Annotated in this window: 58 protein-coding genes (1 of these 58 cut by a window edge); 22 read left to right on the forward strand and 36 right to left on the reverse strand. The window is 68.6% G+C overall.

Features of this window, described 5'->3' with window-relative positions; translation table 11 throughout:
* Positions 1-97: hypothetical protein (locus tag JJL56_RS33115; RefSeq protein ID WP_247891076.1), on the reverse strand; the 97-nt coding region annotated here is incomplete at its 3' end.
* Positions 98-422: 325 nt separating this feature from the next.
* Between JJL56_RS33115 and pqqA the strand changes: the two genes are divergently transcribed.
* The 5 genes from pqqA to pqqE all read left to right on the forward strand — a co-directional run bounded on the left by pqqA (position 423) and on the right by pqqE (position 3,676).
* On the forward strand, positions 423-503 hold the full coding sequence (gene pqqA, locus JJL56_RS13580) for a pyrroloquinoline quinone precursor peptide PqqA (RefSeq protein WP_014240199.1): 81 nt from the start codon (positions 423-425) through the stop codon (positions 501-503).
* A gap of 68 nt (positions 504-571) precedes the next feature.
* Positions 572-1,501: a pyrroloquinoline quinone biosynthesis protein PqqB gene (pqqB, locus tag JJL56_RS13585; protein ID WP_145625816.1), complete on the forward strand. Its 930-nt coding sequence runs from the start codon at positions 572-574 to the stop codon at positions 1,499-1,501.
* A complete protein-coding gene (gene pqqC, locus JJL56_RS13590) occupies positions 1,498-2,274 on the forward strand; it encodes a pyrroloquinoline-quinone synthase PqqC (RefSeq protein WP_200485413.1) in 777 nt (258 codons plus the stop codon). Before pqqB ends, pqqC begins: the two co-directional genes overlap by 4 nt.
* Positions 2,271-2,573 carry a PqqD family peptide modification chaperone gene (locus JJL56_RS13595; protein ID WP_145625814.1) on the forward strand — a complete coding sequence of 101 codons (303 nt, stop codon included), beginning with the start codon at positions 2,271-2,273 and terminating at the stop codon, positions 2,571-2,573. Before pqqC ends, JJL56_RS13595 begins: the two co-directional genes overlap by 4 nt.
* A complete protein-coding gene (gene pqqE / locus JJL56_RS13600) occupies positions 2,570-3,676 on the forward strand; it encodes a pyrroloquinoline quinone biosynthesis protein PqqE (RefSeq protein WP_200485414.1) in 1,107 nt (368 codons plus the stop codon). Before JJL56_RS13595 ends, pqqE begins: the two co-directional genes overlap by 4 nt.
* Before the next feature lie 57 nt (positions 3,677-3,733).
* Here the strand turns inward: pqqE and JJL56_RS13605 are convergent, their stop codons facing one another.
* From JJL56_RS13605 to tpiA, 6 genes are all read right to left on the reverse strand, one after another.
* Complete coding sequence (locus tag JJL56_RS13605; protein WP_200485415.1) at positions 3,734-4,168, reverse strand: ComEA family DNA-binding protein; 435 nt, start codon at positions 4,166-4,168, stop codon at positions 3,734-3,736.
* Positions 4,169-4,274: 106 nt separating this feature from the next.
* Positions 4,275-5,102, reverse strand: a complete 828-nt coding sequence (kdsA, locus tag JJL56_RS13610; protein ID WP_145625811.1) for a 3-deoxy-8-phosphooctulonate synthase — start codon at positions 5,100-5,102, stop codon at positions 4,275-4,277.
* A gap of 103 nt (positions 5,103-5,205) precedes the next feature.
* Positions 5,206-5,904 carry a dienelactone hydrolase family protein gene (locus JJL56_RS13615; protein ID WP_200485416.1) on the reverse strand — a complete coding sequence of 233 codons (699 nt, stop codon included), beginning with the start codon at positions 5,902-5,904 and terminating at the stop codon, positions 5,206-5,208.
* Positions 5,905-6,045: 141 nt separating this feature from the next.
* Positions 6,046-7,674, reverse strand: coding sequence for a CTP synthase (gene pyrG, locus JJL56_RS13620; RefSeq protein ID WP_145625809.1), 1,629 nt, complete (start codon positions 7,672-7,674; stop codon positions 6,046-6,048).
* A 160-nt stretch (positions 7,675-7,834) separates the two neighbouring features.
* Positions 7,835-8,167 (reverse strand): preprotein translocase subunit SecG, encoded by a 333-nt coding sequence (gene secG, locus JJL56_RS13625; protein WP_038528272.1) that lies wholly within the window; start codon positions 8,165-8,167, stop codon positions 7,835-7,837.
* A 128-nt stretch (positions 8,168-8,295) separates the two neighbouring features.
* Entirely contained in the window at positions 8,296-9,051 is a 756-nt protein-coding gene (gene tpiA / locus JJL56_RS13630) for a triose-phosphate isomerase (protein WP_145625808.1), read from the reverse strand.
* A 216-nt stretch (positions 9,052-9,267) separates the two neighbouring features.
* Here tpiA and JJL56_RS13635 point away from each other — a divergent pair, with 216 nt between their 5' ends.
* The 3 genes from JJL56_RS13635 to JJL56_RS13645 are packed head-to-tail and all read left to right on the forward strand — an operon-like array spanning position 9,268 to position 13,495.
* Positions 9,268-11,154, forward strand: a complete 1,887-nt coding sequence (locus JJL56_RS13635; RefSeq protein ID WP_200485417.1) for a SurA N-terminal domain-containing protein — start codon at positions 9,268-9,270, stop codon at positions 11,152-11,154.
* Between the two features lie 24 nt (positions 11,155-11,178).
* Entirely contained in the window at positions 11,179-12,690 is a 1,512-nt protein-coding gene (gene trpE, locus JJL56_RS13640) for an anthranilate synthase component I (RefSeq protein WP_145625806.1), read from the forward strand.
* A 7-nt stretch (positions 12,691-12,697) separates the two neighbouring features.
* Entirely contained in the window at positions 12,698-13,495 is a 798-nt protein-coding gene (locus tag JJL56_RS13645; protein WP_200485418.1) for a hypothetical protein, read from the forward strand.
* Positions 13,496-13,501: 6 nt separating this feature from the next.
* On the opposite strand, the gene JJL56_RS13650 is transcribed toward JJL56_RS13645, so the two are convergent.
* Positions 13,502-13,708 (reverse strand): heavy-metal-associated domain-containing protein, encoded by a 207-nt coding sequence (locus JJL56_RS13650; protein ID WP_200485419.1) that lies wholly within the window; start codon positions 13,706-13,708, stop codon positions 13,502-13,504.
* Between the two features lie 27 nt (positions 13,709-13,735).
* A complete protein-coding gene (locus JJL56_RS13655; protein WP_247889419.1) occupies positions 13,736-14,941 on the reverse strand; it encodes a divergent polysaccharide deacetylase family protein in 1,206 nt (401 codons plus the stop codon).
* A 119-nt stretch (positions 14,942-15,060) separates the two neighbouring features.
* On the opposite strand from JJL56_RS13655, the gene JJL56_RS13660 reads away from it, so the two are divergent.
* From JJL56_RS13660 to lexA, 8 genes are all read left to right on the forward strand, one after another.
* On the forward strand, positions 15,061-15,519 hold the full coding sequence (locus JJL56_RS13660; protein ID WP_200485420.1) for an STY0301 family protein: 459 nt from the start codon (positions 15,061-15,063) through the stop codon (positions 15,517-15,519).
* 154 nt (positions 15,520-15,673) lie between these two features.
* Complete coding sequence (locus JJL56_RS13665) at positions 15,674-16,264, forward strand: anthranilate synthase component II (RefSeq protein ID WP_145625802.1); 591 nt, start codon at positions 15,674-15,676, stop codon at positions 16,262-16,264.
* A complete protein-coding gene (gene trpD, locus JJL56_RS13670) occupies positions 16,261-17,334 on the forward strand; it encodes an anthranilate phosphoribosyltransferase (RefSeq protein ID WP_145625801.1) in 1,074 nt (357 codons plus the stop codon). Before JJL56_RS13665 ends, trpD begins: the two co-directional genes overlap by 4 nt.
* Positions 17,331-18,119, forward strand: a complete 789-nt coding sequence (trpC, locus tag JJL56_RS13675) for an indole-3-glycerol phosphate synthase TrpC (protein WP_200485421.1) — start codon at positions 17,331-17,333, stop codon at positions 18,117-18,119. The genes trpD and trpC overlap by 4 nt, the downstream gene beginning before the upstream one ends.
* Positions 18,120-18,155: 36 nt before the next feature.
* Entirely contained in the window at positions 18,156-18,617 is a 462-nt protein-coding gene (locus JJL56_RS13680; RefSeq protein ID WP_145625799.1) for a GNAT family N-acetyltransferase, read from the forward strand.
* On the forward strand, positions 18,614-19,108 hold the full coding sequence (moaC, locus tag JJL56_RS13685; RefSeq protein WP_200485422.1) for a cyclic pyranopterin monophosphate synthase MoaC: 495 nt from the start codon (positions 18,614-18,616) through the stop codon (positions 19,106-19,108). Before JJL56_RS13680 ends, moaC begins: the two co-directional genes overlap by 4 nt.
* Before the next feature lie 14 nt (positions 19,109-19,122).
* Entirely contained in the window at positions 19,123-20,340 is a 1,218-nt protein-coding gene (locus JJL56_RS13690) for a molybdopterin molybdotransferase MoeA (protein WP_200485501.1), read from the forward strand.
* Positions 20,341-20,507: 167 nt separating this feature from the next.
* Positions 20,508-21,206, forward strand: coding sequence for a transcriptional repressor LexA (gene lexA / locus JJL56_RS13695; RefSeq protein WP_145625797.1), 699 nt, complete (start codon positions 20,508-20,510; stop codon positions 21,204-21,206).
* A gap of 25 nt (positions 21,207-21,231) precedes the next feature.
* Here lexA and JJL56_RS13700 read toward each other — a convergent pair whose 3' ends face one another.
* On the reverse strand, positions 21,232-23,439 hold the full coding sequence (locus JJL56_RS13700) for a ComEC/Rec2 family competence protein (protein WP_200485423.1): 2,208 nt from the start codon (positions 23,437-23,439) through the stop codon (positions 21,232-21,234).
* 140 nt (positions 23,440-23,579) lie between these two features.
* Here JJL56_RS13700 and gltX point away from each other — a divergent pair, with 140 nt between their 5' ends.
* From gltX to JJL56_RS13715, 3 genes are all read left to right on the forward strand, one after another.
* Positions 23,580-24,992, forward strand: coding sequence for a glutamate--tRNA ligase (gltX, locus tag JJL56_RS13705; RefSeq protein WP_200485424.1), 1,413 nt, complete (start codon positions 23,580-23,582; stop codon positions 24,990-24,992).
* A 94-nt stretch (positions 24,993-25,086) separates the two neighbouring features.
* Positions 25,087-26,400, forward strand: a complete 1,314-nt coding sequence (gene gltA, locus JJL56_RS13710) for a citrate synthase (protein ID WP_145625794.1) — start codon at positions 25,087-25,089, stop codon at positions 26,398-26,400.
* Positions 26,393-26,599, forward strand: coding sequence for a hypothetical protein (locus JJL56_RS13715; RefSeq protein WP_145625793.1), 207 nt, complete (start codon positions 26,393-26,395; stop codon positions 26,597-26,599). Before gltA ends, JJL56_RS13715 begins: the two co-directional genes overlap by 8 nt.
* Positions 26,600-26,603: 4 nt before the next feature.
* Here JJL56_RS13715 and JJL56_RS13720 read toward each other — a convergent pair whose 3' ends face one another.
* Together JJL56_RS13720 and JJL56_RS13725 are read right to left on the reverse strand one after the other, a co-directional pair.
* A complete protein-coding gene (locus JJL56_RS13720) occupies positions 26,604-27,212 on the reverse strand; it encodes a glutathione S-transferase family protein (RefSeq protein WP_200485425.1) in 609 nt (202 codons plus the stop codon).
* A 56-nt stretch (positions 27,213-27,268) separates the two neighbouring features.
* Complete coding sequence (locus JJL56_RS13725) at positions 27,269-28,189, reverse strand: LysR substrate-binding domain-containing protein (protein ID WP_200485426.1); 921 nt, start codon at positions 28,187-28,189, stop codon at positions 27,269-27,271.
* A gap of 120 nt (positions 28,190-28,309) precedes the next feature.
* On the opposite strand from JJL56_RS13725, the gene JJL56_RS13730 reads away from it, so the two are divergent.
* Positions 28,310-28,837 carry a GNAT family N-acetyltransferase gene (locus JJL56_RS13730; protein ID WP_200485427.1) on the forward strand — a complete coding sequence of 176 codons (528 nt, stop codon included), beginning with the start codon at positions 28,310-28,312 and terminating at the stop codon, positions 28,835-28,837.
* Positions 28,838-28,843: 6 nt separating this feature from the next.
* On the opposite strand, the gene gloA is transcribed toward JJL56_RS13730, so the two are convergent.
* From gloA to dnaE, 16 genes are all read right to left on the reverse strand, one after another.
* Positions 28,844-29,239, reverse strand: a complete 396-nt coding sequence (gene gloA, locus JJL56_RS13735) for a lactoylglutathione lyase (protein ID WP_200485428.1) — start codon at positions 29,237-29,239, stop codon at positions 28,844-28,846.
* On the reverse strand, positions 29,236-30,441 hold the full coding sequence (gene lpxB, locus JJL56_RS13740; RefSeq protein ID WP_145625789.1) for a lipid-A-disaccharide synthase: 1,206 nt from the start codon (positions 30,439-30,441) through the stop codon (positions 29,236-29,238). The genes gloA and lpxB overlap by 4 nt, the downstream gene beginning before the upstream one ends.
* Positions 30,438-31,280, reverse strand: coding sequence for an LpxI family protein (locus JJL56_RS13745; protein WP_200485429.1), 843 nt, complete (start codon positions 31,278-31,280; stop codon positions 30,438-30,440). Before JJL56_RS13745 ends, lpxB begins: the two co-directional genes overlap by 4 nt.
* A 50-nt stretch (positions 31,281-31,330) precedes the next feature.
* Positions 31,331-32,119: an acyl-ACP--UDP-N-acetylglucosamine O-acyltransferase gene (gene lpxA, locus JJL56_RS13750; RefSeq protein ID WP_145625787.1), complete on the reverse strand. Its 789-nt coding sequence runs from the start codon at positions 32,117-32,119 to the stop codon at positions 31,331-31,333.
* Entirely contained in the window at positions 32,116-32,586 is a 471-nt protein-coding gene (fabZ, locus tag JJL56_RS13755) for a 3-hydroxyacyl-ACP dehydratase FabZ (RefSeq protein WP_014240160.1), read from the reverse strand. The genes lpxA and fabZ overlap by 4 nt, the downstream gene beginning before the upstream one ends.
* A 229-nt stretch (positions 32,587-32,815) precedes the next feature.
* Positions 32,816-33,394 carry an OmpH/Skp family outer membrane protein gene (locus JJL56_RS13760; protein ID WP_145625786.1) on the reverse strand — a complete coding sequence of 193 codons (579 nt, stop codon included), beginning with the start codon at positions 33,392-33,394 and terminating at the stop codon, positions 32,816-32,818.
* Between the two features lies 1 nt (position 33,395).
* Positions 33,396-35,714 (reverse strand): outer membrane protein assembly factor BamA, encoded by a 2,319-nt coding sequence (gene bamA, locus JJL56_RS13765; protein ID WP_247889418.1) that lies wholly within the window; start codon positions 35,712-35,714, stop codon positions 33,396-33,398.
* An 80-nt stretch (positions 35,715-35,794) separates the two neighbouring features.
* Positions 35,795-36,928 carry an RIP metalloprotease RseP gene (gene rseP / locus JJL56_RS13770; RefSeq protein WP_145625885.1) on the reverse strand — a complete coding sequence of 378 codons (1,134 nt, stop codon included), beginning with the start codon at positions 36,926-36,928 and terminating at the stop codon, positions 35,795-35,797.
* A gap of 54 nt (positions 36,929-36,982) precedes the next feature.
* Positions 36,983-38,173, reverse strand: coding sequence for a 1-deoxy-D-xylulose-5-phosphate reductoisomerase (locus tag JJL56_RS13775; protein WP_200485430.1), 1,191 nt, complete (start codon positions 38,171-38,173; stop codon positions 36,983-36,985).
* Positions 38,174-38,180: 7 nt separating this feature from the next.
* Entirely contained in the window at positions 38,181-39,029 is an 849-nt protein-coding gene (locus JJL56_RS13780) for a phosphatidate cytidylyltransferase (protein ID WP_200485431.1), read from the reverse strand.
* Entirely contained in the window at positions 38,974-39,711 is a 738-nt protein-coding gene (locus JJL56_RS13785) for an isoprenyl transferase (RefSeq protein ID WP_145625782.1), read from the reverse strand. The genes JJL56_RS13780 and JJL56_RS13785 overlap by 56 nt, the downstream gene beginning before the upstream one ends.
* 4 nt (positions 39,712-39,715) lie before the next feature.
* Complete coding sequence (frr, locus tag JJL56_RS13790; RefSeq protein WP_014240153.1) at positions 39,716-40,273, reverse strand: ribosome recycling factor; 558 nt, start codon at positions 40,271-40,273, stop codon at positions 39,716-39,718.
* A 3-nt stretch (positions 40,274-40,276) separates the two neighbouring features.
* Entirely contained in the window at positions 40,277-41,032 is a 756-nt protein-coding gene (gene pyrH, locus JJL56_RS13795) for a UMP kinase (protein WP_145625781.1), read from the reverse strand.
* 54 nt (positions 41,033-41,086) lie between these two features.
* Positions 41,087-42,016 (reverse strand): translation elongation factor Ts, encoded by a 930-nt coding sequence (gene tsf, locus JJL56_RS13800; protein WP_145625780.1) that lies wholly within the window; start codon positions 42,014-42,016, stop codon positions 41,087-41,089.
* 115 nt (positions 42,017-42,131) lie between these two features.
* A complete protein-coding gene (gene rpsB / locus JJL56_RS13805) occupies positions 42,132-42,926 on the reverse strand; it encodes a 30S ribosomal protein S2 (protein ID WP_145678218.1) in 795 nt (264 codons plus the stop codon).
* 222 nt (positions 42,927-43,148) lie between these two features.
* A complete protein-coding gene (gene dnaE, locus JJL56_RS13810) occupies positions 43,149-46,631 on the reverse strand; it encodes a DNA polymerase III subunit alpha (RefSeq protein ID WP_200485502.1) in 3,483 nt (1,160 codons plus the stop codon).
* A gap of 192 nt (positions 46,632-46,823) precedes the next feature.
* Here dnaE and JJL56_RS13815 point away from each other — a divergent pair, with 192 nt between their 5' ends.
* Positions 46,824-47,423: a hypothetical protein gene (locus JJL56_RS13815; protein ID WP_145625778.1), complete on the forward strand. Its 600-nt coding sequence runs from the start codon at positions 46,824-46,826 to the stop codon at positions 47,421-47,423.
* A gap of 82 nt (positions 47,424-47,505) precedes the next feature.
* Positions 47,506-48,393, forward strand: coding sequence for an EamA family transporter (locus tag JJL56_RS13820; RefSeq protein WP_200485432.1), 888 nt, complete (start codon positions 47,506-47,508; stop codon positions 48,391-48,393).
* Between the two features lie 4 nt (positions 48,394-48,397).
* On the opposite strand, the gene JJL56_RS13825 is transcribed toward JJL56_RS13820, so the two are convergent.
* From JJL56_RS13825 to JJL56_RS13860, 8 genes are all read right to left on the reverse strand, one after another.
* Complete coding sequence (locus JJL56_RS13825) at positions 48,398-49,255, reverse strand: dienelactone hydrolase family protein (RefSeq protein ID WP_200485433.1); 858 nt, start codon at positions 49,253-49,255, stop codon at positions 48,398-48,400.
* A gap of 126 nt (positions 49,256-49,381) precedes the next feature.
* Complete coding sequence (locus JJL56_RS13830) at positions 49,382-50,071, reverse strand: ABC transporter ATP-binding protein (RefSeq protein WP_186452915.1); 690 nt, start codon at positions 50,069-50,071, stop codon at positions 49,382-49,384.
* Positions 50,064-51,311, reverse strand: a complete 1,248-nt coding sequence (locus tag JJL56_RS13835) for a lipoprotein-releasing ABC transporter permease subunit (RefSeq protein WP_200485434.1) — start codon at positions 51,309-51,311, stop codon at positions 50,064-50,066. The genes JJL56_RS13830 and JJL56_RS13835 overlap by 8 nt, the downstream gene beginning before the upstream one ends.
* A 151-nt stretch (positions 51,312-51,462) precedes the next feature.
* Positions 51,463-52,776 carry a proline--tRNA ligase gene (gene proS, locus JJL56_RS13840; RefSeq protein WP_145625774.1) on the reverse strand — a complete coding sequence of 438 codons (1,314 nt, stop codon included), beginning with the start codon at positions 52,774-52,776 and terminating at the stop codon, positions 51,463-51,465.
* A gap of 124 nt (positions 52,777-52,900) precedes the next feature.
* Complete coding sequence (locus JJL56_RS13845) at positions 52,901-53,302, reverse strand: hypothetical protein (protein WP_145625773.1); 402 nt, start codon at positions 53,300-53,302, stop codon at positions 52,901-52,903.
* An 8-nt stretch (positions 53,303-53,310) separates the two neighbouring features.
* Positions 53,311-54,192, reverse strand: coding sequence for a hypothetical protein (locus tag JJL56_RS13850; RefSeq protein WP_145625772.1), 882 nt, complete (start codon positions 54,190-54,192; stop codon positions 53,311-53,313).
* A 411-nt stretch (positions 54,193-54,603) separates the two neighbouring features.
* The gene (locus JJL56_RS13855) at positions 54,604-55,203 is read right to left on the reverse strand and encodes a DNA-3-methyladenine glycosylase I (protein WP_200485435.1); all 600 of its coding nucleotides are present in this window, start codon (positions 55,201-55,203) and stop codon (positions 54,604-54,606) included.
* 25 nt (positions 55,204-55,228) lie between these two features.
* A protein-coding gene (locus JJL56_RS13860) for a DUF1467 family protein (protein WP_145625770.1) crosses the window boundary here: on the reverse strand, positions 55,229-55,317 show its 3' end. It continues 160 nt past the right edge of the window; the window shows 89 of its 249 coding nt (coding positions 161-249); its start codon lies off the right edge, out of view; its stop codon occupies positions 55,229-55,231.

The raw sequence follows: 55,317 nt of genomic DNA on the forward strand, positions 1-55,317 counted from the left end.
CGAAGGCGCCGGATTCGAGCAGGACGTCCACCTCGACGGTCGGGTTCCCACGGCTGTCGAGGATCTCGCGGGCGTGGATTTCGGTAATGGCGCTCATGTTTGTCCTTCCTCCGCGTTGCGCGCGTCCACTGGATGATCTTTCCAGGCGGATGATCTTTCCAGGCGAAAAAGAAGCGCGCGGGCTTGATAGCCCTGCGTGCGGGGGGATGCAAGGCCGCTGGGGCGCAAAGGCTCGCGGAAGGACGCCCGGACGGTGGAGCACCCCTATCCGGTTGTGCAGCGCACCTGCTTCCAAAGTCGCATAGACCATCTTGTCCCACGCCCGTAGCGTTCTAACGTTCGCTAGCGGGGCCGCCCGCGGCGGGCGGCAACAGCCCCTGGGAATCATCCCAAGGCCAATACCAAGCGCGGAGGACCCAACCATGAAGACCTGGCGCAAGCCCCAGATCGTCGAAATCGCCGTCGGCACCGAAATCAACGCCTACGCCTGCGCCCGTCTCTGAGCGCCGGCCGGTTCCCATGCGTGACGACCGCCGCCTGATTCGGGCCGCCTGATTAGGAAAGGCACCCCATGCTGACGATCCTCGTCCTTGGCTCCGCCGCGGGCGGCGGTTTTCCCCAATGGAACTGCAACTGCGCGGGCTGCCGCCGCGCCCGCTCCGGCGACCCGGCGGCCCGCCCGCGCACCCAATCGTCGCTCGCCGTCAGCGGCGGCGACGGGCGCTGGCTGCTGCTGAACGCCTCGCCGGACATCGGCCAGCAGATTCTCGCCAACCCGGCGCTGCACCCGCAGACCGCTGTGCGCCACAGCCCCATCGCCGCCGCGGTGCTGACCAACGCCGACATCGACCATGTGGCGGGCCTGCTGACGCTGCGCGAATCCCAGCCGCTGGCCGTCTACGCCACCGACCGGGTGCACGGCGTGCTGGAGGCGAATTCGGTCTTCCGCGTGGTCAACCCCGACCTCGCGCCGCGCCGCGCCATGGCGCTGGACCGCCCATGGGTTCCCGCCGACGCCGGCGGCACCCCCTTCCCCTTCGAGATCGAAGCCTTCGCCGTGCCCGGCAAGGTCGCGCTCTATCTGGAGGACCCGTCCGCCGCCGGCTTCGGCTCGGTGGCGGAGGACACGGTGGCTCTGCGCATCCGCGACCGCAACGGCGACGGGGAATTCTTCTACCTCCCCGGCTGCTCGGCTATGCCGGGCTGGCTGGCCGACCGGCTGCGCGAGGCGCCGCTGGTGCTGTTCGACGGCACCACCTGGACCGACGACGAGATGATCCGCGCCGGCACCGGCAGCAAGACCGGCCAGCGCATGGGCCACATGGCGATGTCCGGCCCGGACGGCTCCATCGCCGCCTTCGCGGGGCTGGGCGTGCGGCGCAAGGTCTTCGTCCACATCAACAACACCAACCCGGCCCTGCTGGACGACTCGCCCGAACGGGCCGTCGCCACGGCCGAAGGTTGGGAGATCGCCCACGACGGGATGGAGTTCACGCTATGACGTCACCGCTGTCGCGCGAGGACCTGGAACGCGAGCTGCGCGCCATCGGCGAGCGCCAGTACCACGACCTCCACCCCTTCCACAAACTTCTGCACGGCGGGAAGCTGAAGCGCGGGCAGGTCCAGGCCTGGGCGCTGAACCGCTTCTATTATCAGGTCTGCATCCCCAAAAAGGATCTGGCTCTGATGGCGCGAATGGACGACCCGGCGCTGCGCCGCATCTGGATTCAGCGGGTGCTCGACCATGACGGCTTCGGCGAGGGCCGGCAGCGCGAGGAAGGCAAGGTCGGAGGGATCGAGCGCTGGCTGCGCCTGACCGACGGGCTGGGTCTGGACCGTCACTACGTCACTTCGCTGAGGGGCATCCTGCCGGCGACCCGCTACGCCGTGGATTCCTACGTCAATTTCGTATCGGGCAAGTCGACGCTGGAGGCCATCGCCTCGTCCCTGACCGAGCTGTTCGCCCCGGCCATTCACCGCGAGCGCATCGCCGGCTTCGAGGCCTATTACGCCTTCGCCAACGACGCCACCCTGTCCTACTTCCGCAAGCGGCTGGACGAGGCGCCGCGCGACGTCGAGTTCGGGCTCCAGTATGTGCTCGACAACGCCCGCACGCCGGAGCAGCAGCAGCAGGTGATCGCCGCGCTGCGCCACAAGGCGGAGCTTCTCTGGGCGCAGCTGGACGCGCTGCACCACGCCTATGTGTCGCCCGGCCTGATCCCGCCCGGTGCCTTCGTGCCGGACGACATGGAACCGCCGGTCTACACGCGATGACGGACGGCGTGACCGAGGAGGACCGGGTCCGGCTGGCCCCCGGCGTCATGCTCCGCCAGGACCGGGTGCGCGGCCACTGGCAGCTTCTGGGGCCGGAGCGCGTGCTGATCCTGGACGAGGTGGCGCTGGAGGTGGTGCGGGCCGTCACCACACAGGCTCAGACGGGCCAGCCTCCGGTGACGGTGGGCGTGGCCGTTGGGGTGCTGGCCGCGCAATTCGACGCGCCGCGGGACGAGATCGCCGCGGATGTGTTGGAAGTGTTGGGCGACATGATCACGAAGGGGTTCCTGACCCGATGACCTTCTGTGGCGCCACGACCGGATTGGAACCGCCGCTGGCCCTGCTGGCGGAACTGACGCACCGCTGCCCGCTGCGCTGCGCCTACTGCTCCAACCCGCTGGCCCTCGACCCGGCCAGCCGGGAGCTGGACACCGCCGCCTGGTGCCGCGTGCTCGACGAGGCGGCGGACCTCGGCATTATCCAGGTGCATTTCTCCGGCGGCGAGCCGACGGCGCGCAAGGACCTGGAAGCGCTGATCGCCCACGCCACCGGAGTTGGGCTCTACGCCAACCTCATCACCTCGGCGGTTCTGCTCGACCGGGCACGGCTGGAGCGGCTGCGCGACGCCGGACTCCAGCATGTGCAGATCGGCTTCCAGGACACGCAGCCCGCCAAGGCCGAATTGATCAGCGGCTTTCCCGGCGGCCAGCCGAAGAAGCTGGAGGTGGCGCGCGCGGTCACCGACGCCGGCATGGCGCTGACCGTCAACGCCATCGTGCAGCGCCACAACATCGACCGGGTGGACGATTTCATCGACATGGCGCTGGAGCTCAAGGCCGGCCGGATCGAGATCGCCAACGTCCAGTATTACGGCTGGGCGTTGAAGAACCGCGCCGCCTTGATGCCGACCCGCGACCAGTTGATCCGCATGGACGAGCGCGTGCGCAGCCGCCTGCCGGAGCTGAAGGGCCGGCTGGTCGTCGATTACGTGGTGCCTGACTATTACGCCAAGCGCCCCAAGGCCTGCATGGGCGGCTGGGGCCGCAAGTTCCTGAACGTCACGCCCAGCGGCTCGGTTCTGCCCTGCCACGCCGCCGAGACGATCCCCGGCATGAGTTTCGACCGGGTGACCGAGCGCCCGCTGGCCGACATCTGGGCCAACTCCGCCGCCTTCCAGCGTTACCGCGGCACCGACTGGATGCCGCAGCCCTGCCGGAGCTGCGACCAGAAGGAGATCGACTGGGGCGGCTGCCGCTGCCAAGCGCTGGCGCTCACCGGAAGCGCCGACAACACCGACCCGGTGTGCGACCTGTCCGAGCATCATGGTCTGCTCGCCGAGATAGCCGCAGAGGACGGTGGCACGGCCGAGGCGCCGATCACCTACCGGAGCTTCAGCCTATAAATCCATCCCTGTAAAGCCATCGTAGCCCTCTCCCCGGAGGGGAGAGGGAATTTAGGCTCACTTCTTCGGAGCGGTCCCCGCCGACGCGCTGGTCTTGGAGCCGCCGACCGCGGCGATGCGGCCCTTGATGTCGTCGTAGACGTTCTGCGGGACGATCTTCTTGCTGACCAACTCGTCCTTGGAACGGTAGGGGCGGTTCTTCATGATCGCCTCGGACCGCGCCTCGCCGATCCCTGGCAAGGTCTGAAGTTCGTCCTTGCCGGCGGTGTTGAGGTCGATGACCTTTGCCTTCGCCGCCCCCGTGGACGACGACCCGCTGCCCATTGGCGGAGCCGTGGTGGTGCCGCTGCTGCCCGGAGGCTTGGCCTGCGGCATCGGCGTGGTCGAGTGGGTGGATGAGGACGGCGCGGTCGATTGCGCGAAGGCGGGAAGGGCGACCATTGCGCCAAGGCTGGCGACGGCGGCGATGGCGCACAGGCGGATCGGCTTCATGGCGTTGCTCCATGGCTTTATCCGCGGGCGCTCCACCGTAAGCGCGGCGCCCGCGGTGCCTGGGCAACGCCAGGACCGGCACGCCGTTCCCGGACCTGTCCTTTCGTCAGGCCTTCGCCAGACGGTCGAAGGCCTGGAGGCGCGCCAGCAGGGCCGGCATCTCCTTCAGCGGAACCATGTTCGGCCCGTCGCTGGGGGCGCAGTCCGGATTCTCGTGGGTCTCCATGAAGACGGCGGCGACGCCCACGGCGATGGCGGCGCGGGCCAGCACCGGAACGAACTCTCGCTGGCCGCCGGAAGTCGTGCCCTGCCCGCCCGGCTGCTGCACGGAATGGGTGGCGTCGAAGACCACCGGGAAGCCGGTCTCGGCCATGATCGGCAGGGACCGCATGTCCGACACCAGCGTGTTGTAGCCGAAGCTGGCGCCGCGCTCGCACAGCAGCACCTTGTCGTTGCCCGACGCCACCAGCTTGGCCGCGACGTTCTTCATGTCCCAAGGGGCGAGGAACTGGCCCTTCTTCACGTTGACCGCCCGACCCGTCTTGGCCGCTGCGATCAGCAGATCGGTCTGCCGGCACAGGAAGGCGGGGATCTGGAGGACGTCCATCACCTCGGCCACCGCGGCGCACTGGTCGGCCTCATGCACGTCGGTGATGACCGGGCAGCCGAACCGCTCCTTGATCTCGGCGAAGATCGGCAGCGCCTTGTCCATGCCGAGGCCGCGCGCCGTGCCGATGGAGGTGCGGTTGGCCTTGTCGAAGGAGGACTTGTAGATCAGCCCGATGCCCAGCGCGCCGGTCATCTCAACCAGCGCCGCCGCCGTCTCCAGCGCGTGGTCGCGGCTTTCCATCTGGCACGGTCCGGCGATCAGGGTGAAGGGCCGGTCGTTGGCGATGGTCAGGTTGCCGATCTGGACGGTCTTGGCGGTGGTCATCCCGTACTCTCCAAAAAGCAATGCGAGGGGACGCATGCCGGATGCCCCCTCGCGCTGCCCATTCCTTCCCAGATATTGGCGATCCCGGTCAACCGGAATGGCGTCAACCCAGATGCTGCTTGAAGAAGGCTGCCGTGCGTCCGTTGGCAAGATCCGCCGCCTCGGCGTCGAAATGGGCGCCGCCCGCGCGGGCGAAGGCGTGGTCCATGCCGGGGTAGACGTGAGCGGTGACGTTCGGGTTGCCCTTCACCGCGGCCAGCACCTTTTCCCGCGCCTCCGCCGGTACAAACTGGTCCTTCTCGGCGATGTGCATCAGCAGCGGCTTGGTGATGCTCGCCGCCTCGCCGACCAGACCGTCCAGGCCGACGCCGTAATAGCTGACGTTGGCGTCGGAATCGGAGCGCGCGGCCATCATGAAGGCGAGCCGTCCGCCCAGGCAGTAGCCGACAGCCCCCGCCTTGCCGGTGCAATCCGGATTCTGGCGCAGCCACGCCAGGGTGGCTTTGAGGTCGTCCACCGCCTTGTCCTGGTCCATGCCATTCATCAGGGCGAAGGCGCGGTTCCATTCCTCCTGGGTCTTGTCGGTGATCTGCACGCCCGGCTCCTGCCGCCAGAACAGGTCCGGGCAGACGGCCAGCCAGCCCTGGGCGGCGAAGCCGTCGCACAGGTCGCGCATGACCTGATTGACCCCGAAGATTTCCTGGATGACGACGAGTCCCGGCGCCGGTCCGCCGCCCGCCGGTTTGGCCACATAGGCGGAAAAGCTGCCGCCGTCGCCGGCGGGAATGCTGATGTCGGTCATGGTGTCTCCAGCCTCTTTGTTGTTCCCTGGCCCGTAACGCAAAAGCGGCGGCCGTTGGCTCGGCCGCCGCTGTCACTATACCCACCGGAAACCCGGAACCGGAACACGCGGGGGAGGAATGCCCTCCCCCGTATGGTCACATCACACCAGCCGGCTCTGCTCGATCGCCGCCTTGATGAAGGAGGTGAAGAGCGGGTGCGGGTCAAAGGGCTTGGACTTCAGTTCCGGGTGGAACTGCACGCCGATGAACCAGGGATGGTCCGGGATCTCGACGATCTCGGGCAACTCGCCGTCCGGCGACAGGCCGGAGAACAACAGGCCGACCTTCTCCAGCCGGTCCTTGTAATAGACGTTCACCTCGTAGCGGTGACGGTGCCGCTCGGTGATGTCGGTGGTGCCGTAGACCTCCGCGACCTTGCTGCCGGGGACCAGCTTCGCCGGGTAGGTGCCGAGCCGCATGGTGCCGCCGAGGTCGGTGCCTTCCGTGCGCTTCTCCAGGCTGTTGCCGCGCATCCATTCGGTCATCAGGCCGACCACCGGGTTGCCGGGCTTGCCCAGCTCGGTCGAGCCGGCGTCGACGATGCCGGCCATGTTGCGGGCCGACTCGATCACCGCCATCTGCATGCCGAAGCAGATGCCGAAATAGGGCACCTTGCGCTCGCGGGCGAACTGGGCGGCGCGGATCTTGCCTTCCGTGCCGCGCGAGCCGAACCCGCCCGGCACCAGGATGCCGTGGACGTTCTCCAGCCGCTGGACGGCGGTGTCGTCCTCGAAGATCTCCGAGTCGATCCAGTCCAGCTTGACCTTCACGTTGTTGGCGATGCCGCCGTGGGTCAGCGCCTCGGCCAGCGACTTGTAGCTGTCGAGCAGGCTGGTGTACTTGCCGACGACGGCGATGGTCACCTCGCCCTGCGGCTTCCGCACCCGCTCCATGATGCTGGTCCAGCGCGACAGGTCCGGCTTGCCCTCGGTCGGCAGGCCGAAATAGGCCAGCACCTGGGTGTCGAAGCCTTCCTCGTGGTAGCTGACCGGCACCTGATAGATCGAATCGACGTCCAGGGCGGCGATGACGCGCTCCGGCCGGATGTTGCAGAACAGCGCGATCTTCTTGCGCTCGTTCTCCGGAATCGGACGGTCGGCGCGGCACAGCAGGATGTTGGCCTGGATGCCCATGCCCAGCAGCTCCTTCACGGAATGCTGCGTCGGCTTGGTCTTCAACTCGCCCGCCGTCGGGATGTAGGGCAACAGGGTCAGGTGGATGAACAGGGCGTTCTCCGGACCGACCTCGTTGCCGAACTGGCGGATGGCCTCCAGGAAGGGGGTCGACTCGATGTCGCCCACCGTGCCGCCGATCTCGCAGAGGATGAAGTCCTCGTCGGTCGTGTCGGCGCCGATGAAGTCCTTGATCTGGTCGGTGACGTGCGGAATCACCTGCACGGTGGCGCCCAGATAGTCGCCGCGCCGCTCCTTGGCGATCACGTTCGAATAGATGCGGCCCGTGGTGATGTTGTCGCCACGGCGCGCGGCCACGCCGGTGAAGCGCTCGTAATGGCCGAGGTCGAGGTCGGTCTCAGCGCCGTCGTCGGTCACATAGACCTCGCCGTGCTGGTACGGGCTCATCGTGCCGGGGTCCACGTTCAGGTACGGGTCCAGCTTGCGAAGCCGCACCTTGTAGCCGCGCGCCTGGAGAAGCGCCCCAAGCGCCGCCGACGCCAGACCTTTGCCCAGCGAGGAAACGACGCCACCGGTGATGAAGATGTAGCGAGTCATGTCCGTCCGAAGACCTTCAGAGCCTGATCCGTTCCCCGAATTCGGATCGTCCCCCGGGCGCTGCCCAGATTGACGATCCTCAAAAGAAAGAGGCGGCTTCGGGGGAGGCCGCCTCACGTCCGACCCGGCCGGAGCCGCGTCGCGTTCTGCCGGGCCGCTGTTACTGGGCGACCGGCGGAGCGGGCTGCGCCGGCGCGGCCGGCTGGGCGGGGGCCGCCGGGGCGACGGGCTGGGCCGGCATCGTGTCGATGATTGAGGTCGGCGCCCTGTGCGCGCCCGCTAGGACCGCCAGGACCAGGCTGGTCGCCATGAAGCAGCCCGCCAGGATGCCGGTGGTCCGCGTCAGCAGATTGGCGGTGCCACGGGTGGACATCATGCCCCCCATATTGCCGCCGCCGATGCCGAGACCGCCGCCTTCCGAACGCTGGATCAGGATGACCCCGACGAGCGCCAGGGCGATCAGCAGGTGAATGACCAGAAGCACCGATTCCATGCAACCCGTTCCCTTGATCCCTTCCCGGAGCGATCCGCAGGGACCGCCCAAACCAACAGCGCGCCACGGACCTTGGCAAGGGCCCGTGGCGCGCGCCCACTGTTTTTAACGCGGTCCTGCGCGATATGCTAGCGGCAACTGGTGGCGATGGCCCAGAAATCGTCCGCCTTCAGCGCGGCCCCGCCGACCAGCGCCCCGTCCACATTCTCCACCGCCATCAGTTCCGCCGCGTTGCCCGGCTTCACCGAGCCGCCGTAGAGGACGCGCACCGCGTCGGGATCGGCGGTCTTGCCGGCCAGTTCCGCCCGGATGTGGGCGTGCATCGCCTTGACGTCGTCGGGGGTCGCGGTCTTGCCGGTGCCGATGGCCCACACCGGTTCGTAGGCGATGACGGTGTTCGCCGCGGTGGCGCCCTCCGGGATGGAGCCCTTGAGCTGGCTGGCGACGACGCTGTTCGCCTGCCCGGCGTCGCGCTGGGCCTCCGTCTCGCCGACGCAGATGATGGCGATCAGGCCCGCCTTGTGGGCGGCGGCCGCCTTGTGGGCGACCTGGGCGTCGGATTCGGCGTGGTCGGCGCGGCGCTCCGAATGGCCGAGGATGACGTAGCGGCAGCCGGCGTCGGTCAGCATGGCCGGGCTGACGTCGCCGGTGTGCGCTCCGGAGGTCTTGGCGTGGCAGTCCTGCGCGCCCAGCGCCAGCGGGCTGCCGGAAATGGCGTCGCCCACCGGGAACAGCAGCGGGAAGGGCGGGCACACCAGCATGTCGAAGGCGACCGTCCCGGCACCCGTCAGGCGCCCGGCGAGGTCCGAGGCCAGATCCAGCCCGTCGGCCTTCAGCCCGTTCATCTTCCAGTTCCCGGCAATCAGTTTGCGGCGTGCGGCCATGGCGTTGTCGTCCTCCGGCTCTCGTTTGTTGGTGCGGGTGTTCGTTTTCAAAGTGCGCCCCCTGTCTAGCAAGGAGTGCTTGGCATTTCCACCCGTCCAACGGGTTCTTTCCGATGGGGAATCGCGGGGGAAATGGGGTGTTGCCGGGCTTTCGCGGGGTGCCTATGATGCCGCCCCGGCCGCAGGGCCGCCCTTTGCGCACTCACTTCGGGTCCCATGCTTCAGTTCATCCGCACTTACGCCGGTTCGTGGGTCGTCAAGATCCTGTTCGTGCTCCTCATCGTCAGCTTCGCGGCCTGGGGCATCGGCGACATGATCCGCACAGGCGGGATGTCCAGCACCGTCGCCTCCGTCGGCAAGGTGGAGATCGACCGGGCGGAGCTGGATCAGGAGTTCCGCCGCCAGATGGAGCGGCTGCGCCCGATGATGGGCGGCAACCTGACGACGGAGCAGGCGCGCCAGTTCGGCCTTCTCGACCAGTCGCTGTCGGCGCTGGTGCAGCGCGCGCTCTACGATCAGGCGGCGCGCGACGCCGGGATCTCGGTCGGCCCGGACGTGGTGCGCCAGCGCATCGCCGAGGAGCCGGCCTTCCGCAACGCGCAGAACCAGTTCGACGCGGCCCAGTTCCGCAGCGTGCTGCGCAACAACCAGCTGACCGAGGACGGCTACGTCGCCCTGCTGCGCCGCGAGACCGCGCGCGAGCTGGTGGCCGGCGCGGTCGGCGCCGGGGTGACCCCACCGAAGCCGCTGGTCCAGGACCTCTACCGCTTCCGCGGGGAGCGCCGCGTGGCCGAGGTGGTCACCCTGCCCAACGCCGCCATCGGCGACGTCGGCGTGCCCGACGACGCTGAGCTGACCCGTTATTACGAGGATCATCAGGTCCGCTTCACCGCGCCGGAATACCGCGCGCTGAGCATCGCTCAGCTCTCCGCCGACGAGATCGCCAAGGACATCCAGATCCCCGACAACGAACTCCGCGCCGCCTACGACGAGCGCGCCGACGAACTCGGCACGCCGGAGCGCCGCACGGTGGAGATGGTCCTGGCCGACGACGAGGCGAAGGCGAAGCAGATCGCCGAGGCCGCCAAGACCAAGGGCCTGACCGCCGCCGCCAAGGACGCCGAGACCGACGTCATCACGCTCGACAACGTCACCCGCACCGAGCTGCCGGAGATCGGCGACGCCGCCTTCGCGCTGGCCCAGGGTGCGGTCAGCGACGCCGTGCGCAGCGGGCTGGGCTGGCACGTCCTGACGGTCACCGCCATCCAGCCGGGCGCCACCAAGAGCTTCGATGAGGCCCGCGACCAGCTCCTGGCCGAGCTTCGCAAGGAGAAGGCGATGGATTCGCTTTACTCCATCGCCAACCGGGTCGAGGACCAGCTCGCCAGCGGTGCCCCGCTGGAGGAGGTCGCCCAGGCCCAGGGGCTGGCCATCGCCAAGATCGCCGCGGTGGACAGCAGCGCCAAGGCACCGGACGGCAAGGACGCCGCTCCGGGCCGCCCGAACTTCGCCGCCATGGTGCAGACCGCCTTCCAGCTCGCCTCCGGCGCCACCTCGAACCTGACCGAGGCGCCCAACAACGTCTTCTACGCCGTGCGTGTCGACGGCGTGACGCCGGCCGCGCCCAAGCCGCTGGCCGAGGTGCGCGATCAGGCCGTCGCCGGCTGGCAGGACGACAAGCGGGCCAAGCTCGCCGCCGAGAAGGCCCAGGACATCGCCGCCAAGCTGAAGCAGGGTTCGGAAGCCGCGGCGCAGGACGTCGCCGGCCAAGCCGGCGCCAGCTTCGCCATGACCACGCCCTTCACCCGCGACGCCCGCTCGGTCGAGGGGCTGCCGGGCGAGCTGGTGCGCAAGCTGTTCGAGGTGAAGCCCGGCGAGACGGTGACCGGCGCCACCGCCGACAGCCAGGTCGTCGCCCGCCTGAAGGAGGTCATCCCGGCGGACCCGGCGGCCAGCGACGCCACGCTGGCGACCGTGGAGAGCACCGTCGCCCAGGGGCTGGAAAGCGACATCATGGCCCAGTTCGGCAACGCGCTGCGCAACAGCTACCCGGTCGAGGTTCACCGCAACCGCATCGACCAGTTCTTCGCCAGCGGCAACTAACCACACTCAATCGAGGCCCGTCCCGTGAAGGTTCAGCCGGAATCCGCCGCCTTCCACACCGCTTATGAGGCCGGCAAGCCGCAGGTGGTGTGGACCACGCTGGTCAGCGATCTGGAGACCCCGGTCTCCGCCTACATGAAGCTGGCCGACGGGCGCCCCTTCGGCTTCCTCTTCGAATCGGCGGAGCGCGGGGCGGGATCGCGGCGCGACCGCTACTCGGTGATCGGCTTCAAGCCCGATCTGGTGTGGCGCTGCCGCCGCGACCGGGCGGAGGTGAACCGCAACGCCCTGCACGACCGCGACGCCTACGAGCCCATCGACGCGGCCCCGCTGGAGTCGCTGCGCGCCCTCATCAACGAGAGCCGCATCGACCTGCCGGACGCCCTGCCGCCGATGGCCGCCGGCCTGTTCGGCTACCTGACCTACGACATGGTCCGGCTGATGGAGCGGCTGCCGGACGACAACCCGGACGAGCTGGGCATCCCCGACGCCATCCTGTCGCGGCCGAGCATCGTCGCCATCTTCGACAGCCACACCGATTCGGTGACTCTGGTCACCCCGGTCTGGCCGAAGCCGGGCGTCGACGGCAACGCCGCCTACGGCGACGCCCGCGAGCGGCTGATGGACGCGGTGGCCGACCTGGAACGCCCCCTGCCCTACCGGCGGGAGCCGCGGACCAAGGACGGGCTGCCGCTCGCCTGGACCTCCAACACGACGCGCGAGGAGTATCACGCGATCGTGGAGCGGGCGAAGGAGTACATCCGGGCCGGCGACATCTTCCAGGTCGTGCCGTCCCAGCGCATCCGCTTCCCCTTCAAGCCGTCGCCGCTGGCGCTGTACCGCACGCTGCGCCGCCTGAACCCGTCGCCCTTCCTGTTCCACTGCGACTTCGGCGAGTTGTCGGTCGTCGGCTCCAGCCCGGAGATCCTGGTGCGCGTGCGCGACGGCAAGGTGACCGTCCGCCCCATCGCCGGCACCCGCAAGCGCGGCGCCACGGCGGCGGAGGACCAGGCGTTGGCCGAGGACCTGCTGAGCGATCCGAAGGAGCTGGCCGAGCATCTGATGCTGCTCGACCTCGGCCGCAACGACGTGGGCCGCGTCGCGCGCACCGGCACCGTCAAGGTGACGCAGAAGATGATCGTGGAGCTGTACAGCCACGTCATGCACATCGTCTCCAACGTCGAGGGCGACCTCGACCCGAAGCATGACGCGCTGGACGCGCTGATCGCCGGCTTCCCCGCCGGCACCGTCTCGGGCGCGCCGAAGGTGCGCGCCATGCAGATCATCGACGAGCTGGAAAAGGCCCGCCGCGGCGTCTATGCCGGCTGCGTGGGGTATTTCGGCGCGTCGGGCGCCATGGACACCTGCATCGCGCTGCGCACCGCCGTTCTGAAGGACGGCATGATGTATGTGCAGGCCGGCGGCGGCGTGGTCGCCGACAGCGATCCGGAGGCCGAGTACCAGGAGACCGTCAACAAGTCGATGGCCCTGATCCGCGCCGCGGAGGAAACCGTTCGCGAGACCTCCGCCCGGTAAGGACCGAATGCCCCTCGATGCGCTGCTGCTGCCACTGATCGTCAAGGTCGTGGCGGCGGCCCTGGTCGTCGTCGCCGCCTCGCTGGCGGCGGAGAAGGCCGGCCCCTTCTATGGCGGCATGATCACCGCCCTGCCCGTCTCGACCGGACCGGCCTTCGTGATGCTCGCGATGGAGCATGGCGACGGCTTCGTCGCCGACGCCGCCCTGTCGGGGATGGTCGGGAACGCGACGATCGTCCTCTATCTGGCGCTTCTGGTGCGGATCGCCCCGCGGTGGGGCATGCCCGCGACGGTCATCGCCAGCTCCGTCTTCTGGATCGTCGTGGCGTCCACCCTGCGCTCCGCCGTCGAGTGGACGCTGCCGCTGGCGCTGCTGCTGACGCTGGCCTGCTACGGGATCGCCGCCTGGGTGGTATCCGCCCCAATTCCGGCGGACACGGCGGTCCAGACGGCGCGGTCGCGCTGGTACGACATCCCGGCCCGCGCCGGTCTCGTCGGCCTGCTGGTCGCCACCGTGACGACGCTCAGCCACAGCATCGGCCCGGCGGCCACCGGCATCGCCGCCGTGTTCCCCATCGCACTGACCAGCCTGACGGTGATCCTGCACGGCCGCATGGGCGGCGGCGTGGTCGCCGCGGCGATGCGCAGCGCGCTGCTGACCAACCCCGGCCTCGCTTTGGCGCTGACCACCGCCCATCTTCTGGCCGAGCCCGCCGGACGGTTCGCGGCGCTCGGCGTCGCCCTGGCGGTGTCGCTGTCCTGGGCCGGCGGCCTGCTGGTGTGGCGGCTGCGCCGTCCCGCCTGACGCGCTTTAGCCGGCCGGACCGCCGAAGTCGAAGCCGGCGCCTTCCACGGCCTTCCTCACCGTCTCCGGGGCGACTCCGCCCTCCACCGCCACGGTGCCGGCGTCCAGGTTCACCGTCACGGCCGCACCCGGCGCCAGCTTGCCAATGGCGTTGGTGACGGAGCGGGCGCAGCCGCCGCAGGTCATGCCGCCAACCCTGTAGGTATCAGCCATGGAACTCTCCTCAGACGGGACCGGCGGTCACCCGCCGGTGTGATGGGCGCGCACGACGGCGCTGACCGGTACCAGGACGAAGCCGCGTTTCTGCACCTCCGGCATCCAGGAGGCCAGTGCGTCGATTGTCGCATCGTGCGGGTGGCCGATGGCGATGGCGTAGCCCTGGCTGCGCGCCACCTGCTCCGTCTTGGCGAGCTGACTGCGCACCGCCGGCACGGTCATCTCGTTGTCGAGAAAGATGTCGCGCCCGGCGAAGGGCATTTGAAGCTCCCGCGCGAGCGTCAGGCCGGCGCTCTTCGCGGTGGTGCGGCTGTCCAGCCACAACAGGCCGCGCCGCGCGATCTCCCCCAGCACGGGCGCCATGGCCGCGGAATCGGCGGTGAAGCGGCTGCCCATGTGGTTGTTCACCCCGACATAGCCATCGAAGCTGTCCAGCGCCGCCTTGGTCCGGCGCAGGATCTCCCCCTTGTCGAGCGACACGCGCAGCGCCTGCGGTCCCGGATCGGCCGAGCCGCTGGGCTCCATGGGAAGATGCAGCATCAACTCGTGCCCGGCGGCGCGGGCGGCGCGGGCCTGGGCCGGCAACTCGTGGGCGTAAGGCAGCCAGGCCAGCGTCAGCGGCGCCGGCAGCGACACCGTTCGATTCGAACGCTTGCGGTCCACGCCCATGTCGTCGATGACGATGGCGATGGCCGGCTTGCCCGGCGGGGCGCGGAAGGGCAGCGCGTTCTTCTTCCACAGCGGCGATCCAGGGGCCACCTTCGGTGGTTCCAGCGGCGCGACGGGAGGCGGCAGCATCGCCACCACCGGCTTCGGCGTCAGGGCCGGCGGCGGGGGCGGCGCGGGAACCGGAACGGGTGCGAGGGCCTCGGTCACCTGCGGGGCCGGGGTCGGCGCGGGTTCGGGCTCACGCGGGGCCGGCGGCTCCGGCGGGGGGGGAGCCGCCGCGACCTTGGGCGGGGGCGGCTTGACCGGCGCGACGGCGGGGGGAACGGCCGGGGCGATGACCGGTGCTTCCCGCTCCACGACGGCCGTCTCCGGCGCGTCGCGCCCGATGATGAAGCGCGCGCCGAGCGCCACCGCGAAGACCGCGATCACCCCGGCCAGCGCCAGCAGAATCGGGGATACGGCGCGCCCCGGCGCCGGCCGTCCGGATGCGGCGGCCGGTGTTTTCGGCGATGGCTTCCGTGCCGCCGCCTTCTGGGGCTTGCGCGGCGATTTTCTGGCCATGGGAAGGAATCTCGAACCCTGGTTTCCGGTTTGCGCGCAAGGTGGCACCCCCGCACCGTCCCTGCAACAGCGGAGCGGGGTGGAGGTGCCCGCCGGCTGGGACTATGCTGTGACCCGCCATGCTCCGCACCCTCACCCTCCTGGCGGTCCTCGCCGCCGCCGCCGCGCCCCCGGCCCTCGCGGACGAGGTCCGCTGCCCGCCCAGCCTGACCGTGCAGGTCCAGCCGGAGGCCCCCGGCGGCTGGTCGCCCTACCCGGCGAAGGACCAGCACGCCTTTGCCGGCGTCGCGCTGGTGGAGGGCGACCGGACGGCGCAGATGACGTCCCCGGTCCCCGCACCGGCGGCGCTGGAGCCGGACCGCAGCCTCCGGCGGGGCCGCGCGGAAACCCGGCAATGGGACTTCCCCGCCGCCCGGCGCAGCAACGTCTTCCTGATCTGCCGCTACAGCGGGACGCAGGCCACGCTGGCCATCGACCTGCCGCGCACCGTGCGGCGCTGCCAGATCACCGAGGAAACCGACGGGCGCGGCACGGTCCCGGACAAGCCCGCGACACCGCCGCAGTTCCTCTGCCGCTGACACTCCGCCGTTTCCGGGTTCGGACGGGCTGGAAATCCACCGCTCCAGCCGCTAGGGTACCCGCCTTGGAACAAGGCCGGAACGGTATTCCGGGACGATTGGGCCGTGACCAACGGACCGGAAACGACAGGCCGGAAGGATGCCGGGGCGCCCCATGCTGCTGCTCATCGATAATTACGACAGCTTCACCTACAACCTCGTCCATTACCTGGGCGAACTGGGCGCCGAGCTGGACGTCCGCCGCAACGACAGCCTGACGGTGGAGGAGGCCATGGCGCTCCGCCCCGAAGGGATCGTGCTGTCGCCCGGCCCCTGCGACCCGGACAAGGCGGGCATCTGCCTGCCGCTGATCGACGCCGCCGCCAAGGCCGGCGTTCCACTGTTGGGCGTGTGCCTGGGCCATCAGGCCATCGGGCAGGCCTTCGGCGGCACGGTGCTGCGCGCGCCGGTGCCGATGCACGGCAAGGTCGACCGCATGTTCCACCAGGGGCGCGGCGTCCTGAAGGACCTGCCCTCGCCCTTCCGGGCCACCCGCTACCATTCGCTGATCGTCGAGCGCGCCACCCTGCCCGCCTGCCTGGAGGTGACTGGCGAGACGGAGGACGGCCTGATCATGGCGCTCTCCCACCGCGAGCTGCCGATTCACGGCGTGCAGTTCCACCCGGAAAGCATCGAGAGCGAGCACGGGCACAAGATCCTGGAGAATTTCCTGAACACCACCCGCCGGCTGGAGACCGCCGCATGAGCACGCCGTCCGCGCCGCACGGCGACCTGACCGACATGAAGGCCATCCTCGCCAAGGTCGCCGCCGGCAACGCCCTGAGCGAGCCGGAGGCCTCGCTGGCCTTCGACATCATCATGTCGGGCAACGCCACCCCGTCGCAGATGGGCGGCTTCCTGATGGCGCTGCGCGTGCGCGGCGAGACGGTGGACGAGATCACCGGGGCCGCCCGCGTCATGCGCGCCAAGGCGATCCCGGTGGAGGCCCCGGACGGCACCATCGACACCTGCGGCACCGGCGGCGACGGCTCGGGCACCTACAACATCTCCACCGCCGCCGCGATCGTCATCGCCGCCTGCGGCGTGCCGGTGGCCAAGCACGGCAACCGCGCCATGTCGTCCAAGTCGGGCGCCGCCGACGTGCTGGGTGCCCTGGGCGTCAACCTGGACTGCGACATGGGTTTGGTGCGCAAGGCCCTGTGGGACGCGCGCATCGGCTTCCTGATGGCGCCGCGCCACCACCTCGCCATGCGCAACGTCGGCCCGACCCGCGTGGAGCTGGGCACCCGCACCATCTTCAACCTGTTGGGTCCGCTGTCCAACCCGGCCAGCGCCAAGCGCCAGCTTCTCGGCGTCTACGCCAGGCAGTGGGTGGAGCCGCTGGCCCATGTGCTGAAGCGCCTGGGGTCGGAGGCGGCCTGGATCGTCCATGGCTCCGACGGGCTGGACGAGATCACCACGACCGGCCCGACCACCGTCGCCCAACTCAAGGACGGCGAGGTCACGGTGTTCGAGATCGAGCCGGAGCAGGCCGGCATATTCCGCGCCCGGCCGGAGCTTCTCAAGGGCGGCGACGCCCATGTGAACGCGGAGGCCATCCGCGCGCTGTTCGACGGCGCCCAGGGCGCCTACCGCGACATCGTGCTGCTGAACGCCGCCGCCGCGCTGCATGTGGCGGGCAAGGCCGGCGACCTCAAGGAAGGCGTCGAGCAGGCCCGCCACGCCATCGACAGCGGCGGCGCCCGCGCCGTGCTCCAGCGCCTTGTGTCCATCACGAATTCGTCCATCGCCAACGAACCGGTTGCCGCGCCATGAGCGACGTCCTGACCCGCATCTGCGACGACAAGCGCGCGCTGGTCCAAGCCCGCAAGTCCGCCCGCCCGCTGCCCGCGGTGGAGGACGCCGCCCGCAGCGCCGACCCGGCGCGCGGCTTCATCCGCGCGCTGCGCCGCACGGTGGACGGGGGCCGCTACGGACTGATCGCCGAGATCAAGAAGGCCAGCCCGTCGAAGGGCCTGATCCGTCCGGACTTCGACCCGCCGTCGCTGGCCCGCGCCTACCGCGAGGGCGGCGCCACCTGCCTGTCGGTGCTGACCGACGAGCCCTATTTCCAGGGCTGCGACGACTATCTGCTGGCCGCCCGCGCCGCGGTGGACCTGCCGGTGCTGCGCAAGGACTTCATGGTCGATCCCTACCAGATCGCCGAATCCCGCGCGCTCGGCGCCGACTGCATCCTGATCATCATGGCGGCGCTGAGCGACGCGCAGGCCGCGGAGATCGAGGATGCCGCCATCGCCTGGGGCCTGGACGTGCTGGTCGAAGTGCACAACCGCGAGGAGCTGGACCGCGCGCTGGCGCTGAAGACTCCGCTGCTCGGCGTGAACAACCGGAACCTGAAGACGCTGGCGGTGGACATCGCCACGACGGAGGAGCTGGCCGCCCATGTGCCCGCCGACCGGATGCTGGTCGCCGAAAGCGGTCTCTACAGCCCGGCGGACTTGTCGCGCATGGCGGCTGTGGGCGCGCGTTGTTTCCTGGTCGGTGAATCGCTGATGCGGCAGGAGGATGTGACCGCGGCCACCCGCGCCCTGCTCGCCTGACACCGAATAAAAAAAGCAATGGGGAGGAGCGACGCCGTGCCCAACGTGACCATTGCCCGTGAAAGTCCGCTCCAGGACGAGGTGGTCCGGCTCATCGAGGAGCTGGACCGCTATCTGGGCAACCTCTACCCGGCCGAGAGCAACCATCTGCTCGACCTGCAATCGCTGGCCAAGCCGGACATCCGTTTCCTGGTCGCGCGGCGGTCGGGAACCGTGGTTGGCTGCGGCGCCATGCGCATCGACACCGACGGCGGCTATGGCGAGGTCAAGCGGATGTTCGTCCAGCCGACCGCGCGCGGCGGCCAGATCGGGCGCCGCCTTCTGGAGCGCATCGAGGACGAGGCCCGCGCCGCCGGCCTGTCCCTGCTGCGGCTGGAGACCGGCGTCTATCAGGACGAGGCCATCGCGCTCTACCGCAAACAGGGCTTCGCCGACCGCGGCCCGTTCGGCCCCTACGGCCCGGACCCGCTGAGCCTGTTCATGGAGAAACCCCTATGACCGACCAGCCCGCAAGCGGCTTCACCCATTTCGACGCCGAAGGCCGCGCGGTGATGGTGGACGTGTCCGGCAAGGCCGACACGGAACGCACGGCAACAGCCCGCGGCTCCGTCCTGATGCAGCCGGAAACGCTGGCGCTCATCTTGCAGGGCGGCGTCAAGAAGGGCGACGTGCTGTCGGTGGCCCGGCTGGCCGGCATCATGGGGGCCAAGCGCACGCCGGACCTGATCCCGCTGTGCCATCCGCTGATGCTGACCTCGGTCAAGGTGGACCTGACCTGCGACCCCGAGCGCAACTCCGTGGACATCACCGCCACCTGCAAACTCAGGGGGCAGACCGGTGTGGAGATGGAGGCGCTGACCGCCGTGTCGGTCGCCGCGTTGACCGTCTACGACATGTGCAAGGCGGTGGACCGCGGCATGACCATCACCGAGGTGAAACTGCTCCACAAGGCCGGCGGCAAGAGCGGCGACTGGGGGAGCGCGGTCTGATGGCGCCCGGCGCGATGATCTCGGTCGGGGAGGCCCGCGCCCGCATCCTCGCCGCCTTCACCGCCCTGCCGGCGGAGACGGTGGCGCTGCCCGACGCGCTGGGGCGCGTCCTGGCGGAACCCGCCGTCGCCCGCCTGACCCAGCCGCCCTTCGCCGCAGCCGCCATGGACGGCTGGGCCGTCCGCGCCGCCGACATCGTTCCGGCGTCGGCGGATGCGCCCGTCACGCTGCGCCGGATCGGCGAGTCCGCCGCCGGCCACGCCTTCGCCGGAACGGTCGGCGCGGGCGAGGCCGTGCGCATCTTCACCGGCGCCCCCCTGCCCGCCGGGGCCGACGCCGTGGTGATGCAGGAGGATTGCGAGGACGCCGGGGACCGCGTGCGCGTCGGGCGTGCCGTGCCCGCGGGCCGTTTCATCCGCCCCGCCGGTCTGGACTTCACCGCGGGTGAGGACGTGCTTCCCAAGGGGCGCTTGCTCACCGCCCGTGACGTCGCCCTGGCCGCGGCGGCCAACCTGCCCTGGCTGCGCGTCCACCGCCGCCCGCGGGTCGCCGTGCTCGCCACCGGAGACGAGATCGCCCTGCCCGGCGATCCGCTGGGGCCGAGCCAGATCGTCAGCTCCAACGCGCTCGGCCTGTGCGCGCTGGTCACCAGCCAGGGCGGGCTCGCCCACAATCTCGGCGTGGCCAAGGACGATCCGGAGCATCTCGCCGCCATGGCCGCCGGGGCGGCCGGCTGCGACCTGCTGGTGACCACGGGCGGCGCCTCGCAAGGCGAGCACGACCATGTCCGCGACGTGCTGGGCGGGCTGTCGCTGGACTTCTACCGCGTCGCGATGAAGCCCGGTAAGCCGTTGATCTTCGGAACGGCGAACGGCGTGCCGCTGCTCGGCCTGCCCGGCAACCCAGTGTCCACCGGGGTGGCCGCCGTGCTGTTCCTGGTGCCGCTGCTCCGCCATCTCCAGGGGCTGCCCGCCGAGAACGCCACGCTCATGGCGCGACTCGGCGCGCCGCTGAAGGCCAACGACGACCGCACCGACTTCCTGCGCGCCACCCTATCCCCCGGACCGGATGGCGAGCCTGTCGCCACCCCCTTCCCGCGTCAGGACAGTGCGATGATGTCCCGGCTGGCCCAGGCCGACGCGCTGATCGTCCGCGAACCGCAGGCAACCGCCACCGCCGCAGGCGAGCGCGTGACGGTGATCCCGTTGAGCGGCGGTGTCCTGTCGCTTTAATCCATTCCGCACCCCCAATCCCTTTGGCAATCGCTTTGGAGTCCTGTCCGTCGATTTGCGATTGATTTCATCCGTAGGGCTTGACGGGGGTTAAGAACCAAACTAGAACATAAGGGAACGTTTTGCTTTTGTTCCATATCTAGTGCGGAACCGGTCGGGAGGCACAAATGCTCACGCGCAAGCAGCATGAATTGCTGCTTTTCATCAACGAGCGGCTCGGGCAGGGCGGTGTGTCCCCTTCCTTCGACGAAATGAAGGACGCTCTCAACCTGAAGTCCAAGTCGGGCATCCACCGCCTGATCACGGGGCTGGAGGAGCGCGGCTTCATCCGCCGCCTGCCCCACCGCGCCCGCGCGCTGGAGGTGCTGCGCCTGCCGGAGGGGCTGGAGAATGCCCGGACCCGGCCGCCGCGCGCCAAGTTCCAGCCCAACGTCATCAAGGGCGACTTCAGCTTCGCGGGGCGGGAGGCGAATCCGGCGTCCGAATCGGTGCAGCTTCCGCTCTATGGCCGCATCGCCGCCGGCACGCCCATCGAGGCGTTGCGCGACGGTTCCGCCTTCGTCGACATTCCGGCCGCCATGCTCGGCATGGGCGACCATTACGCGCTGGAGGTGGCCGGTGATTCGATGGTCGAGGCCGGAATCCTCGATCATGACACGGTGGTCATCCAGCGTTGCGACAGCGCGGACAACGGCTCCATCGTCGTCGCCCTGGTCGACGACGCCGAGGTCACGCTGAAGCGCCTGCGCCGCAAGGGCAACACCGTCGCCCTGGAACCCGCCAACGCCGCCTACGAGACGCGCATCTTCGGCGCCGACCGGGTTCGGGTGCAGGGCCGCCTCGTCGGCCTGGTGCGGAAGTACTGAGCACAGGACGCACCGGGGCGGCGGTTCAGCGCCCCCCGGCCCTTCCATCGGGAAGCCTTCCGCCCATCGTCCATGGGCGGTCCCCCCGCTGGCCGCGGACGCTCTCCACCCGGATGCCCTTGTCCGACAGGTAAAGGGCGTGCGCACCCTCCCGCCGCAGGCGCCAGCGATCGATGACCAGCGGCGCCCGGCATCCGCGCGATGGGGCCGCGGTCACCACCACATCCGCCATCGCGCAGTCCTCCGGCAAGGCGTCGGGCTGGCGCAGCAGTGCCACCGTCTTTCCCTCCACGCGATAAAGGCAGCCCAGAGCGTCGCAGCGCAGCCGCCCGTCCAGGCTCACCCCGGCGAGCGGCCAGACATCCTGCCCGGCCTTTTCCTCCGGTTTCTCCATGCCGTCGCGCCGCCTCCAGCTGTTGGCGATCCGCCCGTCGCTGGCGGCGGACAGGCTGAGCATTCCCTCCGCGCTGCGCACGGCCATCAGCGTCCCATCCTCCGACACCAGAATGTCGGGCCGCGGCGCGAAGACCGGCGCAACCAGACCTCCAACCACCGCGGCCAGCCCCAGCCAGCGCCAGCGCCCCGTCCAGATGGCCAGCCACAGCCCGCCCAGCGTGACCGCCGCGATGGCGGCGTCCGGCATGGCCGGCAGGAACGCGGTGGCGCCGGGCAGCGCCGCGGTCCGCTCCGCCGTTTCGATGACCAGCCGGACGCCCCAACTCATCGCCGTCACCGCCGGCCCCTCCAGCCCGAAGGGCAGCAGCAGGTAGGAGAGCAGGCTGAAGGGCATGATCCACACCGTCGTGATGGGGATCGCCACCATGTTGGACAGCACGCCGTAAAAGGCGACCTGCTGGAAATGGTAGAGCCCGTAGGGCGTCGTCGCGACCGTCGCCACCACGCTGGAGAAGGCGATTCCGCCCAGCGTCATCGTTCCTCGGCCGAGCCAGCCCATCTCGCGCCGCTGGCGCACCGCCCAGGGCGTGAACCGTTCGAAGGCGGCGATCAGGGCGACGACCGCCGCGAAGGACATCTGGAAGCTCGGCCCCAGCATCCCCTCCGGGTCATAAAGAACCGTGACGATGCCGGCGAAGGCGACCAGCCGCATGCTGATCGGCGACCGGTCGGCGATAACCGCGCCCATGACGAGGCCGGTCATCAGAACCGACCGCAGCGTCGGCAAGGGCGCCCCCACCAGCAGCGTGTAGAGGATCGCCGACAGGATGCCGGCCAACGCCGCGATCTTCTTGATCGGCCAGCGCAGCGCGACCCAGGGAACCAGCGCCAGCAGCGCCCGCACCACCCAGAAGACGATCCCCGCGGCGATCCCCACATGCAGGCCGGAGATCGACAGGAGATGCGCCAGACCGCTGTCGCGGAAGGCGTCCATCATCGGCCCGGGAATCGCCGCCGCGTCGCCGTTCAGCAGGGCGGCGGTGACGCTGGCCTCCGCGGGATCGGCCACGACGGCGCGCACCCGCTCGGCGATGGCGGCGCGGGCCTGCTCGAAGGCCACCGTTACCCGGCGCCAGCCGCCGGGCGGTGGCGCCTCCTGCGCGACGGGTGTCCCCATGACGAAGCCGACCGCGCCGAAGCCTTCGAAATAGGCGCGCCGCTGCAGGTCGAAGGCTCCCGGCTCCGCCGGAGCGGCCGGCGGGTGGAGCATGGCGCGAAGCCGGACCACCGTCCCGGCCTCCGGCGGCGCCACCTTGGCCGGCAGATGCAGGCGGACCCGCGCCGGCGTCGCCTCCAGGGCCAGCCGGTCCACCGTCGGCTCCCCGATCATCAACCGCGTTCCGGTGGGCTGCCGCTCGACCGCCAGCACCCGCCCGGTCACCTGCACCGGCCCGAGTTGTCGCGTCAGCATGGGTGCGTCTGCCGCCACGCCGTGCATTTGCGCCGCCGCGAAGCCAAGCGCGACGCTCAGCAGGCCCAGCAGCAGGACGACCGGCGCCAGACGCCGCCGGACCAGCCACAGCAAAGGCAGGCAGGCGGCCACGGTACCCGGCCCCAGCCAGAGCGACGGCTCGGCGGGCAGACCAAAATACAGCGCCACGCCCGCCCCGGTCCCCACGGGCAGCCACAGCGCCCAGCGCTCCCGCTCCGCGGCGAAGCATTCCAGTGCCGCTGTGGGAAGGCGCGCGGCGACGCCGCGACGGGCTGGATCGGCGCCGCCGTCCTCGCCCTCCGCCGCCAGCCCCCCGGCCACGCCCTCTTCAACCCCGTGGGCCATACTGTCGCCTATGCGCGCAAGGCAAATGCCTCCGGCGCCGTTAATGTGTTACACCACCGCACCACCGCAGTCGCAGCGCAGCAGCCGCAGCACGGCCGCAGCAGCACTGTAGCAGCGCCGAACCCGGAATTGAGCCACCCATGACCGTCGTCACCCGTTTCGCCCCGTCGCCCACCGGCTTTCTCCACATCGGCGGTGCCCGCACCGCGCTGTTCAACTGGCTGTACGCCCGCCACCACGGCGGCACGTACCTGTTGCGCATCGAGGACACCGACCGCCAGCGCTCGACGGACGCCGCGGTGGACGCCATCCTCGACGGCCTGTCCTGGCTCGGCCTCGACTGGGACGGCGATGCGGTCAGCCAGTTCGCCCGCAAGGACCGCCACGCCGAGGTGGCGCAGCAGATGCTGGCCGCAGGCCGCGCCTACCACTGCTACGCGAGCCCCGAGGAGCTGGAGGAGATGCGCGCCGCCCAGAAGGCGGCGGGCCAGCCGGTCCGCTACGATGGGCGCTGGCGCGACCGCGACCCCTCGGAGGCGCCCGCGGGCGTGAAGCCGGTGATCCGCCTGAAGGCCCCGCAGGAGGGCGAGACGGTCCTGAAGGACCGCGTCCAGGGCGAGGTGACGGTGCAGAATGCCCAGCTCGATGACCTGATCCTGCTGCGCGCCGACGGCACCCCGACCTATCTGCTCGCCGTGGTGGTGGATGACCACGACATGGGCGTGACCCACGTCATCCGCGGCGACGACCATCTGACCAACACCTTCCGCCAGATCCAGATCTACAACGCGATGGGCTGGGACCTGCCGGAGTTCGGCCACATCCCGCTGATCCACGGGCCGGACGGCGCCAAGCTGTCGAAGCGCCACGGCGCGCTCGGCGTCGACGCCTACCGCGACATGGGCTACCTGCCGGAGGCGATCCGCAACTATCTGCTGCGGCTCGGCTGGGGGCACGGCGACGACGAGATTATCCCGACCGAACAGGCCGTGGAGTGGTTCAACCTGGAGGGCATTGGCCGCTCCCCCTCGCGCTTCGACTTCGCCAAGCTGGAGAATCTGAACGCCCACTACATGCGGCAGGCCGACGACGCCCACCTCGTGGGTCTGGCCGCCCCGCGGCTGGAGGCCGAGCTTGGCCGCGCGCTGACCGAGTCGGAACGCGACCTGCTGACCCGCGCCATGAACGGGCTGAAGCAGCGCGCCCGCACCGTGGTCGATCTCGCCCAGAGCGCCCGCTTCTACCTCGCCGCCCGTCCGCTGGCGATGGACGAGAAGGCCGCCGCGCTGTTGGACGAGAAGGGCCGCGGCGTCCTGACCGACCTCGCCGCCCGCTTCGCGGCGGAAGCGGACTTCACCGCCGCTGCTCTGGAGGCATTGGTGCGCGCCTTCGCCGAAGAGCGCGGGGAGAAACTGGGCAAGATCGCACAGCCGCTGCGCGCCGCGCTCACCGGCTCCACCGTGTCGCCGCCGATCTTCGAGGTGGCGGAACTTCTCGGCCGCACGGAAACGCTGGCCCGGATGAAGGATGCCGCAACTGCAGCACGGGGATAACTTCCGTGCGTTGATATCCGCCCGGCATAGAACTATGCTGCGCGCATTCGAAAAGGGCGTTAAGCCCCAACCCTAAAGATAAGGACGTGCCGAGATGACCCAAACCGCGGACAAGGCCGATACCTTCACCCTGATCGACAACCGGACTGGCAAGCAGGTCAGCCTGCCCGTGATGAAGGGAAGCACGGGTCCGGACGTGATCGACATCCGCAAGCTCTACGCCGAGACCGGTTGTTTCACCTACGATCCGGGTTTCACTTCGACGGGCAGCTGCGAGTCCAAGATCACCTACATCGATGGTGACGAGGGTATCCTGCTGCACCGCGGTTACGCCATCGACGACCTCGCCGAGCACGCGACCTTCCCGGAGGTCTGCTTCCTCCTCCTCAACAACCACCTGCCGAACGCCGCCGAGAAGGAAGAGTTCGAGGGCATCCTGCGCGGCCACTCGATGGTGCACGAGCAGCTGACCCGCTTCTATAGCGGCTTCCGCCGCGACGCCCACCCCATGGCGGTGATGTGCGGCGTGACCGGCGCGCTGTCGGCCTTCTACCACGACTCGACGGACATCGAAGACCCGGTGCAGCGCAAGATCGCCGCGCACCGCCTGATCGCCAAGATCCCGGCGATCGCCGCGATGGCCTACAAGTACTCGGTCGGCCAGCCGTTCATGTACCCGCGCAATGACCTGTCCTACGCCGAGAACTTCCTTTACATGACCTTCGGCACGCCGTGCGAGCCGTACAAGGTCAACCCGGTTCTGTCCAAGGCCATGGACAAGATCTTCATCCTGCACGCCGACCACGAGCAGAACGCCTCGACCTCGACCGTCCGTCTGGCCGGCTCGTCGGGCGCCAACCCGTTCGCCTGCATCGCCGCCGGCATCGCCTCGCTGTGGGGTCCGGCCCATGGCGGCGCCAACGAGGCCGTGCTGAAGATGCTGGAGGAGATCGGCTCCGTCGATCGCATCCCGGAGATCGTCCGCCGCGCCAAGGACAAGAACGACAACTTCCGTCTGATGGGCTTCGGCCACCGGGTCTACAAGAACTACGACCCGCGCGCCCAGGTCATGCGCAAGACCTGCCATGAGGTTCTGGCCGAGCTGGGCATCAAGGACGAGCCGCTCCTCGACATCGCGATGGAGCTGGAGAAGATCGCCCTCGAGGACCCGTACTTCGTCGAGAAGAAGCTGTACCCGAACGTCGACTTCTACTCGGGCATCATCCTGAAGGCGATGGGCTTCCCGACCAGCATGTTCACCGTGCTGTTCGCCGTGGCGCGCACCGTCGGCTGGATCTCCCAGTGGAGGGAGATGATCGAGGACCCGGTCCAGAAGATCGGCCGTCCGCGTCAGCTCTATACCGGCGCGACCAAGCGGGACTTCATCCCGCTGGCCGAGCGTGGCTAACCGGCCGACAGCACACATCGGGACGGGTGGCTCCGACGGAGCCGCCCGCAGCCCGGCCGCGTTCATCGTTCCGGCGCGGCGGGCCCGTCTGGGCCTGCCGGCCGCGAACGACAACAAGCCGCCGCTGTCGCGGCGGCTTCGCCGCATCGTCCTTTATGCGGTGATTGTGGCGATGATCGCCGCGGTGGTGCTGATCTGACCCTTCAGCCTTGGGTGATCGGGATGTGCGGCCCTTCCGCCGCCACACGCTCCATCCATGCGCGCGCTGCCGGATAGCCGGTCAGGTCGAACCCACCCTGCTCCGCCACATGGGTGTAGGCGTAGAGCGCGACGTCGGCGATGCTGAATCGGTCGCCCACGAAGAAGCGGCGCTCCGCCAGATGCCCTTCCATGACGCCCAGTGCTTCGTAGCCGAGCCGGCGCTTTGTCACCAACCCCAGCTTGCGCTCCTCCGTCATCTCCACATGGTGCGTGATCCAGAAGCGCACGGTCGCGATGTTCGGTTCGTGGCTGTACTGCTCGAAAAACAACCATTGCAAGACCCGCGCGCGTCCCTCCCGGTCGTCGGGCAGATAGGGCGTGCCCTCCGCCAGATACCAAAGGATCGCGTTGGATTCCGGCAGGTGGCTGCCGTCCTCCAGTTGCAGCGTCGGGATGCGCCCGTTCGGGTTCCTGGCGAGAAACTCCGGGCTGCGGGTTTCCGCCCGGTCGATGTCCAGCTCGATCCGCTCATAGGGGATGCCGAGCTTGTGCAGCAGCAGCCGGCACTTGTAGCCGTTTCCGGAAGACAGGTTGTCGTAAAGGCGCAGCATGGCGGCGTGTCTCCGCTCCAAATCCATCCGATAGCGGATATAAACACGGAATGGAATCAGGCGCCAGCACTGCCCTGCGGAAACGGCACGCCGAGCCGCTCCAGCCGCGCCCGATCCGCCGCGGCCTCCTCCAGCAGCCAGCGCCGGAAGGCGCGGAGCACGCCGCGTCCGCGCCCTTCGGCCGGGGCGGTCAGCACGTAGCGGTCGCCGCAGGGCACCGCCGGTCCGAAGGGGCAGACGAGCCGTCCCGCTTCCAGCGCCTCCAGCACCAGCGATGGCCGCCCTAGCGCGATCCCCTGCCCGGCCATGGCCGCCTGAATCACCATCACCGATTCCGAGAAACTCAGGCTGCGCGCTCCATCCAGATTTACCCCGCTGCCAGCACGCCATAGGCTCCAGTCCGGCGACGCCTGATAATGCAGAAGAGTGTTGCGGGACAGGTCGGCCGGACCGGTCAGCCGCCCGGCCAGCGACGGCGCGCAGACCGGGAACAGCGGCTCCTCCGACAAAAGCGCCCCGTCGAGACCGGGATCGCCCCCGCGCACGTATCGGATCACCGCCCAGCCCGCTTCGGCCTCCGACGCGCGGTCGGTGTTGCCCCCCTCGATGTCCAGCCGCAGATCGGTCCGGTCCTCCAGGAAGCGCCCCAGACGCGGCACCAGCCACAGGGCTGCCCAGGTCCGCGGCGCGGCAATGCGCAGCCGTTCCGGCCCGCTGCCGGCGATGCGGTCCCAGCTTTCCTGAAGGCGCCCCAGCCCGGCGGTGCAGGCCTGCGCGAGATCGCGCCCGGAGTCGGTCAGGAGAAGCCCCTGCGGGGTGCGGTCGAACAGGCGGACCTTCAACCGCCTTTCCAAGTCGCCCACCTGACGGCTGACCGCGCCGTGGGTCAGACCAAGCTCATCGGCGGCACGGGTCATGCTGCCGTGTCGGGACGCCGCTTCGAAGGCGGCCAGGGCGGTGAAGGGGAGACGCGGCATTGGCGGCGTTTCAGGGTTTCGCTGTGAGGATTCCTCACACCCATGCCTCGCAAAGTCAATTGTGGACGGCAGGAGCAGAAGGCAGGGTTGGGCGCGAACGGAACCATCCGGGCCCCTCCCATGACGATGACCTTGTCCATCACCGACATTCCCGCCCTCGACGACGGACGCCTGCGCGCGGAACTGGAAGCCCTTCTGGAGGACGCGGTGAACAGCGGCGCCTCGGTCGGCTACCACGCTCCCTTGGCCGCTCACTGGAAGCGGACCTTCTGGGACGGTGTGGCGGCCCAGTTGTCCGGCGGCGCGCACCGTCTGCTGATCGCGAGCGGACCGGAGGGAAACCTGTTGGGAAGTGTGCAGTTGGCGCTGTGCACCAAGCCCAACGGCGCGCACCGCGCCGACGTGCAGAAGCTGCTCGTCTTCACCCACCATCGGCGGAGCGGCGTCGCCCGGCGTCTGATGGAAGCTGTGGAAGACACGGCCCGCGGGCTGGGGCGGTCGTTGCTGGTGCTCGACACGCTGAAGGGCGACCGCGGCGAGCCCTTCTACGAGGCCACGGGCTGGCGACGGGCTGGCTTGATCCCCCGCTACACGGTGGAAGCGGACGGCGCCTTCCACGACACCGTCCTCTTCTACAAGACGCTGTGACGGCGCTTACTTCGTCTCGATCAGCTCGACCTTGTAGCCGTCCGGGTCCTCGATGAAGGCGATCACGGTGGTGCCGTGCTTCATCGGGCCGGGCGGACGCGGAATGGTGACGCCCTCCTTGGCGAGCTGCTCGCAGGTGGCGTGGATGTCCGGAACGCCGAGCGCGATGTGGCCATAGGCGGTGCCGATGGCGTAGGGCTCCGCCTGGTCCCAGTTGTGGGTGAGTTCAAGGACGGCGGTGTCCTTCTCGTCGCCGTAGCCGACGAAGGCCAGCGTGAAGCGCCCGCCCTCGTAGTCGTTGCGGCGGAGCAGCTTCATGCCGAGCAGGCGGGTGTAGAAGTCCAGCGACTTCTCCAGATCGTAGACCCGGAGCATCGTGTGCAGCAGGCGGAATTGGCTCATGGTCTCTTCTCCCAAGCGGGTTCTTGCATTGTCGTCGTTTCCGGCCGGCCGGCGGCGACCTCCAGGAGCACGCGGGCGGCGCGTTCGCTGGGCGGCGTTCCACCCTGCCCCAGCCAGCGCGCGACCTCCGCCACGCCCTCGATCTGCGTCGCGCGGGCGGCTGGATCGTCGAGCAGACGGCCCAGTTCGGACGCCAGCCGATCGGGACGGCAGTCCTCCTGAAGCAGTTCCGGTACCAGCATGCGGTCGAGCATCAGATTGACCAGATTGACGTATTTGACCCGGATCAGCCGCCGGTACAAGGCCACCGTCACCGGGTTGAGGCGATAGGCGATCACCGTCGGCAGGCGGGCCAGCGCCAGTTCCAGCGCCACCGTCCCGGACGCCGCCAGCGCGGCCTCCGCCGCCGCGAAGGCGTCGTATTTTGGGCCATCGCCCTCGACGAGGATGGTGGGCATCGGCCAGCCCGCCACCTCCGCCGCCACGCGGTCGCGCACCGTCGCCACGGTCGGCACCACGGCGACCAACTCCGGATGAGACGGCAGCAAGAGTTCCAGCGTGGCGCGGAAGTCGGGGAGGAGGCGGGACACCTCGCCCTTGCGGCTCCCCGGCAGGACGGCGACGATCCGCGCCTCCGGGGCCAGCCCATGGGTGGCGCGGAAGCGTTGCGCATCGCCATGCCCGGCGCCGCTCTCCACCACCGAATGGCCGACGAAGGTGCAGGGAAGCCCTTCCTTCTCGAAATAGGGCGGCTCGAAGGGCAGGATGGCCAGCAGATGATCGTAGATCGCCGCGTACTTGGCGGCGCGCTTCGGCTTCCAGGCCCAGACGGTGGGCGCCACATAGTGGATCAACGGGATGTCCGACGCCTGAGCCTTGACGCGCTTGGACACCCGCACCGTGAAGCCCGGCGAATCGATGCCCACCACCGCGTCGGGCCGCAGTTGCAGGATCTCCGCGACTGTCTGGTCGATGCGGCGCAGCAGGTTCGGCAGATGGGGCAGCAGTTCAAACACGCCGAACAGAGTCAGTTCGCCCATCGGGAACAGGCTGTCCAGACCTTCGGCGACCATTTTCTCGCCGCCGATGCCGGCGAAGCGCACCCGCCCACCGGTCAGTCGCTTGCAGGCGGCCATCAGCCTCGCGCCCAGCGCGTCGCCGGAGGGTTCCCCGGCGATCAGGAAAATCAGCGGATCGCTCACGCCCGAGTCTCCGACGAAACGGTGATGCCGGCCACGAACAGGCCCAGCCGGTCGGCCGCCTCGGCCACCGCGGCGCGGTCGACCAGCAGGCTTCCGCCGGCCTCCACCGCGATGCCGCGCAGTCCGGCGCGGGCGGCGTTCTCGACGGTCGTCACCCCCATGGTGGGCAGGTCCAGGCGGCGGTCCTGCTGCGGCTTCTTCACCTTGACCAGCACCCCGCCCGGCCCGGGACGTGCCAGGGAAGCGCAGCGGGACAGCATGGCGTCGGTGCCCTCGATGGCCTCGACGGCGAGAACGATCCCCTGCTGCACCACGGCGCCCTGCCCAACGTCCAGCGCGCCCAGCGCGCGGGCCACATCGACGGCGCGGATGATGTCGCGCTCCGCCTCGGCGTCCGGACGCAGCCGTCCCACCGGCCCCGCCGGAGTCAGAAGCTCGCCGAGGAGATCGTGCAAACCAACGACGCGGAACCCCTCCCCTTCGAGTTCCCGCGCGACGGAGCGCAGCAGCCCGTCGTCTCCGAGCGCGCGGGTGCCGACCTTGGCGAGGAACTTGGTGGTGTACCAGTCGGGAAGAAGCTCGGTGAAGGAGGGCCGGCGCACCGGTCCGGCAAAGACCAGCTCCGTGACCTTTTCCTTTTTCAGCCGGTCGATGATGCCGCCGGCGGCGCCGAAGCGGCTCCACAAATGGGGAAGGCCATCGACGGTGGCGGGGTCGGTGTGGCCGTCGAAGGCGACGACGAAAACATCGCGCCCCTGGCCGCGCACCGCGGCGGCGATGCGGGCCGGCAAGGTGCCGCCGCCCGCCAGGATGCCGAGCTTGGGAAGAGGCTGCGACATGGCCGGGACTCTCCCAGGGAACAAGACAAAAGACGGAGCGCGAGCGCTCCTCAGCCCTCGCGCGGCTGGCAGAGCGACCGCGAGGCGCGCGCGAAGGTCAGCACGTCGGCGACCAGCGTCTGCTGCCCCATGTCGCGCCCGACCTCGTCCATGCGCTCGGCGAAGGTGCCCTCGTTGCCGAACAGCAGACGGTAGGCGGCGCGCAGGGCGTGGATCTCATCCTTCTGGAAACCACGGCGCTCCAGCCCGACGAGGTTCAGACCGGCCAGACGCGCGCGGTCGCCCATGACGAGGCCATAGGGAATCACGTCCTTCTCGACGCCGGACATGCCGCCGATCATGGCGTGCGAGCCGATGCGGACGAACTGGCGGACCGCCGACAGGCCGCCGATGGTCACGAAGTCGCCCAGTTCGACATGGCCGGCCAGCGTGGCGTTGTTCGCCAGAACCGCGTTGTTGCCGACGACGCAGTCGTGGGCGACGTGGACGCCGACCATGAACAGGCCATTGTCGCCGATCCGGGTAACCATGCCGCCGCCCTCGGTGCCGGGGCTCATGGTGACATGCTCGCGGATCTGGTTGTTGCGCCCGATGATCAACTCGGACGGCTCACCCTTGAACTTGAGGTCCTGCGGGCGGTGGCCGATGGACGCGAAGGGGTAGATGACCGACTCGTCGCCGATGCGCGTGCGGCCCTCGACCACCACGTGGGAGGTCAGGCGCACGCGGTCGCCGAGTTGGACATCCGGCCCGACCACGCAGAAGGGACCGATGGAAACGTCTTCGCCCAGCCTGGCGGCCGGATCGACGACCGCCGTCGGGTGAATGGAAACGCTCATTTCTCGTCCAGGATCATGGCGGAATAGACGGCTTCGGCGACCAGGACACCGTTGACCTTGGCCTCGCCCTTGAACTTCCACACGTTGGCGCGCTGGCGCTGCTTGCTCACATGGATGTGGATGGTGTCGCCGGGCGTGACCGGGCGGCGGAAACGCGCCTCGTCCACGGTCATGAAATAGACCAGCTTGCCTTCCGATTCCTTGCCCAGCGTGGCGACCACCAGCACGGCGGAGGTCTGCGCCATCGCCTCGATGATCATCACGCCCGGCATCACCGGGCGCGACGGGAAGTGCCCCTGGAAGAACGGCTCGTTGATGGTGACGTTCTTCACGCCGGTGGCGCTCTCGCCCAGCGTGATGTCGATCACCCGGTCGATCATCAGAATCGGATAGCGATGCGGGATCATTTCCATGATCCGCATGATGTCGAGGTCGGCTATCTTCTTGTTGTCCGCCGTCACATCCATGGTCCGGCCGCCCGCCTTTCAAAATCCACGAAAACGCCCCGCGCCGCGCCTGCGGCGGCACGGGGCGAAGCCCCTTGTGCCCCATTTCCAGGGATTTGGCAATGCCGACGCCGCCGGGTTTCCGGGGCCCCCTGCGTCCGGCGCCCATGAAAAAAGCCGCCAGGCCCCCTTGCGGAAGCGTGGCGGCCCATTCACCCGTGCCTTGCTGCCCGTGTCTGCTGCCCGCGCCTTACTGCTTGGGAACGGTCAGCGCGACCTGGGGCAGCTTCTTGTTCACCCGCTCCAGCACCACGTCGGTGACGTCGAGCTGGGTGTCGACCAGAACGAACTGCTGGCGGGCGAGAACCAGATTGGCACCGCGCTCGCGCGCGACATCGGCCACGATTTCCACCATGTTCTTGTGCACGACGGCCATCGCCTCGTTCAGCGCGTTTTCCAGGGCGCGCTTGCGGCTCTGCACCGTCTTCTGGACCTCGCCGACCTGCTTCTCGAAGTCGCGGCGCTTGTTGGCCAGAGCGTCCGGAGCCAGCACGGTCTGCTGCTTGCGCAGTTCCTCCTCGGACTTGCGCAGCTTGTCCTCCAACGTGGCGATTTCCTTCTGGTAGGTCTCGCGCAGCGATTCGAAGGACTTCGAGACACCCTTGGAGGCGTTCGACTCCTGCATGATCTTCTGGACGTCGACCACGGCGATGACCGGCGCCTTGAGATTGTCGGTCGGCTTGTCCTGGGCGAAGGACGGCGTCGCCATCGCGACGCCCGCCATCACCGCACCGGCGGCGACCAGCGCCCTGAGCTTGCTGAACTGCATGTTAGAACCTGGTTCCAAAGCTGAAGCGGAAGATCTCTTTCTTGTCGTAATCTTCCTTGAGAATCGGGACCGCAAAGTCAAGGCGGATCGGCCCGAAGGGCGAGCGCCAGGACAAGCCGGTGCCGACCGACAGGCGGACCGATTCGTCGTCGGGGACGAGCGGATCGTTGATGTCGACCTTGCCCAGAGTGCCGACGTCGGAGAAGGCGTGGCCCTTCAGCCCGAATTCCTCGGGCAGGCCGACCGGGAAGCTCATCTCGACCGACCCGCGGTAGTAACGGGTGCCGCCCAGGGCGTCGCCGGTGCGCAGGTCGCGCGGGCCGATGCCGGCGGTGTTGAAACCACGCAGCGTGTCACCGCCGAGGAAGAAGCGATCGGACAGCGCGATGCCGTCGTCACCGATGCCGACGATGTAGCCGACCTCGCCGGTGGCGCTGACGACCCAGCTCTCGTCGAACAACGGCAGGTAATAGCCGGCGCCGAGACGGTTGCGCAGGAAGCGCGCATCGCCACCCAGGCCCGCGAGATCGTTCGTCAACCGGATATAATAGCCTTCGGTCGGGTTCAGGCGGCTGTTGCGGCGGTCGTAGGTCAACTCCTGCCCGATCAGCGAGGTCAGGCGCGCGCCCTTCTGGTCCTGGATGTACTGCGACGCGCTGCTGGGAACGCTGGTGATGTCGGTGTTCTGGAGCTGGTAGTAGACGCGCTGGCGCAGGTTCTCCGTCAGCGGATAGCCCATGCGCAGGGCCATGCCGGTGCTCTTCTCGTCGAAGGAGCTTTCGTCCTGGTAGTCGCGGGTGATGCGGAACAGGTCGAAACCGGCGGACAGGTCGCGATCCAGGAAATAGGGCTCGGTGAAGGAGACGTCGTATTCCTGGCGGCTCCCCGACACGGTGGCGCCGAAGCGCAGATCCTGGCCGCGGCCCAGCAGGTTGCGCTCGCGGATCGAGAAGTCGGCCAGCGGACCGTCCGAGGTCGAGTAGCCGGCGCCGATGGAGATCTCACCGGTGGACTGCTCGGTCACCTCGACGTTCATCACGGTACGGTCGGGCGCCGAGCCCTCCGCGGTGGTGATGTTGACGCGCTCGAAATAGCCCAGGTCCTTGATGCGCTGCTCGGAGCGGCGCAGCTTGGTCGTGCTGAACGGGTCCCCTTCGGACAGCATCATCTCGCGCCGGACCACCTTGTCCAGGGTGCGGACGTTGCCGGTCACGTCGATGCGCTCCACGAAGACGCGCGGCCCCTCGACGATGTCATAGACGATGTCGATGGTCTGGTTGTCACGGTTGCGCGAGATGCGCGGGCGGACATCCACGAAGGCGTATTGCAGGTCGCCGACCGCGTTGGACAGCTTGGTGATGGTGTTCTCCACCTCCTGCGCGTTGTACCAGTCGCCCTCGCGCGTGGTCAGCACGCTGCGCAGCTGTTCCGGGTCCAACGCCTTCAGCGAGGTGCTGATGTCCATCTTGCCGAACTGGTAGCGCTCGCCCTCGTCCACCGTGAAGGTGATGACGAAATCCTCGCGGTCCGGCGTCAGCTCCGCCACGGCGGAGACGACGCGGAAGTCGGCGTAGCCTTCCTTGAGGTAATAGCGGCGCAGCAGGTCGCGGTCGTAGTTCAGGCGGTCCGGATCGTAGTTGTCGTCCGACGTCATGAAGCGCCACCAGGCGCTTTCCCGCGTCTGGATCGCCTCGCGCAGCGTCCCGTCGGAGAACTTCTCGTTGCCGATGAAGGTGATGCCGCGCACGCCGGTGCGCACACCCTCGTTGATCTCGAACACCAGATCGACGCGGTTCTGGTCGAGCTGGATGATCTTCGGCTCGACGGTCGCGGCGAATCGGCCCTGGCGGCGGTAGATGTCCAGGATACGCTGCACGTCGCTCTGCACGCGGGTGCGGGTGTAGACGACGCGGGGACGGAGCTGGATCTCCTTCTCCAGATTCTCCTTCTCGATGCGCCGGTTCCCCTCGAAGGCGATCCGGTTGATGATCGGATTCTCCGCGACCTGCACCACCAACGCATCGCCGTCGCGCTTCAGCACCACGTCGGCGAACAGGCCCGTGTTGAACAGGGCCTTCAGCGACTGGTCGATGCGGTCGGGATCGAAGGGGTCGCCGGGCGCCACCGCGAGGTAGGAGCGGACCGTCGTCGGCTCGATGCGCTGGACGCCCTCCACCCGGATGTCCCGGATGGTGCCGCCCGAGAACATCTGCGCCACCAGCGTCCCGTCACCGAAGGCGGCGGATTTCGCCGCACCCGGTTTGGGCGCGCCCGCCTGGGCCCAGGCTGCGTGGGAAAGGGCAAGAGAAACCGTCGTCATGGCGCACCCGGCCATCAGGCCGAACGCCAGAACCCTGCTCGACACCCGCAAAGCTCGCTCCCTGGCTTTGGGGGCATCCCTCAGGATATCAGCCCCCTAAAGAAATCCACCACGCGAAGCTGAACGAGATCGTTCCACGTGGCGAAAACCATGAGCGTTAATACCAAAGCAAGCCCGATGCGGAAACCGTATTCTTGCGCTTTAGGTCCGAGAGGACGCCCACGGAGTCCCTCCAGGGCGTAAAACATCAGATGGCCGCCGTCAAGCAGCGGAACCGGAAACAAATTGATCATACCGAGGTTGACCGACAGGAAGGTCATGAACCAGATCAGCGGGTACCAGCCGGATTGCGCGACCTCGCCGGACATCTGGGCGATGCGCAGCGGCCCGCCCAGCTCCTCGGTGCCGCGCGAGCCCTCGATCATCTGGCCGAGCGCCACGAAGGTGCCGGATACCATGCCGACGACCTCCCGGCCCGCCTGCCAGACGGCGGTCAGCGGGTCGTGGCGCTTCGTCTCCGCCCCGCCGCGCATGATGCCGAGCTGGCCGATGCGGTGGGTGTTGCCGAGTCGGTCGGTGACCTCGCGCACGTCCGGAGTCGCCGTCAGATTGACCGGGCGTCCGTCGCGCTCCACCACCATCTCCAGCGGCGCGCCCGGCTGCATCGAGACGATCTGCCGGATTTCCTCGAATCGCTGGATGCCGCTGCCGTTGATCGAGACGATCAGGTCGCCGGGCTGCAGCCCGGCGCGCTCCGCGGCGCTGCCCGGCTGCACGCCGCCGACGTCCGGAGGGGTGAAGGACTGGCCGGCGGTGGCGAACAGGATGGTCAGGGCGACGATGGCGAACAGGAAATTAGCGATGGGTCCCGCCGCCACGATGGCCGCGCGCTGGCCGAGCCGCTTGTGGTGGAAGGACACCGCCTGCTCTTCGGCGCTCATGCTCTGCGTGTGGGCGCCGGGCGTGCTCGCCGGGTCGGCGTCGCCGAACATCTTCACGTAGCCGCCGAGCGGGATGGCGCTGAACTTCCAGCGCGTTCCGGCCCGGTCGGTCCAGCCGAACAGCTCAGGCCCGAAACCGATGGAAAAGACCTCGATCCGCACGCCGTTGCGGCGCGCCACGAGGTAGTGACCGAGTTCGTGCACAAACACGAGCACGGTGAGGACCAGCAGAAAAGACAGAAGCGTGGTCCCGAAGCCGCCCATGACGTCCATCACATCCTTTGCATCCCGGAGCGGCCCCTTCGCGGTCCGCGTCCGGAAAAAGACTCAGCGTGCCAGCGCCGCAACCCGGTCGGCCGCCACGCGGCGCGCCTCGGCGTCGGTGTCGCGCACCGCGCCCAGGTCGTGGAGCGGCCGGTGCGGCAGCGTGCCCAACACCCCCTCGACGATCCGTTCGATGTCGAGAAAGCCGATCCGGCGGTCGAGAAACGCCTGCACGGCCACCTCGTTGGCGGCACTGAGAATAGTAGGAGCGCCCCCACCGCTTTGCAAGGCGGCCCGGGCGAGCCGCAGGGCCGGGAAACGCTCGGGGTCCGGCGCCTCGAAGGTCAAGGTTGCGGCCTTGACGAGGTCCAGCCGTTCGGCGGGCGTGGAGATGCGCGCCGGCCAGCCGAGCGCGTAGGCGATCGGCGTGCGCATGTCCGGCGTGCCGAGCTGCGCCAGCACCGAACCGTCCACATACTCGACCAGCGAATGCACGACCGATTGCGGGTGGACCAGCACGTCGATCTTCCCTTCGGGGACGCCGAAGAGGAAATGCGCCTCGATGATCTCCAGCCCCTTGTTCATCATGGTGGCGCTGTCGATGGAGATCTTGGCGCCCATCTCCCAGGTCGGGTGGGCGACCGCCTGTTCGCGCGTCGCCGCCGCCATGAAGGCGCGGTCCTTTGTCCGGAAGGGTCCGCCGGAGGCCGTCAGGATCAGGCGCTGGACGCTGTCCAGCCGGTCGAAGTCGAAGACCTGGTAGATCGCCGAATGCTCGCTGTCCACCGGCAGCAGGTTGGCGCCGTGGCGGCGCACCTCCTCCATCATCAGGGCGCCGGCGCAGACCAGCACCTCCTTGTTGGCGAAGGCGACGCAGGCGCCGCGGCGGACGGCGGCCAGCGTGGGCTCCAGCCCGGCGGCGCCGACGATGGCGGCCATCACCCAGTCGGCGGGACGCTCCGCGGCCTCGGCCACGGCCTGCGGACCGGCGGCGGCCTCCACGCCGGTTCCGGCCAGGGCCTCCTTGAGGTCGGCGTAGGCGGCGGGGTCGGCGACCACGGCCAGTTTGGGGCGGAGCTGCCGCGCCTGCTCCGCGAGGAGGGCGACGTTGCGGTTGGCGGTCAGCGCCTCCACCGGGAAGCGCTCCGGATCCCGGGCGACGAGGTCCACCGTCTGCGTGCCGACCGATCCGGTCGAACCGAAGATCGTCACGCGGCGCGGCGCGTCCCCCGCCCCTTCAGCCTTCACAACCATAACCCCGTCACCACCATGCGATTGCCGTGCCGATGGTCGCGTGGAACAGGGCCAGCACCGGGGCAGCGGCGAGCAGCCCGTCGATGCGGTCCAGGATTCCCCCGTGACCAGGAATGAGATGGCCGCTGTCCTTCACGTTGTAACGGCGCTTGACCGCGGATTCGAAGAGGTCGCCCGCTTGCGCCACCACGGCCAGGACGGCGCCCACCGCAAGAGCCAGCAGCGGCCGCTGCGCGCCGGCCGCCAGAGCCACCCCCCACCCCACCAGGGCGGAGGAGGCCATGCCGCCGATCAGGCCGGCCCAGGTCTTCTTGGGGCTGATGCGCGGGGCGAGCTTCGGCCCGCCGATCGTGCGTCCGGCGGCGTAGGCGCCGATATCGGTCGCCCAGACGCCGAGCATGGTGAAGAGGAACAGCGCGAGGCCGGAGTCCGGATCGTCGCGCAGCCACATCAGCCCGGCCAGACCGGCCACGATGTAGAGGATGCCGCCACCGGACAGGCCGCGGTCCGGCCCGCCCGAGGCCACCGCGACGCCGGCCGTGGCCAGGACGGCGACGAGGACCGCCGCCCACGGACCGGCGGCGATCTGCGCGGCCAGCGCCAGCAGGACGCCGGCCACCGATAACGCGATGGCAGCAGCCTTGCGGCGGCATGGAACGAGGTTGCCCCACTCCACGGCGGAGGCGATGGCGCCGAGCGCGATCAGGGCGTGGAACACCCAGCCGCCGGCCCAGACCGCGGCCAGGACGAGCGGAGCCAGGACGAGCGCCGAAATGGCGCGCGTCTTCAGATCGCCCGATTTAGCGGGTGCCGGTGGTTGCGCCGAAGCGACGTTCCCGTCGGTGGAACTCTTCAATCGCCGCCTCCAGGTCACGCTTGGAAAAATCAGGCCAGAGCGTGTCCACGAAGACCAGCTCGGCATACGCCGCCTGCCAGAGCAGGAAGTTGCTGATGCGCTTCTCGCCGCTGGTGCGGACGATCAGGTCGGGGTCCGGGATGTCGGCGGTGAACAGGCGTTCGGACAGCCGATCCTCGGTGATGTCCGCGGGGTCGAGCGTCCCCGCCCTCACCTCTTCGGCCAGACGCCGCGCCGCCAGCGTGATCTCCTGGCGGGAGCCGTAGCTCAACGCCACCACGAGGGTCAGCTTGCGGTTGTCGCGGGTCAGAGCCTCGGCGTTCTCGATCAGGCCGATGATGTCCTTGGACAGGCGAGCCCGGTCGCCGATGACGCGCAGGCGCACGCCATTGCGGTGCAGGTCGGCAATCTCGCTGCGCAGGTAGAAGCGCAGGAGTTGCATGAGGTCGGACACCTCCTCCTCCGGCCGACGCCAGTTCTCGGACGAGAAGCTGAAGATCGTCAGATAGCCGATCCCCAGTTCACCCGCGGCTTCGACCGTCCGGCGGACGGCGTCCACGCCCTTTTTATGGCCGGCGGTGCGGGGCAGCCCTCTGGACTTCGCCCAGCGCCCGTTGCCGTCCATGATCACGGCCACGTGCGCGGGCGGGCGCAGGGGGCGGCTGTCTTCCGCGTCGCGCATGCCGTCAGACCTGCATGATGTCCTTTTCTTTCGCCGCAAGCGCATCGTCGACCAGCTTGATGTACTGATCGGTCAGCGCCTGGACCTTCTCGCCGAGCCCCTTGTGCTCGTCCTGCGAGATGTCGCCGGCCTTCTCGGCCTTCTTCAGGCCGTCCATGCCGTCGCGGCGCACGTTGCGGACGGCGACGCGAGCCTGCTCGGCGTATTTATGGGCGACCTTGGCGAGTTCCTTGCGGCGTTCCTGCGTCAGGTCGGGCAGCGGCACGCGGATCGACTGGCCTTCCGTCTGCGGGTTCAGGCCGAGCCCCGAATCGCGGATGCCCTTCTCGACGGCCTTGACCATCCCGCGGTCCCAGACCTGCACGACGATCAGGCGCGGCTCCGGCACGCTGACGGTGCCGACCTCCTTGAGGTGCATCCTGGCGCCGTAAGCCTCAATGGTGACGGGCTCAAGCAGGCTGGCGGAGGCGCGGCCGGTGCGCAGACCGCTCAACTCCTTGCGAAACGCCTCAAGCGCTCCTTCCATGCGGCGCTTGAGATCCGATGCATCGGGCGCAGCCACGGCTCACTCCGTTTCTTCGTTGATGATCGTAAACTTGCCCCGGCCCTGCATCACCTCGGCGAATGCGCCGGGGGTGTGGATCGAGAACACGAGTATGGGAATGCGGCTTTCGCGCGCCAGGGAAATCGCGGAGGCGTCCATCACCTGCAAATCGTTCGCCAGGACCTCCAGATAGCCCAGGCGTTCGTATCGCTCGGCGTCCTTCACCTTCTTCGGGTCGGCGGTGTAGACGCCGTCCACCTGCGTGCCCTTCAGCAGTGCGTCGCAGCCCATCTCCGACGCACGCAGCGCGGCGGCGGTGTCGGTGGTGAAGAAGGGGTTGCCGGTGCCGGCGGCGAAGATCACCACGCGGCCCTTCTCCATGTGCCGGATGGCGCGGCGCCGGATGTAGGGCTCGCACACCGAGGACATGGGGATGGCCGACTGCACGCGGGTGGTCACACCCATCCGCTCCAGAGCGCTCTGCATCGACAGGGCGTTCATCACGGTGGCGAGCATTCCGATGTAGTCGGCCGAGGCGCGCTCCATGCCGCTCGCCGCACCCTTCACGCCGCGGAAGATGTTGCCCCCGCCGATGACCAGGCTGACCTGGACGCCCAGCTGGATCACCGCCTTCACCTCGTTGGCGACGCGGTTGACCACCTCCGGGTCGAGGCCGTAGTCGCGCTGACCCATCAACGCCTCGCCCGACACCTTCAGCAGGACTCGTTTGAAGCGGATGCCGTCAGCCGGCTCGGTGGTCCCGGTGGTCTGGGCCATGGGGGGCTTTCTCCCGGTTGGTGTGAAGAGTGCGTGCGGCGGGCTGCCGGGTCCTTACTTCTGGCCGGCGGCGGCAGCGACTTCGGCGGCGAAATCGCTCTCCGCCTTCTCGATGCCCTCGCCCAGCGCGAAGCGGACGAAGCCCGTCACCTTGACCGGAGCGCCGACGTCCTTGGCGGCGTTCTCAACCACCTTGCGGACCTTGGTCTCGCCGTCGATCACGTAGGTCTGCTCCAGAAGCACCACTTCCTCGTAGTACTTGCGGATGCGGCCTTCGAGCATCTTCTCGACGATGTTCTCCGGCTTGCCGGAGGCGCGGGCCTGCTCGGCGAGCACGTTGCGCTCACGCTCCAGCGCGGAGGTGTCGACATCGGCGATGTCCAGGGCGTCCGGACGGGCGGCGGCGATGTGCATCGCGACCTGCTTGCCCAGCTCGTTCAGCTTGGCGGTGTCGCCGGTCGACTCCAGGGCGACCAGAACGCCGATCTTGCCGAGGCCCGGCGCGATGGCCGAGTGGACGTAGGACACGACGACGCCCGCCGGAACCGACAGCTTGGCCGAGCGGCGGATGTTCATGTTCTCGCCGATGGTGGCGATCAGGGTGGTCAGCTCTTCCTGGACCGTGCGGCCGGCGTCCGGATAGGCGGTGCCCTTCAGACCCTCGACGTCGCCCGAACCGGACAGGACCAGCTCGGCGGCCTTCAGGGAGAAGGCCTGGAACTTGTCGTTGCGCGCGACGAAGTCGGTCTCGGCGTTCACCTCGACGACGGCGCCCGCGGTGCCGGCGGTGGCGACGGCGACCAGACCCTCGGCGGCGACGCGGCCGGACTTCTTGGCGGCGGCGGCGAGGCCCTTCTTGCGCAGCCAGTCGACGGCGCCCTCGAGGTCGCCCTGGGTCTCGGCCAGCGCCTTCTTGCAGTCCATCATGCCCGCGCCGGTCTTCTCGCGCAGTTCCTTGACGAGCGCGGCGGTAATCTCGGCCATGGTATCGCCCTCTTCCTTCCGAACAGATCCAAGCGGATCGGGTTGATCCAAACAACTCATAAAAAAGGCAGCCGGGCCATAGGTCATAAGGCCCGGCTGCCCCGCATCACCGGGATCAAGCCTGGGCTTGCTCAGCCGGCGCGGCCTCTTCCGCTTCGGCTTCCGGCAGCTGCTCGGCCGGAGCCTCCTCGCTGGAGCCGACGTCGATGCCGGCGGCGCTCATCTCGGCCTGCAGGCCGTCGAGCACGGCGCCATTCACCAGCTCGCAGTACAGGTCGATGGCGCGCAGCGCGTCGTCGTTGCCTGGGATCGGGAAGGCCACGCCGTCCGGATCGGAGTTGCTGTCGATCACCGCGATGACCGGAATGCCCAGCTTGTTGGCTTCCTTGACCGCGATCGACTCCTTGTTGGTGTCGATGATGAAGAGGACGTCCGGCAGGCCGCCCATCTCCTTGATGCCGCCCAGCGCGCGCTCCAGCTTGTCGCGCTCGCGGGTCAGCTCGAGGATTTCGCGCTTGGTCAGGCCCGAGGTGTCGCCGCCCAGACGCTCTTCCATCTCGCGCAGGCGCTTGATCGACTGGGAGATGGTCTTCCAGTTGGTCAGCATGCCGCCGAGCCAGCGGTGGTTGACGTAATACTGGCCGCACTTCGACGCGGCCTCGGCCACCTTTTCCTGGGCCTGGCGCTTGGTGCCGACAAAGAGGACGCGGCCGCCGCCGGCGACAACGTCACGGACGGCCTGCAGGGCGCGGTGCAGCGCCGGAACGGTCTGCTCCAGGTCGATGATGTGCACGCCGTTGCGCACGCCGAAGATGTACGTACCCATCTTCGGGTTCCAGCGACGGGTGTGGTGACCGAAGTGGACGCCGGCTTCGAGCAGCTGGCGCATGGTGAAAGACGGAATAGCCATTTGGAAAAGTCCTTTTCCGGTTGCTCCGCCGCGGGCACTGTCCCTGTTACAGGACACCGGATCGGGCCATCGGGGTAAAGCCGAGGGACCGCCAGCCCGCGTGAGGTTTTGACGACGGCGCTTACATAGCCCGCCGCAACCGCTTTGGCAACACCGGTTTGCCAATTGGTTGGTGCCGAATGCGGTGCATCGCGCACCGCTTCGTCATGGGAAGCGTATTCTCTACAGTTCCACCACTTCCACCACGCCAGGCACCGCCTTCAGCGCGGCGCGGCTCTGGTTGGTGATGTTGAAGGAACCGGGAAGCTGGATCTCCACCTCCTTCAACGGGTCGATCTCGACCAGCAGGTGGATCTTGCCCTTGCCGCGGGCCAGCCGCTCCAGCATGCCGCGGATGCTCTCCACCGGCCCGCCGTCGCGCACCACCACCCTCAAGCCGTCCGACACCTGGGCGACGGCGTCCTCCAGAGGCTTCACCTCCTGGCAGGTCAGGCGGATGTCCTCGCCGTTCATCTGGACGTCCACGGTCATCAACACCGGACGCCCGGCCTCCAGAAGGTCGCGGTTGGTCGCCAGCACCTCGGAGAAGACCGTCACCTCATAGCCGCCACTGCCGTCGGACAGTTCCACGAAGGCGAAGCGGTTGCCCGACTTCGCCGTCTTCTCCTTGCGGCTGACCACGATGCCGGCGACGCTGCGCCGGGTCGAGCCGCCGCCGGTCACCACCGTGGCGAGGTCCGCCGACCGCACCACCCTCATGCGGGCGAGCGGACCGGCGAAGGCGTCCAGAGGGTGGGCGGACAGGTAGAAGCCGATGGCGCCGAACTCGTGCTTCAGCTTCTCCAACGGCTCCCACTCCTTGACCTTGGGCAGGTCCGGCTCCTTCAGCCCGCCGCCGGCGCCGCCGAACAGGTTGCCGATGCCGCTGTCGCGCTCCGCCGCCTCGGCCTGGGCGTAGCGGATCAGCGTCTCCAGCGCCGCGTGCACCTGGGCGCGGTTCGGGTTGATGCCGTCGAAGGCTCCGGCGCAGGTCAGGTTTTCGAGCTGGCGCTTGTTGATGGTCTTCAGGTCGAGGCGGCGGGCGAAATCGAACAGGCTCTTGTAGGGACCGTTCTTCCGCCGCTCCTCCACCACCGCCTTCATGGCCGGCAGGCCGACGCCCTTCACGGCGGCCAGCGCGTAGCGCACCGCCTTGCCGCCGTCGGGCAGCGCCTCCACCCCGAAGATGCTGTCGGATTTGTTGATGTCCGGAGTCAGCAGCTTGATCTTCAGCCGCACCAGCTCCTGCCGGAAGACGTTCAGCTTGTCGGTGTTGCCGAGGTCGAGCGTCATCGACGCCGCCATGAACTCCACCGGGTGGTTCGCCTTCAGATAGGCGGTGTGGTAGGCGACCAGGGCGTAGGCGGCGGCGTGGCTCTTGTTGAAGCCGTAGCCGGCGAACTTCATGACCTGATCAAAGATCATGCTGGCCTGATCGGGGTCCACCCCGCGGCCGGCGGCGCCGTCGCAGAAGATCTTCCGCTGGGCGTCCATCTCCTCTTTGATCTTCTTGCCCATGGCGCGGCGCAGAAGGTCGGCGCCGCCCAGCGAGTAGCCGGACAGCACCTGGGCGATCTGCATGACCTGCTCCTGGTAGATCATGATCCCGAAGGTCTCCTTCAGGATCGGCTCCAGGGCCGGGTTCATGTAGTCGGCGGGCTCCTCGCCGTTCTTCACCTTGATGTATTTGGGAATGTTGTCCATCGGGCCGGGGCGGTAGAGCGACACCAGCGCGATGATGTCCTCCAGCCGGTTCGGCTTCAGCCGGCGCAGCACGTCGCGCATGCCCGAGCTTTCCAACTGGAACACGCCGGTCGACTCGGCGCGGCCCAGTAGCTCGTAGCTCTTCACGTCGTCCAGCGTGACGGTGGTCAGGTCCGGCTTCTCCGGGATCAGGTCCACCGCCGTCTTCAGCACGGTCAGCGTCTTCAGGCCGAGGAAGTCGAACTTCACCAGCCCGGCCTGCTCGACGAACTTCATGTTGAACTGGGTGACCGGCATGTCGGAGCGCGGATCGCGGTACAGCGGCACCAGATCGTGCAGCGGGCGGTCGGCGATCACCACGCCCGCCGCGTGGGTCGAGGCGTGGCGGTACAGCCCCTCCAGCTTCAGCGCGATGTTGACGAGGCGCGCCACCGTCTCGTCGCCGTCGCGGGCCTGGCGCAGCAGCTCCTCGCTGTCCAGCGCCTGCTGGAGTGTCACCGGGTTGGCCGGGTTGTTCGGCACCAGCTTGCAGATCTTGTCCACCTGCCCGTAGGGCATCTGGAGCACGCGCCCGACGTCGCGCAGCACGGCGCGGGCCTGCAGCTTACCGAAGGTGATGATCTGGGCGACGCGGTCGTATCCGTACTTGTCCTGGACGTAGCGGATCACCTCCTCGCGGCGGTCCTGGCAGAAATCCACGTCGAAGTCGGGCATCGACACGCGCTCGGGATTCAGGAAGCGCTCGAACAGCAGGCCGAAGCGCAGCGGGTCGAGGTCGGTGATGGTCAGCGCCCAGGCGACGACCGAGCCGGCACCCGAACCGCGGCCCGGCCCCACCGGGATGTCGTGCGACTTGGCCCACTTGATAAAGTCCGAGACGATCAGGAAGTAGCCGGGGAACTTCATCGACACGATGACGTCCAGCTCGAACTCCAGCCGCTCGAAGTAGGTCTTGCGGGTTTCCGCGCGCTGCTCCGGCGTCATGTCCGGGGTGTAGACGACGCTGTTCAGCCGCATCTCCAGGCCCTCGCGGGACTGGGCGCGCAATTCCTCCCCTTCGTCACGGCCGCCCTCGCAGGGGAAGGGCGGCAGGATGGGCTTGATCGGCTTCAGCAGGAAGGAGCAGCGCCGGGCGATGGCGACCGTGTTGTCCACCGCCTCCGGCAGGTCCTTGAACAGCTCCCGCATCTCCTCGGCCGACTTGAAGCGGTGGTCGGGGGTCAGGCGGCGGCGCTCGGTCTGGCTGATATAGGCGCCCTCGGCGATGCAGAGCAGCGCGTCGTGCGCCTCGTACATGTCCTCGGTCGCGAAATAGCAGTCGTTGGTGGCGACCAGCGGCAGGTCGTGGGCGTAGGCGAGGTCGATCAGCGCCGGCTCGATGGCGTCCTCGATCACCTGGAAATGATCGCGATGACGCTGAAGCTCGACGTAGAGCCGGCCGGGGAACAGCCGCTTCAGCCGCTCCAGGACGTCGAGCGCCAGATCCTTCTGCCCCTCGCCCAACAGGCGACCGACCGAGCCGGCGGGACCGCCGGTCAGCGCGATCAACCCGGCGGAATGGCCCTCCAGCGCGTCCAGCGGAATCTGCGGCCCGGCCATCGGGTCCGACTCCAGGAAGGCCCTGGAGACCAGCTTCATCAGGTTCCGGTAGCCCTCGTCGCTCTGGCAGAGCAGGACGATCTGGTCGGGGACCGACGCCGCCTTGCCCGGCAGGCCCGGCTTGCCGTTGGACGGGCCGACTCGGGTGATGCCCAGGACCGTGCCGATGATCGGCTGCACGCCCGAATCCGCGGCGGCCAGCGCGAACTCCAGCGCGCCGAACAGGTTGCCGGTGTCGGTCACGGCGACCGCCGGCATCCCCTTCTTCTGGCAGAGCTTGACCAGTTCCTTCACCTTGATGGCGCCCTCGGACAGGGAATAGGCGGAGTGGACGCGCAGGTGGATGAAGTCGGCGTGGGGCATGGCGGGATTGGTCACCGGTTCCGGCAGAGGAAAGAGAACACACCCCTAGTCGTCGCGCATCCCGTCCCGCACTGCAAGGGACCAAGCGCGGGCCCGGCCATGCGGCGATGCGCCAACCCTGTCGAAGGCAAGGGAAGATTCCCCGATCATGCGTGTTCGTGCTATCGAAAGAGGCAGAGCCACAATCCGAGAATGACCCGTTCCATGCGCCGCATCCGCTCCAGCGCCGTCCTGGCGGTGCTGGCGGCCACGCTCCTCACGGCTTGCCAGACCACCGGCGCGCCCGCACCGTCCGCGGAGCGGACCCACCGGCCGCCGCCGCCCGAACCGCCCGCCTCGCCCCTGTCCGACGCGCCGGGGCGCGTCGTCGCGCAGAACAAGGGCTGGGTCGTGCGGGCTCATCCGGCGACCAAGACCGGGTCGGCCTACTGCTACGCCACACGGACGGACGACTCCTCCCCCCTCTCCTTCCGGGCGACGGCGAAGGGAGCGGCCATGCTGGTCAACGCCGACCAGCACGCCCAGGCCAAGGGAGCGGACAGCCGCCTGACCGCCATCTTCCCCGACGGCGAGACCATGGCGCTGGACGCCAGCCCACTGCCCGACGGCGGCGTGGTGGTTCCGGTCGAGCTGCCGAAGTACGAGGATCTGTTCGAGCCCTTCATGCGGTCGCGTGCGGTGACCCTACAAGGGGACGGCGGCGGAACGGACATCGGCGACGTGAATCTGGGCGGGTCCTCCTGGGCGCTGGCCGCGTTGGACGAGTGCCGCATCCTGCATACGGATAAGTGAAGAGATTTGGAGGTCTGACCCGCGATGGGTGCATCAGGCACCGCATTGACCGACGGGCAGTGCGTCTCTAGCCTCCATTCCCATGCGCACCGCTCACATCGGCCTTGCCGTCGCCGTCGCGGCGATCTGGGGCTTCAACTTCGTCGCCATCAAGGTCGGCCTCGCGGATTTCCCGCCGATCCTGTTCTGCGCCCTGCGCTTCGCGCTAGCGGCGCTGCCGCTTGTGGTGCTGGGCGTTCGCGGCGGCCCGCCGGTGCCCTGGCGCTTCATTCTGGGCATCGGGATGGTGCTGGGGGTGGTGAAGTTCTCGCTCCTGTTCGTCGGGATGGACATCGGCATGCCGGCGGGGCTGTCGTCGCTGGTGCTGCAATCGCAGGCCTTCTTCACCGCCCTGTTCGCAGCGGCGGTTCTGGGTGAGCGGCCCGGACCGAAGCAGGTGCTGGGCATGGCGGTGGCCTTCTCCGGAATTGGCCTGATCGCGCTGGAAATGCCGGCGGGCGATTCGCTGATCGGGCTGGGGCTGGTCGTCGCCGCCGCCGCGGCCTGGGGCGTGGCGAATCTGCTGATGAAACAGGCCAAGGCGCCGGACCTGTTCCGCATGATGCTGTGGGTCAGCGTGGTGCCGCCGATTCCGCTGCTGCTGCTGTCGCTGGGGCTGGAGGGGCCGGACCGGGCGTGGCAGGCCCTGACGCATCTGACACCGCTGGGCGTCGGGGCGGTGGCCTACATCGCCTTCGGGGCAACGCTGTTCGGCTTCGCCGCCTGGGGTTTCCTGCTGCGCCATTACCCGGCGAGCCTGGTGGCGCCCTTCTCGCTGCTGGTGCCGGTCTTCGGCATGAGTTCGAGCGCGCTGTTCCTGGGGGAGAGCTTCACGCCGCTGAAGATGGCCGGCGCGCTTCTGGTCCTCGCCGGGCTGGCGGTGGCCGTGCTGAAGCTGCCCTCCGCACGGCCCGCCACCCACCGGCCATGACCGCTCAGGTCAGGTTCTTCTTCAGAAACTCCACGGACCGGGTCCAGGCGAGGTCCGCCGCGTCCTTGTTGTAGCGCTCCGCCGACGTGTCGTTGTGGAAGGCGTGGTTCACGTTTTCGTACATGAAGAGTTCGTAGGACTTGCCGCCCTTCTTCAAGGCCTCTTCATAGGCCGGGATCTTGGCGTTCACGTTGTTGTCCAGCCCGGCGTAGTGGAGCTGAAGCGGCGACTTGATCGTGGTGACCAGCGTCGGGTCCGGCGCCGGTCCGTAGAAGACAACGCCCGCCCTGAGGTCCGGCGCCTTGATGGCCAGCCGGTTGGTCATGCCGCCGCCCCAGCAGAAGCCGATGGCCCCCACCTTGGCGTTCGAATAGCGGTAGGCCATGAGGTCGCTCATCGCGGCGATCAGGTCGTTCACCGTCTTGTCGGGGTCGAGCCGGCCGATCATCTCGCGGGCACGGTCGGGGTCCTGCGGGGTGCCGCCCAGCGGGGACAGCAGGTCCGGCGCCATGGCCACGAAGCCGGCCACCGCCAGCCGCCGCGTCACGTCCTCGATGTAGGGATTGAGGCCGCGATTCTCATGGATCACCACCACCGCCGGCGACTGCTCGGTCAGCTTCGGGCGGGCCCGGTAGGCGCGGACGTCGCCGGTCGCGCCCTGGAAGGTGACCCGTTCCGTTGCGATTCGGCTGTCGTCCTCCGGCACTTCGGCGGCCAGCGCGTAGTTCGGCTCGATCTGGGAGAGGATCGCCGGAATGGCCGCCGCGCTGCCCGCCAGAACCGCCAACCGCTCCAGGAAGACGCGGCGCGGCAGCGGCCGGTGGGTGTACTCGTCGTACAGATCGATGATCTTCTGATCCATGGACTCCGGTCCCTCCTTGTTGGGTTGCGCGAAGTCTGCCCCAGGACGCGCCGATCACCAATCCGCCGAACGGCGATGCCACTCTTACGCGGTTTGGCCGGTTGCGCGGCCGCGCCGTGAAGCCGATCAAACCCTCGTGTGTTCGACGAGGACCCCATCGCTCATTTCCAGCACCCGGTCCATGCGGTTCGCAAGCTCCAGGTTGTGGGTGGCGATCAGGGCGCCGACGCGGGCCTGCCGGACGATGGAGGTCAGCATGGCGAAGACCCCCTCCGCCGTGTGCGGGTCGAGGTTGCCCGTCGGTTCGTCGGCGATCAGCAGGCCGGGGCCGTTGGCCAGAGCGCGGGCGATGGCGACCCGCTGCTGCTCGCCGCCCGACAGGCGGGCCGGACGGTGGCCGGCGCGCGGCTCCAGCCCAACCATGCGCAGCAGTTCCAGGGCGCGCTCGCGGGCGGTGCGCTTGGACACGCCGTTGATCATCTGCGGCAGCACGATGTTCTCCAGCGCGGAGAATTCCGGCAGCAGGTGGTGGAACTGGTAGACGAAGCCGACCGAGCGGCGGCGCACCTCCGTCCGCTTCCCGTCGTCCAGGGCCGACACGTCGGTCCCGGCTATCCGCACGGTGCCGGCGGTCGGCCGCTCAAGCAGGCCGGCGATGTGCAGCAGGGTCGATTTGCCGGCGCCCGAGGGGCCGACCAGAGCGACCAGCTCCCCGGCATGGACGGTCAACTCCGCCCCGCGCAGCACCTGAAGCTCCGTCCCCGCCTGCTCGAAGGTGCGGACGATCCCCGACAGTTCCAGCATCGGCTCACTCATAGCGCAGGGCCTCCACCGGATCGAGACGGGCCGCCCGCCAGGACGGGTAGACGGTGGCGGCGAAGGACAGGCCCAGCGCCATCAGGGTGACCTGGACCACCTCCGACCAGTCGATCTTCGCCGGCAGCTGCGACAGGAAATAGATCTCGGCGTTGAACAGGTTGGTGCCGGTCAGCGCCTGGATGCCCTGGCGGATCGTCTCGATGTTCAGGGCGAAGGACACGCCCAGGGCCACCCCCAGCAGCGTCCCCGCCACCCCCACCGAGGCGCCGGACAGGAAGAAGATGCGCATGATCATGCCGCGCGTGGCGCCCATGGTGCGCAGGATGGCGATGTCCCGTCCCTTGTCCTTCACCAGCATGATCAGGCTGGAGATGATGTTGAAGGCGGCCACCGTGATGATCAGCGACAGGATCAGGAACATCACGTTGCGCTCGACCTGGAGCGCCGTGAAGAAGCTGGCGTTCGACTGCTGCCAGTCGACCACCCGCCCCACCCCGGCCACCGCCGACTGGATGGCGTCGCGCGCCGCGCGGATCTGGGTCGGGTCGCTGACGAAGACCTCCAACGAGGTCACCGCCTCGCCGGTGCGGAAGAAGGCCTGCGCCTCCGGCAGGGGCAGGAAGATGAAGCTGTTGTCGTATTCGAACATGCCGACGTCGAACACGGCGCCGATGGTGAAGCTGCGCATCCGCGGCACGGTGCCGAAGGCGGTGACGTTGCCCTGCGGCGCGATCAGGGTCATCTGGTCGCCGACCGCCAGCCCCAGCCGCTGCGCCATGCGGATGCCGATGGCGATGTTGTCCTCGCCGAAGGCCTCCACCGTGCCGCGCACGATGTTGCGGGACAGCGTCGGGCGCACCCGGAAATCCTCCGGCCGCACGCCGCGCACCACCGCGCCGGAAGCGACCCCGCGCACCGACACCAGCGCTTGCCCTTCCACCGTCGGCGTCACCCCGACGACGCCGGGCACGCCCTGGAGGCGCTGCACCAGCGGGTCGTAGTCGGGCAAGGGGCCGCCGCGCGCGCTGTAGACGTTCAGATGGCCGTTCAGGCCGAGCACGCGGCCCAGAAGCTCCGCCCGGAAGCCGTTCATCACCGACATCACGATGATGAGCGTCGCCACGCCGAGCGCGATGCCCAGCAGCGAGAAACCCGCGATGACCGAGATGAACCCTTCCTGGCGGCGCGCCCGCAGATAGCGCATCGCGACCATGCGTTCGAAGGCGGAGAAGATCATGCGGCTCCCGATGAGCGAAAGGCGGGCGACGGAGGCCCGGCAAAAGCAAAGGCGGCGGACCGCAACCAGTCCGCCGCCCCGCAACATAAGTGCTTAACCGTGGCAGGAAAAGGGCGACCTTCCAAGGCGCCCGCTCCCCCGCCCCACGGTGTTACGCCGAGAGCTTCTCCAGCGCGCTTTCCACCGACAGCTCCTGCTTCTCGCCGGTGGCACGGCGCTTCAGCTCGACCACGCCGTTCTTCAGGCCGCGCGGCCCGACGACGAGCTGCCAGGGCAGGCCGATCAGGTCCATATCGGCGAACTTCACGCCCGGACGCTCGTCGCGGTCGTCGTACAGCACCTCCATCCCGTTGGCGCGGAGCTTGTAGTACAGCTCCTGGCAGACGCGGTCCGTGTCCGCGTCGCCGACCTTCAGGTTGACGAGGCCGACGTTGAAGGGCGCCACGGCGTCCGGCCAGATGATGCCGTTGTCGTCGTGGCTGGCCTCGATGATGGCGCCCATCAGGCGCGACACGCCGATGCCGTAGGACCCCATCTCGACCGGAACCGGCTCGCCGCCCGGACCGGCGACGACGGCGTTCATCGGCTTCGAGTATTTGGTGCCGAAGTTGAAGATGTGGCCGACCTCGATGCCGCGGGCCGAGACCAGATCCGACTCCGCAACCGGGCAGTTGCCCGGCTCGTGCTTCTCGTCGGTCGCCGCGTAGATCGAGGTGTAAGTGTCGAAGAAGGGCTGGAGATCGTCGTCGAAGCCCGGCGCGTTCTGAAGGACGTCGAGGGTCAGCCAGTCCTTGTGGCAGAAGACGCCGCTCTCGCCGGTCTCGGCCAGGATGATGAACTCGTGGCTCAGGTCGCCGCCGATGGGGCCGGTGTCGGCGCGCATCGGGATCGCCTTCAGACCCATGCGGGCGAAGGTGCGCAGATAGGCCAGGAACATCTTCTGGTAGGAGCGCCGGGCGCTGGCCGGGTCGATGTCGAAGCTGTAGGCGTCCTTCATCAGGAACTCGCGCCCGCGCATCACGCCGAAACGGGGGCGGATCTCGTCCCGGAACTTCCACTGGATGTGGTAGAGGTTCAGCGGAAGCTGGCGGTAGCTCTTCACGAAGGCGCGGAAGATGTCGGTGATCATCTCCTCGTTCGTGGGACCGAACAGCATCTCGCGGTCGTGACGGTCGGTGATGCGCAGCATCTCCTTGCCGTAATCGTCGTAGCGGCCGCTTTCCTTCCACAGCTCCGCCGACTGGATGGTCGGCATCAGCAGTTCCTGGGCGCCGGCGGCGTCCTGCTCCTCGCGGACGATCTGCTCGATCTTCTTCAGGACCCGGTGGCCCAGCGGCAGCCAGGCGTAGATGCCGGCGCTGGTCTGGCGGATCATCCCGGCCCGCAGCATCAGGCGGTGCGAGACGATCTGCGCCTCGGTCGGGGTCTCCTTGAGGGTCGGCAGGAAGAAGGTGGACAGCCGCATGGCTCTGCTCTCGGTTTCGAGGGGATTCGTCCGGCGGTGCGCCGGGCCGCAACAGGGACAGGGACTTTAGGAAGCCACCGCGCGCTTGTCCATCGTCACGGCGTGCAACGAAGGGCGGACCGGCCTATCGGACGGTGCGGCAATAGGCGTAGACCTCCGCCTCGCTCGGCGCGCCGATGGGCTGGCCATTGAAGTAGAGCCGGTTGGCGTACCAGGTCAGATAGCCGACCTCGACGCCCGGCGCCGCCCCACCCTGCGGCACCGGGAAGCCCATGCGGCGCGCGAAATCCACGGTCACCGGGATGTCGAACCGCTCCAGCGGAGGCGCGGCGCCGGCCGAACCCGGCAGGTCGGCGGGGGCCACCGCCTTGCCGTTCACGTCCACGCCCGGCGTGTGGTCCACCCCCGCCGCCGGGCGATGCGCCGTCAGGAATTGGCAGGCCGACAGGTCGATCGGCTGTGCCGCGGCCCCGCCGGAAAGCGCCGACAGGGTGGCGGCGAGCAACAGGGCGGAGCGGTGCATCATGGACGACCTCAGCCTTGGGCGGCGGCGGACTGGTTCATGGATTTCCAATAGGTGGCGAGATAGGGCATGCCCTTCTCGGCCTCCTCCTGGGTGCGGGCCGACTGCCGGATATACTTGCCGAGGAAGGGCTTGTTCACGAATTCCATATCCACGGCCGCCTTCAGAACCAGGAATTCGCCGATCCGGTCCGGCAGGTTGTAATGCCATTTCTGCAGGCATTCCGAGGTTACCCCCGGTTTGGCCTGGTCCTGGCCCGACAGGTAGAATTCCTGGTGATGGTACTGGTTGATCTCCTTCCAGGCCTTGAAGATGCGCGCCGGCTTCACGCGAACCAGACCCTTCAGCACCTTGATGTCGTCATGGAACAGCGGCAGGTAACCGCGCCGCTCCGCCTGCTCGTTCAGCATGGTGTAGAGGCCCGCCATGACGTCCCCCTCCCCGCTTTGCTCGGCGGTCTTCGTCTCCGGCTTGGCCTTCCTGCCGAACAGGGATGCGAAGAAGCCCTTCTTCTTGGCCGGCGCCGACGCCCCGCTGTCCGCCCCCACCTTCCGCTCGTCCCACAGCGCATCCCAGGCGTAGTCCCAGGCGGTGAAGACGGCGTTGGAGCGGTCGTCGAGAACGGTCAGGAGATAGTCGCGCCCATCCCGCGGCCAATCCACGTCGCCGACGATGGCCCGCACCGGGCGGCGGCTGAGCAGCACCGGGAAGATCCCGACGCGCACCAGTTCGGCGTAGATTTCCTGGAAGGACGGGGTCAGCGCAAAAGGGAGCTTGGCCGCCGGCTGCTCTTCGGGGGTCAGCAGTTCAAGACTCTTGCGAGTGCGGTCGAGCAGTTCGGTGGTCAGAATGGCCGCGAACTGCTCGAATTTCTCGTTATCACCCGCGGTCATCGGCGCCTCGACATCGTTCTCCCCGCTGACGGTCGCAATCCCGGCTGCGAATGCCGACGCGCTTGAATCCAAAGTCGGAACGGACGCTCGCCCGCTTCCTGCACAGTGGATCAGCTATAGCCGATAAAGGGTTAATTCATTCTGTACCAAAGCACAACGTTCCGTCTGCCTACGGACGAACGCGCGCCGGCATCGTGAGCGGACCGGGACGAAAAAAGGACCGCGCGGCGATCGCGGCGCGGCCCGAGGTTTAGGGAGGAATCGCCACCAGGCGTCGGAAAAGAGGGAAGAACCCCTCTCGTCACAAAAAGTACATTGAACCCGGCACCACCCGATGACAAGACGGAATTTGGACTAACGCAAGTCGTCAGCGAAGAATTCGCAGAATTCGCCCAAGACATAGGCGGTTGATTACGCCATAGGCTGCGATATGCCTGATTTGTGGGCGTCATATCCTGCAAACCCCTGCCGAACGGCGGCCATCCAGGGCGGATCGAGAGCGGCGACGTCGGACCAGACCGGGCAGTGGGCCTGATGCGCGCCCGGCAGATAGCCGAGACTCATCAGAAACTCGCCGGTGATCTCGCCGCCGGTGAAGCGGAAGGTGCGCTTGAACAGCCGGACCCAATCCGCCTTGCTCAAGGGATGATGAGCTCGCAGCCAGCCGTCGAAGGATCCGTGTGAAGCGCGCAGGGCGATGATCCGCCGCGCGTTCTCGATGGCGGCGTCGACCTTCAGCCGATTGCGGATGATGCCCGGATCGGCGAGCAGCCGTTCCCGCTCCGCCTCGCCATAGGCGGCGACGCGGTCGATGTCGAAACCATCGAAGGCGGCGCGGAAGGCCGCGCGCTTCTTCAGGATGGTCAGCCAGGACAGGCCCGCCTGATTGATTTCCAGAATCAGCCGTTCGAACAGCACCCGGTCGTCGGCGCTGGGAAACCCGTACTCGGTGTCGTGGTAGGGGCCGTGATGCGCGTGGCCGGGCGCCGCGTCGCAATAGGTCAGGCTCACGCGAAGGCTCCATCCGGGAGTGGGATCAGTGCGGCTTGGCCATCTCGCGGAAGGAAATCAGGTCCGATTGCACGATGGCGAAGATGACCAGCCAGACCACCGCCGCGACCAGCG

Source organism: Azospirillum aestuarii, from assembly GCF_016632405.1.
In the GTDB taxonomy this organism is placed as follows: Bacteria; Pseudomonadota; Alphaproteobacteria; order Azospirillales; family Azospirillaceae; genus Azospirillum; species Azospirillum aestuarii.

Coding starts and splice junctions, on each gene's coding strand:
- pqqA (WP_014240199.1), top strand. CDS start 423: ATGAAGACCTGGCGCAAGCCCCAGATCGTCGAAATCGCCGTCGGCACC.
- pqqB (WP_145625816.1), top strand. CDS start 572: ATGCTGACGATCCTCGTCCTTGGCTCCGCCGCGGGCGGCGGTTTTCCC.
- pqqC (WP_200485413.1), top strand. CDS start 1,498: ATGACGTCACCGCTGTCGCGCGAGGACCTGGAACGCGAGCTGCGCGCC.
- JJL56_RS13595 (WP_145625814.1), top strand. CDS start 2,271: ATGACGGACGGCGTGACCGAGGAGGACCGGGTCCGGCTGGCCCCCGGC.
- pqqE (WP_200485414.1), top strand. CDS start 2,570: ATGACCTTCTGTGGCGCCACGACCGGATTGGAACCGCCGCTGGCCCTG.
- JJL56_RS13605 (WP_200485415.1), bottom strand. CDS start 4,168: ATGAAGCCGATCCGCCTGTGCGCCATCGCCGCCGTCGCCAGCCTTGGC.
- kdsA (WP_145625811.1), bottom strand. CDS start 5,102: ATGACCACCGCCAAGACCGTCCAGATCGGCAACCTGACCATCGCCAAC.
- JJL56_RS13615 (WP_200485416.1), bottom strand. CDS start 5,904: ATGACCGACATCAGCATTCCCGCCGGCGACGGCGGCAGCTTTTCCGCC.
- pyrG (WP_145625809.1), bottom strand. CDS start 7,674: ATGACTCGCTACATCTTCATCACCGGTGGCGTCGTTTCCTCGCTGGGC.
- secG (WP_038528272.1), bottom strand. CDS start 8,167: ATGGAATCGGTGCTTCTGGTCATTCACCTGCTGATCGCCCTGGCGCTC.
- tpiA (WP_145625808.1), bottom strand. CDS start 9,051: ATGGCCGCACGCCGCAAACTGATTGCCGGGAACTGGAAGATGAACGGG.
- JJL56_RS13635 (WP_200485417.1), top strand. CDS start 9,268: ATGCTTCAGTTCATCCGCACTTACGCCGGTTCGTGGGTCGTCAAGATC.
- JJL56_RS13645 (WP_200485418.1), top strand. CDS start 12,698: ATGCCCCTCGATGCGCTGCTGCTGCCACTGATCGTCAAGGTCGTGGCG.
- JJL56_RS13650 (WP_200485419.1), bottom strand. CDS start 13,708: ATGGCTGATACCTACAGGGTTGGCGGCATGACCTGCGGCGGCTGCGCC.
- JJL56_RS13655 (WP_247889419.1), bottom strand. CDS start 14,941: ATGGCCAGAAAATCGCCGCGCAAGCCCCAGAAGGCGGCGGCACGGAAG.
- JJL56_RS13660 (WP_200485420.1), top strand. CDS start 15,061: ATGCTCCGCACCCTCACCCTCCTGGCGGTCCTCGCCGCCGCCGCCGCG.
- JJL56_RS13665 (WP_145625802.1), top strand. CDS start 15,674: ATGCTGCTGCTCATCGATAATTACGACAGCTTCACCTACAACCTCGTC.
- trpD (WP_145625801.1), top strand. CDS start 16,261: ATGAGCACGCCGTCCGCGCCGCACGGCGACCTGACCGACATGAAGGCC.
- trpC (WP_200485421.1), top strand. CDS start 17,331: ATGAGCGACGTCCTGACCCGCATCTGCGACGACAAGCGCGCGCTGGTC.
- moaC (WP_200485422.1), top strand. CDS start 18,614: ATGACCGACCAGCCCGCAAGCGGCTTCACCCATTTCGACGCCGAAGGC.
- JJL56_RS13690 (WP_200485501.1), top strand. CDS start 19,123: ATGATCTCGGTCGGGGAGGCCCGCGCCCGCATCCTCGCCGCCTTCACC.
- lexA (WP_145625797.1), top strand. CDS start 20,508: ATGCTCACGCGCAAGCAGCATGAATTGCTGCTTTTCATCAACGAGCGG.
- JJL56_RS13700 (WP_200485423.1), bottom strand. CDS start 23,439: ATGGCCCACGGGGTTGAAGAGGGCGTGGCCGGGGGGCTGGCGGCGGAG.
- gltX (WP_200485424.1), top strand. CDS start 23,580: ATGACCGTCGTCACCCGTTTCGCCCCGTCGCCCACCGGCTTTCTCCAC.
- gltA (WP_145625794.1), top strand. CDS start 25,087: ATGACCCAAACCGCGGACAAGGCCGATACCTTCACCCTGATCGACAAC.
- JJL56_RS13720 (WP_200485425.1), bottom strand. CDS start 27,212: ATGCTGCGCCTTTACGACAACCTGTCTTCCGGAAACGGCTACAAGTGC.
- JJL56_RS13725 (WP_200485426.1), bottom strand. CDS start 28,189: ATGCCGCGTCTCCCCTTCACCGCCCTGGCCGCCTTCGAAGCGGCGTCC.
- JJL56_RS13730 (WP_200485427.1), top strand. CDS start 28,310: ATGACGATGACCTTGTCCATCACCGACATTCCCGCCCTCGACGACGGA.
- gloA (WP_200485428.1), bottom strand. CDS start 29,239: ATGAGCCAATTCCGCCTGCTGCACACGATGCTCCGGGTCTACGATCTG.
- JJL56_RS13745 (WP_200485429.1), bottom strand. CDS start 31,280: ATGTCGCAGCCTCTTCCCAAGCTCGGCATCCTGGCGGGCGGCGGCACC.
- lpxA (WP_145625787.1), bottom strand. CDS start 32,119: ATGAGCGTTTCCATTCACCCGACGGCGGTCGTCGATCCGGCCGCCAGG.
- fabZ (WP_014240160.1), bottom strand. CDS start 32,586: ATGGATGTGACGGCGGACAACAAGAAGATAGCCGACCTCGACATCATG.
- JJL56_RS13760 (WP_145625786.1), bottom strand. CDS start 33,394: ATGCAGTTCAGCAAGCTCAGGGCGCTGGTCGCCGCCGGTGCGGTGATG.
- bamA (WP_247889418.1), bottom strand. CDS start 35,714: ATGACGACGGTTTCTCTTGCCCTTTCCCACGCAGCCTGGGCCCAGGCG.
- rseP (WP_145625885.1), bottom strand. CDS start 36,928: ATGGACGTCATGGGCGGCTTCGGGACCACGCTTCTGTCTTTTCTGCTG.
- JJL56_RS13775 (WP_200485430.1), bottom strand. CDS start 38,173: ATGGTTGTGAAGGCTGAAGGGGCGGGGGACGCGCCGCGCCGCGTGACG.
- JJL56_RS13785 (WP_145625782.1), bottom strand. CDS start 39,711: ATGCGCGACGCGGAAGACAGCCGCCCCCTGCGCCCGCCCGCGCACGTG.
- pyrH (WP_145625781.1), bottom strand. CDS start 41,032: ATGGCCCAGACCACCGGGACCACCGAGCCGGCTGACGGCATCCGCTTC.
- tsf (WP_145625780.1), bottom strand. CDS start 42,016: ATGGCCGAGATTACCGCCGCGCTCGTCAAGGAACTGCGCGAGAAGACC.
- rpsB (WP_145678218.1), bottom strand. CDS start 42,926: ATGGCTATTCCGTCTTTCACCATGCGCCAGCTGCTCGAAGCCGGCGTC.
- dnaE (WP_200485502.1), bottom strand. CDS start 46,631: ATGCCCCACGCCGACTTCATCCACCTGCGCGTCCACTCCGCCTATTCC.
- JJL56_RS13815 (WP_145625778.1), top strand. CDS start 46,824: ATGACCCGTTCCATGCGCCGCATCCGCTCCAGCGCCGTCCTGGCGGTG.
- JJL56_RS13820 (WP_200485432.1), top strand. CDS start 47,506: ATGCGCACCGCTCACATCGGCCTTGCCGTCGCCGTCGCGGCGATCTGG.
- JJL56_RS13825 (WP_200485433.1), bottom strand. CDS start 49,255: ATGGATCAGAAGATCATCGATCTGTACGACGAGTACACCCACCGGCCG.
- JJL56_RS13830 (WP_186452915.1), bottom strand. CDS start 50,071: ATGAGTGAGCCGATGCTGGAACTGTCGGGGATCGTCCGCACCTTCGAG.
- JJL56_RS13835 (WP_200485434.1), bottom strand. CDS start 51,311: ATGATCTTCTCCGCCTTCGAACGCATGGTCGCGATGCGCTATCTGCGG.
- proS (WP_145625774.1), bottom strand. CDS start 52,776: ATGCGGCTGTCCACCTTCTTCCTGCCGACCCTCAAGGAGACCCCGACC.
- JJL56_RS13845 (WP_145625773.1), bottom strand. CDS start 53,302: ATGATGCACCGCTCCGCCCTGTTGCTCGCCGCCACCCTGTCGGCGCTT.
- JJL56_RS13850 (WP_145625772.1), bottom strand. CDS start 54,192: ATGACCGCGGGTGATAACGAGAAATTCGAGCAGTTCGCGGCCATTCTG.